At 58.1% G+C, this 57,671-nt stretch carries 45 protein-coding genes, 1 pseudogene and 1 riboswitch (1 of these 47 running past the window's edge); of the genes and pseudogenes, 22 read left to right on the top strand and 24 right to left on the bottom strand.

From position 1 onward, the window contains the following. The 6 genes from panB to bioB form a co-directional block, all read right to left on the bottom strand. Positions 1-399 carry the 5' end (the start) of a 3-methyl-2-oxobutanoate hydroxymethyltransferase gene (panB, locus tag CV770_RS21745; protein WP_104463788.1) on the bottom strand. 474 nt of this gene lie to the left of the window's left edge, so 399 of the gene's 873 nt are visible here — the first part of the coding sequence; the start codon lies at positions 397-399; the stop codon falls past the left edge of the window. 1,291 nt (positions 400-1,690) lie between these two features. Next, positions 1,691-2,956, bottom strand: a complete 1,266-nt coding sequence (locus tag CV770_RS21725; RefSeq protein WP_104463785.1) for an adenosylmethionine--8-amino-7-oxononanoate transaminase — start codon at positions 2,954-2,956, stop codon at positions 1,691-1,693. Next, positions 2,953-3,591 (bottom strand): dethiobiotin synthase, encoded by a 639-nt coding sequence (bioD, locus tag CV770_RS21720; protein WP_104463784.1) that lies wholly within the window; start codon positions 3,589-3,591, stop codon positions 2,953-2,955. The genes CV770_RS21725 and bioD overlap by 4 nt, the downstream gene beginning before the upstream one ends. Next, positions 3,588-4,739 (bottom strand): 8-amino-7-oxononanoate synthase, encoded by a 1,152-nt coding sequence (locus tag CV770_RS21715; RefSeq protein ID WP_104463783.1) that lies wholly within the window; start codon positions 4,737-4,739, stop codon positions 3,588-3,590. Before CV770_RS21715 ends, bioD begins: the two co-directional genes overlap by 4 nt. Before the next feature lie 76 nt (positions 4,740-4,815). Beyond that, complete coding sequence (panD, locus tag CV770_RS21710) at positions 4,816-5,169, bottom strand: aspartate 1-decarboxylase (protein WP_104463782.1); 354 nt, start codon at positions 5,167-5,169, stop codon at positions 4,816-4,818. Next, positions 5,160-6,215 carry a biotin synthase BioB gene (gene bioB, locus CV770_RS21705; protein WP_104463781.1) on the bottom strand — a complete coding sequence of 352 codons (1,056 nt, stop codon included), beginning with the start codon at positions 6,213-6,215 and terminating at the stop codon, positions 5,160-5,162. The genes panD and bioB overlap by 10 nt, the downstream gene beginning before the upstream one ends. A gap of 114 nt (positions 6,216-6,329) precedes the next feature. Here bioB and CV770_RS21700 point away from each other — a divergent pair, with 114 nt between their 5' ends. The 4 genes from CV770_RS21700 (at position 6,330) to CV770_RS21685 (ending at position 9,558) form a co-directional block, all read left to right on the top strand. Continuing rightward, on the top strand, positions 6,330-6,965 hold the full coding sequence (locus CV770_RS21700; RefSeq protein ID WP_104463780.1) for a GntR family transcriptional regulator: 636 nt from the start codon (positions 6,330-6,332) through the stop codon (positions 6,963-6,965). A gap of 133 nt (positions 6,966-7,098) precedes the next feature. Further along, entirely contained in the window at positions 7,099-7,416 is a 318-nt protein-coding gene (locus CV770_RS21695; RefSeq protein ID WP_104463779.1) for a Dabb family protein, read from the top strand. Between the two features lie 154 nt (positions 7,417-7,570). Then, positions 7,571-8,965, top strand: coding sequence for an aminodeoxychorismate synthase component I (gene pabB / locus CV770_RS21690; RefSeq protein ID WP_201759972.1), 1,395 nt, complete (start codon positions 7,571-7,573; stop codon positions 8,963-8,965). Then, positions 8,962-9,558 carry an anthranilate synthase component II gene (locus tag CV770_RS21685; RefSeq protein ID WP_201759971.1) on the top strand — a complete coding sequence of 199 codons (597 nt, stop codon included), beginning with the start codon at positions 8,962-8,964 and terminating at the stop codon, positions 9,556-9,558. The genes pabB and CV770_RS21685 overlap by 4 nt, the downstream gene beginning before the upstream one ends. Before the next feature lie 81 nt (positions 9,559-9,639). Here CV770_RS21685 and CV770_RS21680 read toward each other — a convergent pair whose 3' ends face one another. Continuing rightward, positions 9,640-10,161: a hypothetical protein gene (locus CV770_RS21680; RefSeq protein WP_201759970.1), complete on the bottom strand. Its 522-nt coding sequence runs from the start codon at positions 10,159-10,161 to the stop codon at positions 9,640-9,642. A gap of 1,265 nt (positions 10,162-11,426) precedes the next feature. Here CV770_RS21680 and CV770_RS21675 point away from each other — a divergent pair. Next, a complete protein-coding gene (locus tag CV770_RS21675; protein ID WP_161500013.1) occupies positions 11,427-11,828 on the top strand; it encodes a S1/P1 nuclease in 402 nt (133 codons plus the stop codon). Next, positions 11,816-12,259, top strand: a complete 444-nt coding sequence (locus tag CV770_RS44240) for a S1/P1 nuclease (RefSeq protein WP_104463776.1) — start codon at positions 11,816-11,818, stop codon at positions 12,257-12,259. Before CV770_RS21675 ends, CV770_RS44240 begins: the two co-directional genes overlap by 13 nt. A 745-nt stretch (positions 12,260-13,004) precedes the next feature. Here CV770_RS44240 and CV770_RS21665 read toward each other — a convergent pair. The 12 genes from CV770_RS21665 to CV770_RS21595 all read right to left on the bottom strand — a co-directional run bounded on the left by CV770_RS21665 (position 13,005) and on the right by CV770_RS21595 (position 33,113). Continuing rightward, positions 13,005-14,342 (bottom strand): glutamine synthetase, encoded by a 1,338-nt coding sequence (locus tag CV770_RS21665; RefSeq protein WP_104463775.1) that lies wholly within the window; start codon positions 14,340-14,342, stop codon positions 13,005-13,007. Continuing rightward, positions 14,342-15,628 (bottom strand): ATP-grasp domain-containing protein, encoded by a 1,287-nt coding sequence (locus tag CV770_RS21660; RefSeq protein WP_104463774.1) that lies wholly within the window; start codon positions 15,626-15,628, stop codon positions 14,342-14,344. The genes CV770_RS21665 and CV770_RS21660 overlap by 1 nt, the downstream gene beginning before the upstream one ends. Beyond that, complete coding sequence (locus CV770_RS21655) at positions 15,625-16,494, bottom strand: EamA family transporter (protein ID WP_245453820.1); 870 nt, start codon at positions 16,492-16,494, stop codon at positions 15,625-15,627. Before CV770_RS21655 ends, CV770_RS21660 begins: the two co-directional genes overlap by 4 nt. Positions 16,495-16,644: 150 nt before the next feature. After that, on the bottom strand, positions 16,645-17,430 hold the full coding sequence (locus tag CV770_RS21650) for a gamma-glutamyl-gamma-aminobutyrate hydrolase family protein (protein WP_245453819.1): 786 nt from the start codon (positions 17,428-17,430) through the stop codon (positions 16,645-16,647). A gap of 29 nt (positions 17,431-17,459) precedes the next feature. Next, positions 17,460-18,518, bottom strand: a complete 1,059-nt coding sequence (gene rtxC, locus CV770_RS21645) for a dhydrorhizobitoxine desaturase (protein WP_104463771.1) — start codon at positions 18,516-18,518, stop codon at positions 17,460-17,462. A 31-nt stretch (positions 18,519-18,549) separates the two neighbouring features. Next, entirely contained in the window at positions 18,550-20,961 is a 2,412-nt protein-coding gene (locus tag CV770_RS21640) for a 2-aminoethylphosphonate--pyruvate transaminase (RefSeq protein WP_245453818.1), read from the bottom strand. Between the two features lie 2,306 nt (positions 20,962-23,267). Further along, positions 23,268-25,151 (bottom strand): sulfate adenylyltransferase subunit CysN, encoded by a 1,884-nt coding sequence (gene cysN, locus CV770_RS21630; RefSeq protein WP_104463769.1) that lies wholly within the window; start codon positions 25,149-25,151, stop codon positions 23,268-23,270. After that, entirely contained in the window at positions 25,151-26,107 is a 957-nt protein-coding gene (gene cysD, locus CV770_RS21625) for a sulfate adenylyltransferase subunit CysD (RefSeq protein ID WP_283811346.1), read from the bottom strand. Before cysD ends, cysN begins: the two co-directional genes overlap by 1 nt. Before the next feature lie 220 nt (positions 26,108-26,327). Next, positions 26,328-27,428, bottom strand: coding sequence for a nodulation protein NoeE (gene noeE / locus CV770_RS21620; RefSeq protein WP_104463767.1), 1,101 nt, complete (start codon positions 27,426-27,428; stop codon positions 26,328-26,330). Between the two features lie 1,960 nt (positions 27,429-29,388). Then, positions 29,389-29,574, bottom strand: coding sequence for a hypothetical protein (locus tag CV770_RS21615; RefSeq protein ID WP_091966228.1), 186 nt, complete (start codon positions 29,572-29,574; stop codon positions 29,389-29,391). A 749-nt stretch (positions 29,575-30,323) separates the two neighbouring features. Then, positions 30,324-30,635 carry a hypothetical protein gene (locus CV770_RS21605; RefSeq protein ID WP_245453817.1) on the bottom strand — a complete coding sequence of 104 codons (312 nt, stop codon included), beginning with the start codon at positions 30,633-30,635 and terminating at the stop codon, positions 30,324-30,326. A gap of 2,250 nt (positions 30,636-32,885) precedes the next feature. Further along, positions 32,886-33,113 (bottom strand): LYR motif-containing protein, encoded by a 228-nt coding sequence (locus CV770_RS21595; protein ID WP_104463763.1) that lies wholly within the window; start codon positions 33,111-33,113, stop codon positions 32,886-32,888. A gap of 1,337 nt (positions 33,114-34,450) precedes the next feature. Here CV770_RS21595 and CV770_RS21585 point away from each other — a divergent pair. Next, entirely contained in the window at positions 34,451-34,771 is a 321-nt protein-coding gene (locus tag CV770_RS21585) for a hypothetical protein (RefSeq protein WP_146101330.1), read from the top strand. Between the two features lie 5 nt (positions 34,772-34,776). Here CV770_RS21585 and CV770_RS42700 read toward each other — a convergent pair whose 3' ends face one another. Further along, positions 34,777-35,013, bottom strand: coding sequence for a hypothetical protein (locus tag CV770_RS42700; protein ID WP_201759968.1), 237 nt, complete (start codon positions 35,011-35,013; stop codon positions 34,777-34,779). Between the two features lie 127 nt (positions 35,014-35,140). Between CV770_RS42700 and CV770_RS44060 the strand changes: the two genes are divergently transcribed. From CV770_RS44060 to CV770_RS43380, 7 genes and pseudogenes are all read left to right on the top strand, one after another. Beyond that, the gene (locus tag CV770_RS44060; protein WP_349627979.1) at positions 35,141-35,533 is read left to right on the top strand and encodes a PAS domain-containing protein; all 393 of its coding nucleotides are present in this window, start codon (positions 35,141-35,143) and stop codon (positions 35,531-35,533) included. Next, on the top strand, positions 35,430-35,663 hold the full coding sequence (locus tag CV770_RS43395) for a hypothetical protein (protein WP_245453822.1): 234 nt from the start codon (positions 35,430-35,432) through the stop codon (positions 35,661-35,663). The genes CV770_RS44060 and CV770_RS43395 overlap by 104 nt, the downstream gene beginning before the upstream one ends. Before the next feature lie 284 nt (positions 35,664-35,947). Continuing rightward, positions 35,948-36,310, top strand: a complete 363-nt coding sequence (locus CV770_RS43390) for an ATP-binding protein (protein WP_245453816.1) — start codon at positions 35,948-35,950, stop codon at positions 36,308-36,310. Then, on the top strand, positions 36,307-36,912 hold the full coding sequence (fixJ, locus tag CV770_RS21570) for a response regulator FixJ (protein WP_104463760.1): 606 nt from the start codon (positions 36,307-36,309) through the stop codon (positions 36,910-36,912). The genes CV770_RS43390 and fixJ overlap by 4 nt, the downstream gene beginning before the upstream one ends. An 827-nt stretch (positions 36,913-37,739) precedes the next feature. Further along, a pseudogene (locus tag CV770_RS43385) lies at positions 37,740-37,868 on the top strand (AraC family transcriptional regulator); the annotation flags it as partial. Between the two features lie 403 nt (positions 37,869-38,271). Continuing rightward, on the top strand, positions 38,272-38,514 hold the full coding sequence (locus CV770_RS42165) for a hypothetical protein (RefSeq protein ID WP_161500012.1): 243 nt from the start codon (positions 38,272-38,274) through the stop codon (positions 38,512-38,514). Positions 38,515-38,627: 113 nt separating this feature from the next. After that, positions 38,628-38,960 carry a hypothetical protein gene (locus tag CV770_RS43380; RefSeq protein WP_245453815.1) on the top strand — a complete coding sequence of 111 codons (333 nt, stop codon included), beginning with the start codon at positions 38,628-38,630 and terminating at the stop codon, positions 38,958-38,960. A 1,055-nt stretch (positions 38,961-40,015) separates the two neighbouring features. Here the strand turns inward: CV770_RS43380 and metE are convergent. Then, positions 40,016-42,361, bottom strand: coding sequence for a 5-methyltetrahydropteroyltriglutamate--homocysteine S-methyltransferase (gene metE, locus CV770_RS21545; protein WP_104463759.1), 2,346 nt, complete (start codon positions 42,359-42,361; stop codon positions 40,016-40,018). A gap of 103 nt (positions 42,362-42,464) precedes the next feature. After that, positions 42,465-42,667, bottom strand: a riboswitch (cobalamin riboswitch). An 866-nt stretch (positions 42,668-43,533) separates the two neighbouring features. Between metE and CV770_RS21540 the strand changes: the two genes are divergently transcribed. From CV770_RS21540 to CV770_RS21515, 5 genes are all read left to right on the top strand, one after another. Next, entirely contained in the window at positions 43,534-44,331 is a 798-nt protein-coding gene (locus tag CV770_RS21540; RefSeq protein ID WP_245453814.1) for a nodulate formation efficiency C protein, read from the top strand. Positions 44,332-46,155: 1,824 nt separating this feature from the next. Then, positions 46,156-46,866 carry a thermonuclease family protein gene (locus CV770_RS21525; protein WP_245453813.1) on the top strand — a complete coding sequence of 237 codons (711 nt, stop codon included), beginning with the start codon at positions 46,156-46,158 and terminating at the stop codon, positions 46,864-46,866. Positions 46,867-46,876: 10 nt separating this feature from the next. Then, positions 46,877-47,614, top strand: a complete 738-nt coding sequence (locus CV770_RS21520) for a carbonic anhydrase (protein WP_104463754.1) — start codon at positions 46,877-46,879, stop codon at positions 47,612-47,614. Positions 47,615-49,369: 1,755 nt separating this feature from the next. Beyond that, positions 49,370-49,753: a class II aldolase/adducin head domain-containing protein gene (locus CV770_RS41710; RefSeq protein ID WP_146101329.1), complete on the top strand. Its 384-nt coding sequence runs from the start codon at positions 49,370-49,372 to the stop codon at positions 49,751-49,753. Continuing rightward, positions 49,710-50,876: an acyl-CoA dehydrogenase family protein gene (locus CV770_RS21515; protein ID WP_104463753.1), complete on the top strand. Its 1,167-nt coding sequence runs from the start codon at positions 49,710-49,712 to the stop codon at positions 50,874-50,876. Before CV770_RS41710 ends, CV770_RS21515 begins: the two co-directional genes overlap by 44 nt. Positions 50,877-51,552: 676 nt before the next feature. Here CV770_RS21515 and CV770_RS21510 read toward each other — a convergent pair. Further along, entirely contained in the window at positions 51,553-52,200 is a 648-nt protein-coding gene (locus tag CV770_RS21510; protein ID WP_104463752.1) for an FkbM family methyltransferase, read from the bottom strand. Between the two features lie 1,103 nt (positions 52,201-53,303). Here CV770_RS21510 and CV770_RS21505 point away from each other — a divergent pair. Both CV770_RS21505 and groL read left to right on the top strand, forming a co-directional pair. Beyond that, entirely contained in the window at positions 53,304-53,618 is a 315-nt protein-coding gene (locus CV770_RS21505; RefSeq protein WP_104463751.1) for a co-chaperone GroES, read from the top strand. Positions 53,619-53,702: 84 nt separating this feature from the next. Further along, positions 53,703-55,343 carry a chaperonin GroEL gene (gene groL / locus CV770_RS21500; protein WP_104463750.1) on the top strand — a complete coding sequence of 547 codons (1,641 nt, stop codon included), beginning with the start codon at positions 53,703-53,705 and terminating at the stop codon, positions 55,341-55,343. 328 nt (positions 55,344-55,671) lie between these two features. Here groL and CV770_RS21495 read toward each other — a convergent pair whose 3' ends face one another. Both CV770_RS21495 and CV770_RS21490 read right to left on the bottom strand, forming a co-directional pair. Continuing rightward, complete coding sequence (locus CV770_RS21495; RefSeq protein WP_104463749.1) at positions 55,672-56,472, bottom strand: IS3 family transposase; 801 nt, start codon at positions 56,470-56,472, stop codon at positions 55,672-55,674. Then, complete coding sequence (locus tag CV770_RS21490) at positions 56,469-56,870, bottom strand: helix-turn-helix domain-containing protein (RefSeq protein ID WP_104463748.1); 402 nt, start codon at positions 56,868-56,870, stop codon at positions 56,469-56,471. Before CV770_RS21490 ends, CV770_RS21495 begins: the two co-directional genes overlap by 4 nt. Before the next feature lie 617 nt (positions 56,871-57,487). Between CV770_RS21490 and CV770_RS43045 the strand changes: the two genes are divergently transcribed. Beyond that, positions 57,488-57,671, top strand: a 184-nt coding sequence (locus CV770_RS43045) for a hypothetical protein (RefSeq protein ID WP_210203159.1), incomplete at its 3' end; no start/stop codon positions are given.

Raw genomic sequence — 57,671 nt, 5'->3', positions numbered from 1 at the left:
GGCGCGTACCATGTCGACGCGTTTGGCACCACCCTCGAGTTTCACAGCATCGGCGCCACGCTGCAGAAACCCGCCTGCATTGCGAATCGTATCTTCAGAACCGACATGAAAGCTCAGAAAGGGCATGTCGGCCACAAGCAGGGCATGAGGCCTCGTGCGCGCAACAGCCTCCAGGTGATGATTCATCATGGCCACGCTGACGGGCAGCGTGTTGTCGAATCCCAGGCAGACGTTTCCGACGCTATCGCCGACCAGGATGATATCGACAATGGGATCCGCGATGCGCGCCGCAACCGCATCGTAGGCGGTGGTCATCACGACACGACGTCCTTCATCCTTCCACTGCTGCAATGCCGGAATCGTGACACGCTCTAGAGGCTGCTCTGAACTGTGGCTCATATTGAATCCGCTCCCACACACCGTCGGCGCTTCCTAGAGAACGCAGGAGAAACCTGTCAATGGCATGGAGGATGGAGACCCCAGCTCTCTAGAACTGAAGAACAATGCAAAAACAGTCCAATGGTCGCGCAACCATGAGGCAAGACCTTCCTCATCGCAACTTCACCAGCCGAAGGCTCGTCTCCCCGCACGGTTTCAGCGACTATCCCGGCCGCCGCCTCCATCGAGGAGTGGCGCTCGCGACGGCCACCATCTGCATGCGTTTTCTGGGCTGATTGCAGTGTCTCCAAACGGTGGCGGCTCGACCGACGGTGCTGCAGATGCACGCAGTGAGAGACTTCGTCTTTTGGGGCACTTCTCCGAGTCTGCCACCCTAGGGGTACTCGTGAGGCTCCTGCTTCGGCGCTGGCGCACCGAGAAAAGCAAACGGATCCCAGGCCAGGAACGCCCAAACGTGACAGGCCGCTGTAAGCGGAGCGAGAATGGCGCTCGAGTACATGTCGTCGCGAAGGCGCTCAGACCGAGCCAGCCTGGCGGCCCTGTAGGTCCTGAAGTCGATTATTTTTGCCGATCTTTCTGTCACTTGATTTCCACGCGCTCTAGAAGGCCACCCGAATTCGCAACAAGTCTGACCAGGGCGGTACCGGTCCAACTCGGTCTAGTCCTAAGCCGCTCGCAACCATCGAAGCCATATCTGATCGGCCTCTCGTCGCGCCTTGAAGCGGTTGACGCATTTCTTGGAGCAAAGGGCCGTTCGCCAGCAGTAATGGCGGATCAGCCCAAACTTTCCGCCGCATATCGCGCAGCATGTGGCTGAATGGTCGAGTGAATTACGGAAGCCAATGTGCATTCTCGCCTCCTGTCAGACATTCACCTGCGAAGCCCCGTTGCCCTCTCACGGCAGCACCACCATCGCACCAAAGGTGCGGCCGCCCGGCGATCCTTCTCAATGGTCTTGCAGCCATCAAGAGCATGACTCTGGTTGCGGCTTGCTCGCGAAGCAGTACTTTTCGCAGAATGCCTCGCCGAGAATTTGCTCATGATAATGGATTTCTCTATCGTGATTACCGCAATTCGCTCGACATTTCGGCCAAATGCTGCAGCTCTCATGGCTAGTCCGCAGGATTGCTGCGGCAGTTGGATCAGGAGCGATTAAAGCAACTGTCTTAAAGCACGGTCAGCCTGCGAGCCATGGGTGCTGCATCCTCCTTGCACTATCAAACGGCAGCAATACCGACACTTTCGCCTTGCAAGATCCCGTCACTGAAGACGATTGCAACTGTTATGCATCTCACATCAGCAAGTCAGCAGCGTCACGGATGGCAGCATATATTTCATCAAGGTCGGCCGCCGTAACGCAGTAAGGCGGCATCACGTAGATCGTGTTACCGAGCGGGCGTAACAGCAGATTCCGCGCTTGGAAGAATGCCAAAAGCTTCGGCCCGATGTCCGCCAGATAGCCGGCATCGCTCGTGTTGAGTTCAAGCGCTGTGACTGTTCCTGTGCGTCGGACGTTTGCGAACCGTGAATCGGCGCAAAATGGCGCGAGTGCCTGTTCCTGCATCCTGGCCAAGGATGCGACCCGCCGGCGATATTCCTGGTCCTGCCATAGGTCCAGATTGGCCTTGGCGGCGGCGCAGGCCAATGGATTGGCCGTATATGAGCTCGAATGAAAAAACGTACGCGTGCGATCTTCAGAATAATGCGCATCAAAAATATCGGCACGACAGAGTGTGACAGCGAGCGGCAGCGCCCCAGCCGTGAGGCCTTTCGAATAGCAGGCAATATCGGGCGTGACATCGGCCTGCTCACACGCAAACAAGCTACCCGTCCGGCCCCAGCCCGTCATGACCTCGTCGGCAATGAACAGGACGTCGAAGGCTTCGCAGATCCGCTTCATCTCTCTTAGCACCGAGGGAGAATACATCAGCATTCCACCGGCACCCAATATCAGGGGCTCCACGATAAAGGCTGCGGGATGTTCGTTTCGACACGCGTTTTCAAGCGCATCGAGGGCTATTTGCTCACGATCTCTTGCCGGGAACGGAATCGAGGTCACCTCGAACATCAGCGCCCCGTAGGCCGCATTGAAGACGCCTCGGCTACCTACCGACATCGCCCCGATCGTGTCGCCATGGTACGAGTGCTGCATCACCACAATTTGGGTTCGCTGTCTACCGGTGTTATGCCAGTAGCCGAGCGCCATTTTCAGCGCGACTTCGACGCTGGTTGACCCGCTATCGGAGAAGAACACATGCTCGAGCGCCGGGGAGGTGACCTTCAATAGTTCCGTCGCAACTAGCTCAGCCGGGTCGTGAGTGTATCCGGCGAAGATGACCTGGTTGAGCTTACCTGCCTGTTCTCGGATCGCGTTCACGATGCACGGATGGCAATGGCCGTGGGTCACGACCCACCAGGAGGAGATTGCATCGATAAGGCGTCGGCCATCTTCGGTGTAGAGATAAGCCCCCTCTCCCCGCAGCACCTTCGTCATGTCCCGCTGTAGAGCATGCTGCGTGAACGGGTGCCAGATCGGCGACCTCTTGGTTATCGTCATAGGTTCAGGAAATCACTGCCAACAAAGGAGTCTTTGAAAGCGGCCTGCAGCCTGTCGTTCGTAAGGGGAACAAGCCACGGGAGCCGTCCCAACCAACGCACTCTCCCGATCTCGCAAACCGCGCTTTCAGTTTCGGCGTTTCTTTCGCCAATGAACGCAACTCCAAGGATTCGAAGCTGACGCTTGCGCAGAGCCTCTATGGAGAGCAGGGAGTGATTGATTGTGCCCGGTCCCGTCCTTGCGCAAAGCACGACGGGAAGCTGCCAGCGCTCAAAGATGTCCATGTAAAGAGTGCGCGCTGTCAGCGGGACCATAAGTCCGCCGGCGCCCTCGATCACGAGTTGCCGCTCGCCACTGTCCGGCAGTTCAAGCATCTCTGTGTCTATGCGAACGCCGTCGATCTCCGCGGCGTAATGAGGCGACGCAGGCGTCCGAAGTCGATAGAGCTCCGGGACAATCCGATCGGATGAGAGGCCGCCGAGGCGGCGGACGCACTCGGAGTCGGTCTCTTGTTCGAGTCCAGCCTGGACCGGCTTCCAGTAATTCGCGCCGAGAAGGCTGGCGAGCCCTGCGGAAAATACCGTTTTTCCGACCCCGGTGTCCGTACCAGTCACGACGATCCGCTTATTTGTCAAAACGAGCCCCTCGTCACCTCGACAAGCGCATCGAGCATTGCGCGCACGTCCGCTTCCCCAACATTGAGTGTCAACGAAATTCGCAAACGGGCGGTGCCCGCTGGGACGGTTGGCGGCCGAATTCCGCGGATGTCGAAGCCGCGCGCCTGCAGATCAGAGGCAAGTCGCATTGCATGAGCATTGTCACCCACGATGTACGGCACGATCTGAGAGGTCGACGGCGTGTGCAAACCAAGAGAGGTGATCTGCCGATGCGCGAACGCAACGAGTTTGGCCAGCCGTTGCTGCCGCTCCGGCTCTTTCTGCAGGATGAGGAGTGCCTCTCGAACGGCAACGGCCATCAATGGTGATGGGGCGGTGGCAAAAATAAACGGACGGCAGCGGTTGACCATGAAATCGCGCAGGATGCCGGAGGTCGTAACAAGTGCACCTGCCGCACCGAGCGCTTTGCCGCAGGTATGAACGACGATGAGATTTTCGCGCCTGTCATATGGGGCCGTGAGCCCCCGTCCCTGATGCCCGTAAGCACCTGTGGCATGAGCCTCATCCACGATCAGAAATGCGTCATGGCGATCGGCGATTGCCACCAGTTCCTTGAGTGGAGCGAAGTCGCCATCCATACTGTAGAGACTTTCGGCCACAATCCAGACGCGGCCCGCTCCACCTTTGGTTCGCCAGTCGCGAATTGCGTCTTCGACCGACTGTGGATCATTGTGCGCGTGAATTCGGCACTCTGCGCGCCCGGCTCGCGCCCCTTCGTGAATACTGGCGTGCACTAGCGAGTCGAGAACGAGCAGATCGCCGCGCTGCGGCAGCGTTGTCAGGAGGGCAAAATTTGCGATGTAGCCGCCTCCAAAGAAAAGCGCTGCCTCCGCGCCAAAGAACTGAGCCGCTTCCGCTTCGAGCTGTTCATGCTCCTCGCAATTGCCGCGCAGAAGCCGCGACCCGCCGGCTCCAACCGGAGTGCCCGCCTCGAGCGCGGCGACCATCGCCTTTTTGATGCGCGGGGCGCTCCCGAGCGCCAGATAGTCGTTGGATGCGAAATCGATCCCCACGCGCGGCTTGAGACAGCGCAGCCGTTTATCTTCGTTCAAACTATTCAACGCTGCGACGTAGGGACTAAGTCTAGCTGCTTGGATTGCCCGCATTCATCGCTCCCAGGATCGCATCAAATCACGCAAAAGATCCGTTGGCCGTTGCAGAAGGAAGGATGGCCCGTGGGGCTCAACTTGCCAGGATGCGATTGTCTCGGTCCACACGCACAATGCGCGGCTTGAATATCTTTGCTTCGGCCTCGTCAAATGAGGCATATGCAACGATAATGATCTTGTCTCCGGCCATCGCCAGTCGGGCGGCCGCACCGTTCAGGCTTATCGTGCCAGACCTCGGCGGCGCCTCGATCACGTAGGTGGCAAAGCGCGTTCCAGTTTCGACATTGTAGATTTCGACCCGCTCGTTGATCACCATTCCTGCTGCCTCCAGGAGCGTACGATCTATCGAGATCGAGCCTTCATAGTGCAGATCAGCTTCGGTCACTGAGGCGCGATGGATTTTGCCCTTCATCAAAGTTATCTGCATTTCCCACCTAGGCTGGATGCTGGGGCAACATATTGCGCGCACTGCTTCCCTCCGGCGAGCCCGGACGTGATGCCGAGCCGGGCCAGCAGATCCGCATCGCGATCAACTTTCGGGTTTTGGGTGGTCAAGAGCACGTCGCCGATGAAGATTGAATTTGCGCCGGCCAAGAAGCAGAGCGCCTGCAATTCATCGGTCATGTATTGCCGCCCGGCAGACAAGCGAAGCACACTCCTCGACATCATGATCCGCGCGGTCGCCACCAGCCGGACCAGCGCGATCGGATCGGGAGGCTCCGCGGTGTCTTCCACTGGCACGCCCTTGATCTTGTTCCATAGGTTGATCGGCACGCTTTCAGGATGGCTGGGGAGATTGGCGAGCAGCACGAGCATAGCTAGGCGGTCCTCGACGTGCTCGCCCATCCCGATAATCCCGCCACAGCAGATCTTGATGCCGGCATCACGCACATGCGCCAGCGTATCAATGCGGTCCTGCAGGCTGCGGGTCGTGATGATCTTGCTGTAAAACTCTGGCGATGTGTCCACGTTGTGATTGTAGAAGTCAAGGCCGGCCTCGGCGAGGCGTGCGGCTTGGTTCGGTGTCAGCATGCCGAGCGTGACGCACGTTTCCATGCCGAGTCCCTTGACCGCGTTGACCATGTCGCAGACGGAATCGAGATCGCGATCTTTTGGAGTGCGCCAGGCCGCGGCCATGCAGAAGCGCGTGGCGCCCGCATCTTTCGCGCGCCGCGCGGTCGCAACCACATCGGCCCAAGACATCAGATGGGTGGCTTTCAGGCCGGTCTTGTAATGCGCGCTTTGCGAGCAGTAACCGCAGTCTTCCGGACAGCCGCCGGTCTTGATGCTGAGCAGGCTCGCAGTTTCGACGTGGTTTGGATCGAAGTTCTTGCGGTGAGCGCGCTGCGCCTGAAGCATCAGGTCGGCAAAAGGAAGGTCGTAGAGCGCCTTAGCCTCTTCGACGTTCCAAAGATGACGAACCTGCGCCCTGTTGCCTGTTCCCTTCCGTTGGACTTGCGCAGCAGCATCCATAAACCCATCCCGCTCGATTGTAGATAATCGCGTGAATTATCTATAGTCATCACTCTCGAAGAGATGCTAATCGAGCTGCCTCGCAAATGCACCGGTTATTGCGGTAGATAATCTATGATCACTGCTGACAACATGACGACGGTCGCGCGCATCGCGGACTCAATCGCTGAGCGCATTATCAGCGGCGCCTTAGAGCCAGGCGCGCCACTCCGTCAGGATCACCTTGCAAGAGAATTCAATTCCAGCCACGTCCCGGTGCGCGAGGCCTTTCGGCAGCTGCAGGCACAACATCTCGTTGTCGCTGTGCCGCGCCGCGGTGTTCGGGTTGCCCCGCTCGATACCCGTTCAGTGAAGGAGATCGCCGAAATGCGCGCCGCGCTCGAAGTGGTGGCATTGCGCCATTCGGGGCCAAGGCTCACAACAGCTCATTTGGCTCGGATCGAGCTCACCGTGATCGAAGGAGACAATGCAAAGACGATCGAGGAGTTTGAGCTGGCCAACCGCGCCTTTCACCAAGCCTTGGTCGCGCCGTGCGGAATGCCGCGTCTGCTCGCGAGCCTCGATGGACTGCAGCTTGCCAATTCTCGATTGGTGTTCGCGATGGCGCGATCGGTGGGCTGGCGACCGCGCTCCAATCAAGATCACCGTCTGATTCTGCAAGCCTTGCGAACGCGCAACGTCGATCAAGCCTGTAACCTGCTAACGCGGCACATTCAAACCATTGAGCGCCTCGCCCTTCCGGCGTCCTGAGCAAATCTAGCAAGCTTCATTGCGGATCGCCGACGATCGCAAGCGACGATCATGCAGCAAGCGACTAGCCTCATTGCAACGAGCTCTATTCCCAGATAGTTATAGCACCCTAGCGACATCTCCACGGACAGCCATGATTCGTCACATCGTCTTGTTCAGCGCCAAGGACGAGGCGCATATCGACCAGATCATCGAAGGTCTTTCGCTTCTCACCACGATACCACATGCGCGCCGGCTTGAGGTTGCCCGCAACAGCAAGACCGATCAGCTCGGCAACGATATCGACATCGTGGTCTATGGTGAGTTCGACAGCGAGACGGAGCTCGCAGCGTACAAAGCGCACGATCTCTATCAGGAGTCGGTTAAACGGGTCCGACCGCTCCGCGAGCTGCGGTTCGCGGCTGACTACGATGTAACAATAGATGCCGCTTTCGCCTCCACGGCAGGATGATCCAGGTGCTGTCGCAGCAAGAGGTTCACGGCCGGGTTAACTTGGCAATGGGCCTCAAGTTTCGGCCCATCGCAGACAAGCGTCGTTCTCATCGGGTGGGGCAACAGATGGAACGGCACTTTCACGACGTCAGCCGCAGGTGACCGATAAGCCGATGTACGTTCGTGAGCTGCAGTGGGTTGAACCTGTCACAGCGGTGCGATGTCTTGGGCATCGATCGCATCTCACGTTTCTCGATAGCGCAGCAAGGCACGAGCTGCTTGGGCGTTACTCATACCTAACGTGCGACCCGTTCAGCACCTATAGAGTCGCGAACGGCCGAGCCAGTTGGAACGGACTGACTCTCGAGGCCGATCCATGGAAGGTTCTTCGAACGCTACTCGCGAAGTACCCGCAAGAGCATCGTCCGGATCTCCCGCCGTTCCAGGGAGGAGCGGCAGGCTACCTTGCCTACGACATGAACAGGACAGTGGAGCGACTGTGTGCGCCGGCAATTGCCGGTCTGGGTTTGCCCCAATCCATCCTGCATTTTTATGATGTGGTCATCAGCTTCGACCACCGGGATAACAAATGCTGGATTGTCTCGACGGGGTGGCCGGAGCAGGATCGCGCGCGACGGAGCGAACGAGCGCGTCGTCGAGCCGACGAGTTTGCAGCATTGCTTGCCGGTCCAAAGGCGCCACAGAAGGGTTGTCCCAGCAAAGCGGGCGCATGGCGCTCGAACTTCAGCCGCGAGGGCTACATTGCCGCGGTGCAACGCGTGATCGACTTGATCCTGGCCGGTGACGTTTTCCAGACGAATATTGCGCAGCGTTTCAGCACCCGCCTGCCGACCTCGTTTGATCCGCTCGCCTTCTATTGCCAGCTGCGATCATTGAATCCGGCGCCTTTTGCGACCCTGCTGCGATGGGGAAAGCTGACCATCGCATCAAGTTCGCCCGAACGATTTCTGAAGCTTGAGGGGCGACAAGTCGAGACACGACCCATCAAGGGCACAATCGCGCGTTCGCCTGATTCTAAGGAAGACCACCGCCGTGCGGCTGTTCTCCTCGCTTCCGAAAAGGATCATGCCGAGAACACGATGATTGTCGACCTTTTGCGAAACGATCTGTCACGCGTTTGCACTGCGCATTCAGTCGAGGTTCCGGCCCTGTGCAATCTCGAGTCCTATGCCTCGGTGCACCATCTCGTGTCGATCGTTATGGCGGAACTTGCCGGAGAGGAAGACGCCGTTAGCCTGCTCCGTGCTTGCTTTCCGGGCGGCTCCATTACGGGAGCGCCAAAGCTGCGGTCGATGGAAATTATTACAGAAATCGAGCGCATAGCGCGAGAGGTCTATTGCGGGGCGATCGGCTTCATCGGCTTCAACGGGCACATGGACACAAGTATTGCGATCCGCACTGTCACGATCGACGGCGACCTGGCTGTGTTTCATGCAGGCAGCGGTATAACGGCCCTGTCGGAGCCCAAGGCCGAATACGAGGAAGTGCTCGCCAAGGCAGAGCGAATCTTTGATGCATTTGGTTCTGAACCAGCTGGTGCATTTTGATTGTGATCATCGATAATTACGATTCCTTCGTGTTCAACATTGCCCGCTATTTTCACAAGCTCGGTGAAGCAACGAAAGTGATCCGAAACGACGCTATCAGCATCAGCAAGCTCGTTGGTCTCAAGCCGCGCGCGGTGGTGATATCGCCCGGCCCCTGCACCCCAACAGAGGCAGGAATATCGACAGCAGTGGTCCGCGAACTTTCAGGGCGCGTGCCAATTCTCGGCATCTGCCTTGGACATCAGTGTATTGCGAGCGTTTTCGGAGGACGGGTGGCGCGTGCGTATCGACCCATGCACGGTCGGCGCTCATACGTTGCGCATGACGGCCTAGGGTTATTCAAGGGGCTGCCAACCCCGCTTGACGTCGGGCGCTACCATTCTCTTATCGTCGAGCTTGATCAGTCATGTGCGCAGAACTTCATAGTGACAGCGCGTTCGGAGGAAGGCGAGATCATGGCCCTCACGCACGGCTATTATCCCACCTATGGCGTCCAGTTCCATCCCGAGTCGATACTTACCTCACAGGGGCACGTCCTGTTTATGAACTTCTTGCGACTGACAGAGGATTTCCGAAACCACGCGGAGCAATGAGAGGCTCCATCAAGATGGTGGACCGTTGGTTTCCGAAGTGGTTGGAAGGCGCAGCGTCATATGGCAGGCATTTTGTGGAAATCAGCGCTGTTCCGTGCTCGGCTCCGCAGTCAGCGGCGCGCCTCCGACAGAAACCGGACCTTGCGGTTTCGAGGGCCGGACGTCTCTCTTGGCCGGCTTGGATGTGGTACGCACGGGTGGCGAAGTGGTAGAAGTAGCAGGAGAAGCAATATGCGCCGGATTCTGCAGCTCCTCGATTCTTTGGGTCAGGGCTGCGATCTGATCCGAGACCCGCTTTAGCTCGGCTTGCTGCGCATCGACGTTGCGATTGAGCTCGGCAATTTCATCGGCTGTCTTCTGCTGCCCTGATTGGATCCCTAAAAGGACGTCCCTATCCTCAGGTGACAAGCCAAGCGTGGGAGGCACGACTTCATGCGCCGGCGGCGCCTCCGCAAACGTTTCGATATTCGTCCAAAAATAGGCGCCTCCGGCGCAAAAAGCGAGCAATACGGCTAGAAGAGCAACGATCCACCGAAAGCCTTTCGACGGTCTCTGCAGGACCGGCGGCAACTCCGATGCTTGGGATTGATCCGGCACAGCCACACCCCGCTCTCATCGTCTCGATCTGCTTTGGTTGTTCTCGTTGCCGCGATAGCAGAAGATGGTCAAGAGCTGCCGCGAGCCGCAACCCCCGCTGCATCGTTTTCAGCAATGTTGTCCCCAAAACCGGGGCTTCATCGCATCAGGGTTTGTACGAGCTGGGCACTGCGCTCCAGGTGGTGAGGTAAATAATGAGGGGCGGTAGAGGGGATTACCCGTGAAGCACATTCATACTTGCTTGCTCTTGAGGGGGCCGCCTCACTGAAAGGCTGTGCGCGTCGGGGATTTGCTAGCTGACGCTTCCAGCGCTCCTGTGCCTGATTGTTCGAGGGTCGATAGTTGTCGCGCCGAAGTTGACCTGGCGCAAAAATGCTACGCGACCCACGCGAAAAACGCGTGATGCGAGCGCAACCATAAGACTAACTATATCGTTCGATGGAGAGGGACTTACGTTGTTAGTGGGCAACTGCACGAAGCCCAGCCAGGAGATCAGGTCGGCATTCAGAAGACGGGCACGACATGCGAAAACGAAGCGATTCAAGGAAGCGGATCCCTACGGATGCCTGAGCAGGTCATCTGCAACCGCCGGGCCTCCATACGTGGAAAACCATACCAGCGCACCCTGTCCGGCTGCGTACCGTCTTGCGTGAGGTCTCGCGCGCCAAAGGTAGTCCGCGGGATCTAAATGAAAGCAAACGCGAGCAGGCTGGAGCAAAGCAGCGCAAGCCCAGTCAGCGCCAACAGGCTGCCGGACACAATGTCGTGATTGCGCATGAACCGTCCTTCATGGCGCCCGGAAGCAGCACGAGGGGGCGGCTGCCTTCGCGGTGAATAGCCAATCATCCGATTACTACTCAAATCGCTGCACTTTTCCTGCGCTCTGCAAGGGACAATGCATTATTTGAGCGCAATCGTCCCGCTGTTCGGCGGCCACCGGCGCGAACGAACGAGTATCACAATTTGTGAGGTGTTTGCTGGCCAATAGGCTGTGTGGGTGGGATGCCCCGTAAGAGCGGCTCCTCCTCCAAGGCACGAGATGTGAGCCGTTTCATAATTGCGATATATCGTTTCGAGTAATCCTTGTTGCATGCGCGTTCACCTAATCCTCCTCGCGGCTTTTACGATCCTGTTGGCGGCACGTGACCGGCACCAAAATCGCTTCGTGCCACGCCCGACGGCATCCATGCCCCAGGTCGACGTGCCGTAACACAGGCACCTGCCTCTGTCCGCAAACGACTTGAGGCACTTCAGCAAATATCGGGAAGCAATTGGCGACACAGCTCAGACTCATACTCGCGATCTGCACCGCCGCCTTTGTAGACAGCACATCTTCCGCCCTTGCGTGGCGACAGCTAGGTCATTCTATCATTGCGGAACAGTCCCAGCGGCACTTAAGTCGGGCCGCACAGGCGACGCTCAAGGAGCTGGTAGGTGACAGTTCGCTGGCCGGCATCTCAAACTGGGCGGACGACTATAAATTCACGCCGGAAGGAAAGAACACCTATCGGTGGCATTTCGTCGACATCGACATCGAACGGCCGGCATATGACGTCGTTCTTGATTGCCAGGATGAAAACAATCAGGGAACGCGCATCCTCCAAGGTCTTCCGGCGGCGATTGCGATCCTCAAAGACAATTTGCGCTCTGAGAAAGACGGTTGGGCGCGCTGAAGCTCGTTGTCCATCTGGCTGGGGACCTGGAGCAGCCGTTGCACGCAAGCGAACACAATGGCGATCAAGGCGGTGACACACTTCATGTCATCCTGCACGCGAAGCGGTTCGACGACACGTCATATACACGCGTCGACATTCCACAACATGTGGGCGACTTTCCGGTCGATCTCCAGACGTATTCATGGGGAGTTAAGCTGATGCGCTGGATGCCGATCCGCTGCCGACAATCGAAGCCCCGCCCTATGATGAAGCACGAGTTGCTGCTTGCGCGAACGATACGCACGCCCTGGGTATGCGAGCCTATCAGCTCCTGCCCGCAGGAACGCTGGACCACAACGATCCGGGCCACGCTTGTTCGGCAACGATTATGCCGTAGCCGTCAAAGCGGACCTGGATCGCGAGCTGGTAACGGGAGCCGCGCGTCTTAAGGCTTTCTGGAGGATGCACTCGGCCGTTCCTAGACGAACTGCCAAACTTAGGTCGGCCGCGAAAACACCTCCCACTATTCTCGATAATCACGATTTTACAAGATCAGTGTTGGTGCTTTGTACACTCGCATTCCGCACGATATCCCGGGGACGGTTCTCCCCGATGAGGTCGTGCGGCTTGAGGGCAATTCTTTTCGCATCGCCCCGAGCGCAGCATTTCTCGCTCTCTCATGAAATTAATGGACCCAAGGTGATTGGGACCTCTTTTCTGGCGGGAGTTCAGAGCGCCGCGCGAAGCGCGTACTAGTCGGCACCGATCTACGCCAGCCTCGTCGAGGCCGGCGGCGGCTAAGCCTGGTCGCACTGCCCCCATTGATGCTGCGCCTCGCGTACTGCGTGGCTCCGCGGCTCGGCTACAGCGTCGCGCATCAGGGGCCTCTCCGGCACATGCTCTGAGCACAATCGACTTTGCCTTCACCTCTTGAAGAAGTCGAGCAAGTCTTCATTGATTCGAATGGAAATGGTGTTGTTCGTTGCCAGGATTACCTTGCATGGCAACGGAGCAATCGCGGCTGCTGCCACGCAGCAGATAACAGCAGACCTCCTCAGCGTTCCCAACGTCCTCACTTTACGCGTAACGCACATTTGCTCTGCATGAAGTCCAACATCAGCGGCGCAGACAGCGGCAATAGGCCTGCGGTCACCGACCAGAGGAATGAGGTTCAGAGCCGTCGAAGAGCTCAAGCTAAATGATCTCGAAGTATCTCCGACGTTCAAAGTCGGTGACCCGATGTTGAACAGCTTCCCACTCCCAACGGCGCGAGCAAGAAAACGCTTCAACAAACTTTTCTCCAAAGACATCACTGGCCGCTGCAGACTCTGCAAACCGAGATGTTGCCTCTGATAGGCTTTGAGGCAGTCTCGGGGACGGACGACACATTTCCACGCTTGCATCACCGACGATCGAAGCCGGTAGTGCCGGACCTGTCTCGACGCCCAATATTCCCGAACCAATCGCACATGCGAGCGCGAGATATGGGTTCAGGTCTGCGCCAGGCAGCCTATACTCCAGACGATGGGCAGATGGCTCTCCCGGGATGGCGCGAACCGCGCAGGAGCGGTTGTCAACTCCCCAGCTTGGACAGATTGGTGCCCAGCAGCCAGGTACCAATCTCTTGTAGCTATTGAAGTTCGGCGCAGCGAGCACACAGAACTCATTCATGTATTCTAGTTGTCCGGCGATGAATTGCCTCATAAGCTTCGAAACGTTACCGAACGCATCGCTGTCGTAAAAGGCATTCTGACCGTCCGAGGACATCGAGATGTGAATATGGCCGGACTGGCCGGGCCATTTCTCGGAAACCTTGGCCATGAATGTAGCCATCATGCCTCGCGTTTGCGCCCACGCTTTTATCATCGACTTGAATATGGTTGCTCGATCGGCAGCTTCCAGCGCATCACAATGACGAAGTGACGCTTCGACCACGCCGGGCCCCGTTTCAAAGTGCAGTCCGCTGAGAGGTATTCTAGCCTTCTCACAAAGCGCCAAGATCTCATCGAACAGCTCATGTTGCGCGACAGAGCGCGCAATCGAGTAGCCGAACGGGCCCCGTGTTAAAGGAGCCCATTCGCCGAACGGCTTATCTTCAATTGTGTCGGCGTTCTCCTTGAACAGCATAAATTCAAACTCGAACCCGGCAGTGCAGCTGTAGCCGTGGTCTGCAGCCCTTCTCAGCACCTTACGCAGAATACCGCGCGGGCAGATGTTCTCATGTGTGCCCGTGAACTCGGCGAGGTAGAGATATTGATCGCCGACATAAGACACCGACCGGCCGGTGCCTGACAGGATACGCAGATCAGCATCTCCGAATGCTGATAGTGGCTTTTGCGTGAAACTGGCCGGAATGACCCGGTCCGAGCAATCCCACGCCAGCACCGCTTCGGAGAACTTGATAACTTTATCTCCATCCGAGAGATCTTCACCTAAGACGTGTTTGCCTCGCAGAACGCCATCGAAGTCGCTTACGCCGATCATCGTCGCGCGGGCTGGATTCGCCACGGTCAACCTGGCATCAATTGGCATTAGTCGAGATCCTGCGTCACTAACTCGAACACCTGGTTCATCCGCATTGCTCGCAACTTCCGATAGTCATCCTCAAGCTGATTCAAGTCGCTATTCACGAGATAAACGATGCCTGGTGTCGACGCCAAGTCGATCGTCGGAACCAGCTCTTGACCAATCGGAACGAATGCGATGGCATCCGCGAAGCTCGGGAGCTTGCGGATTGTTTCGAGTCCCCGGTAACCGGCAACGACACCGCCTATATCGGAGATCAACGAGACGCATAGTGCGTGAGCCTGCCGCTTGTAGGGCCCGCGCAGCCTCATGTACTCACCAAAGCCCTTGGGGTCTGCGTAGCGCCAGGCCGTCAGCGTCATATGGTTGTGCCCCAACGCCATGGTTCGTGCTTTTGCCGACATGGTCCCTTGAAGCCTCGCTCCGAAGTCCACCAGAACCGGCCCCCGATGATCGACAATGATCTCAGCATGAGCCGGTCCGTCGACGATCTGAAGCGCCTGCAGCGCACGCACCAAGTAGTCGGACAGCTCCTGAACGATTGGTTCGCTGCCGCCCAACAACCTCTCAAGTGAGCAGACCGATGATGCCCCCTCAACAGGAACGGTGTCATAGGTCCAGGCCTCCGTAACGAAGGCTTCCCCGTCGATCGAGACGGCATTTACGGTGTATTGCTGGCCGTTTATTTTCTCCTGCCCAAGGGCAAAATGATTCAACGCTCCGACACGGTTCGTCTTCCCGACAATTGCGCTTAGAGCCCGCTGAATATCAGCGTCTGTCGAGCAAAAGAATACATCCTCGGTACCCGTACTGTTCAGAGGCTTGATCACGATCTGATCGAACTTCGCGTCACGCTTCCAGCTCGCGATCTCTACAGCACTGTCGGACACGACTTGTCTGATCGATCGCACGCCTGCAGAGGTCAGCGCGCAAGACAATCGCGCTTTGTCACGCCGAGCAGCCGATAGCGCGGTCCCATTTGAAGGTAAGCCCAGCCGCTCCGACAAAGAATCGGCGAGCTCAACTCCGGTCTCGCAGCCCGCGATAACGAACTCCAATTCCCTGCCATGGAGAGCCTGAAGATGATATTCAACGATCTCGTCATACCCCATGCGCTCGCTGGGGCGAATGACTTCATCATACAGGTCCGCGTTGAAATGCGATTGGAATATGGGTGGAATCTGTGCAGCCGACATCACATGCACCGTTCCAATTCCATAGCGCTTGAATTCTTCCGGTAGGTAGCGGCCGGTAGAGTATGCGTCTACGATTACACAATTCCGTTCTTTCATGCGGATCTCCGATACTGCAAGCAGATGTTGCTGACGGCGACAGCCGTAATGAGAACATTTCCAACGAACGTATGTGACGAAGGCACGATGCGAGAATCGAAGTACTGGAACAGGAAGGTGATGATAGGGGCGGCGGACAGGACCATGTTGACAGTGAAGGGCTCTACGCGGCGAATGCCCTGCTGGATCAAGAGCAAAGGAACAAGGATCGTCGACAGCCCAATTATTGCGATCGCAAACCAATGCTGCGAGATCTCGAGCACGATAGATGAATGGTCGACCAGGCCCAGCAGCAAGAGAATCGTTCCATAAAAGCGATGCGCCAGCACTTGTCGGCCAGAACACCCACGGTCGAACAGCAGTTTGACCAGTACATTTGTGAGGGCCAGCGATAGGCCGGCCATGATCGCCAAGACGATGCCAAAGGACGATCGAGCCCCCCACTCCACGCCCGCGTTGCCGCTGGCCGAGATCCAAATCATGTAACTCCCGATCGTTGCGATCGTAACGCTCACGACGATATCGGATGCTGGAGGGGTGCCCTGGCGCCTGATCAGGGCGTTTAACCACACAGTTGCGGTGGGCCCCAACGCTACCATGAAGCCGACGACGATCGCAGGTTCAGCGTATTTCAGTCCGATAAATAGGCCGATCCAGCTGATCGCTGTCACGACATTGAGCGCGACGAAGACCAGGAGCGACCATTTCGCCACCCTTGCCTCGCCTCCCTCGCGGCGAGCCAGGAGATTGAACGTCAGACAAACCACAGCGAAGGACAGCAGGAGCGCGACGAACACATCTGCTTGCTGAAAATACGATGCCGCATAAACCTCGCCTGCCGCGCTCACGACGACATAAAGCGCCACAAAGAAAACTCCTAGAGCGAAGCGATTCGTCAATCGCTGCCCGCGCGGCGGCGCACGGCCCGCGGAGGACCAGGCGCGTGCATCGGCTCCGAGGGACTCTCCTTTCGACCTGCACGGACCACGTTTGGTTTGAAATGTCACAATCCGCCTCTAGTGCTTCTTAGCTCTGCAGTACCCAACACACGCCTCACCAAATGTTTTGAACAGTTGCTTGCTGAGGAGATCGGTTGAGACGTGCCATTCGGGGTGCCATTGCACGCCGATTTGCAGTGTCGGCGCGCCAATGACCGAAGCCGCCTCGACCAGGCCGTCAGGCGCCCACGCCTCCCGCCTCAGCGCCGGGGCAAGCGCCTCGATGCCTTGATTGTGCAGCGAGTTGACTTGCGCTTCGATCGTCCGCGCGATTGGGAAGAGCGCGCCATCGGAACATATCCTGACGCTGTGCGCGGCGTCATACTGACGGTCTCTTGGACGATCTGGCTTTTCGGCATGCATCGCGCCACTTTCCGGCCTCCACTCCGCAAGCGATGGGCGGAGTGTACCGCCGAAATAGACGTTGAGTTCCTGAAGCCCACGGCAAATGCCCAGAATAGGCATTCCGAGCGCGATGGCGCTCTCTATGGTTACGGCAGAGAGCCTGTCCCGCGGACGATCAAGGATCCCACCCTCAACGTCCTGCCGATCAGGCTCCGTCAAGGACGCAGGAGCTCTCAGGACGACGGGGTCGATGTTCGTTTCATCACCAGTCAACACCAGGCCGTCGAGCCGGCCTATGATCGCCGGGGCGAGGTCCTCCCTTGCATCTTCCGCGTCGACCGTCGGCAGTATCACGCACGCCACTCCCGCATGACGATGGAGTGCCTGCACGTACTTGCGCCGCAACCAGTCGCGATGCACACCATCCACCAATAGACGGTTCGAAGTGACGCCGACCACGACTCGGGCGCGCTCTGGCCGTAGCAACGTCACGCTACCTGCCCTCGCGTGCGAACCTCGGCAACGGACTGCTCATACAACCGTCGATTTCGCTCTTTCAACTGAGTTATGACGCTGGGTTGACCCTGGGGTCCCTTGACAAAGAGCCCGCCCCAGGTCCCGGCAACCTTCGCGTAGTTCGGATCCTGCATTCGGATCTTCTGCGCTTTGCGCAACAGCCAAAACGGGATACCCGGCGAAAGGTGATGCTCAAGGTGGTACTCATCCAGATTCTGTCCGAGTATGGCCCGCTCAAGGAAACTTCCTTTCCGATTCCTGGTGAGATAGACGTTCTGCGTCTCGGTTTCGCACATAGGTGAGTGCTCGGCGAGCTCGATAAACCAGCCGAGGACTTGAAACGTGGTGAGATAGGGCACGATCCAAAATAGGACGACGATATGGAGCAGCCCAAGAGCATATGACCCGGCCAGGATGCCGACCCAGAAGAGATAGAAGCCATACTTGTCGATAAGTATGCCTGAGCGGCTCTGATCCTCGACATCTGTGATCGAAAACCGATTGGTCCAAAGATACTTCAGATACGCCACTGTCGCGCCGCCGAAGATCGGCTTCCAGATCATATTGAAAGCGTACCGCTCCGGAGGCTGCACGTCGTAGACGCCGCTGGCCAGGAAGAACTTCAGGTCGGGATCCTTGTCCGGGTCCCCAAGATAGGGATGATGCAAATAGACGTGCGAGATCCGATAGGCCCAGTGACGCTGGAACAGGGGATAGGAAGCGAACAGAATGCCGAGGACGTAGTTCCAGGTCGTGTTCTTCGCGAGCGTGCGGTGAGCCGCATCATGGGCGATGGTTGTCAATCCGCGCTGATAGGCACCAATCAGAAGAACGGCCAGCGGGTAGAGCCACCATGAGACCGACACGGTCGCGAGCGTGCACGCTGCGATGACAGCGTAATCTTTGGCAATATAGGCCGCTCCCGTGATGTTGTCCGGCCTCAGCTCGGAGAGCTGCTTATTGATCTCCCGGCTGAATTGAACGGCCTCATAGCGTGATGACCTCAGTTTCCAAGCGTCTGCCTGATTCATGAGAACCTCTTCCTGATCGCCTTGCTGGTTGTCAGATTGCGGAAAGCGCCTTGTCTAGATCGCGTACGATGTCGCTGACATCTTCGATGCCGACACAAAGTCGGATCGAGCCGCCATATATGCCGGCGGCTTCGCGCTTTTCCCGCGGGACGGTGGTGTGGGTCGTCGAGACAGGATGAGTCACGAGCGTTCGGGCATCGCCTACATTCGAAACGTGATACATCAAGTCGACGTTCTGGATGAACTTGCGCCCAGCCTGCTCGTCCTCCACTTCGAACATGACCATCGCCCCGTGTCCGTATGCGGTATTGAGTGTCTGTTCGACGGTTTCCCGATCGGGGCCTTCAAAGAGCCCCGGATAGAAGACACGGCGTACTTTAGGATGCTCCTTGAGAACGTCGGCCACGATCCTGGCATTCGCGCAGTGCTGCTTCATGCGAAGGGGCAGCGTTTCAAGCCCTTGGATCAGTTGAAAGCTCGCAAAGGGGGCGATGGCCGCGCCGGTATCGCGCAACCAGGTCATGCGAGCCTTGAGCAGAAACTCGCTCTTTCCAAGATCGTCGACATCGCGCACCGCGTTATGCCAGACAACTCCGCCATGCGCATCGTCGGGACGGTTGAACAAGGGAAAGCGAGAGGCTCCCCGGTAGCTGAACTCGCCGTTGTCAACGATCAGTCCGCCAAGCGTCGTGCCATGGCCGCATATATATTTCGTTGCGGAGTACGTCGTAATCGCAGCGCCGAGATCTGACGGCCGGCATACCAGTGGCGTCGTCGTATTGTCCACGACCAAAGGCACGCCGTACTTTCGGCCGATCTCCGCCAGCTGCTTGATGGGGAGCGGAATCAGACAGGGATTCGAAATCACCTCTCCGAACAAGCAAATCGTGCGATCATCAATGGCACGGTCGAACGTCTCGGGCCTTCGAGGATCTGCCGTCCTCACGCTGATCCCAAGACGCCTTAATGTGTTGTGGAGCAGGTTCCAGGTATTGCCATATAGATAGGGAGAGGCGACGACATTGTCCCCCACTTCGCCACTTGACAGGTTGACGATAGCCAGGAACGTCGCCGCTTGACCTGACGCAACGGCAAGCGAGTCGCTTCCCATATCGACGGCGGCGTAGCGCTTTTCCAGCGCGCGGGTCGTCGGATTGATGATCCTCGTGTAGGTGAATCCATCGGCCTTGACGTTGTAGACGTCAGCAATGTGGTTTAGATCGCCATCGAGTTCATAAGCCGTATTCTGGTAAATCGGCACTGCGACGGCTTTCGTCACCGGGTCGCGTCGATAGCCCGCATGCAGAACAGCAGTCTCGGCGGAAAACGGCAGCTGCGGGTCCCCAGCCGCTCGGGCCGGCATCTTTACGCGAGCCACGCATGCCTCTTGGCCCGACATCGGCCTTGCTGATCGAGCCTGACCGGACCGGAAATATGTACGAAAAGCGCACCCCAACTGCTCGATCCAGCTGGACTGGATTTCCCCAATGCAACCGACGCGAAAACTCCGCGTCGCAAGATGCAGCTTCGAGTAGACGTAAAGGTTGTGGGCCGCCAAGTGGCGATACAGCCCATCGAATCCTGCCTGGTCCACGATTCCGGACGGCGCACTGAATGCGACGCAGACCGGCGACTGCAAGTCCGGGGACAGCAGCGGAGACACCACTCCTTCGAGTTCTTTGACGAGATCGTCCCTGACCTTCTCGTACCTAGAGCGCCTAGCATCGATGCCCTCCTCGTGCAGAATCTTCAAGGCCTTTGTCGTTGCCTGAACGATGTGGGTGGGAGGGGTCGATCGCCACTCACCCGTGCGCTCGAGCGAGAGCCATTGATCTCTCACGTCGAGCACAAACGACCTCGGTTCTTGAACCGCATTCTCCAGCAACTCGCGAGACGCGATGACAAACGCTACTCCCGGCGGCCCTTCTATGCACTTGTTGCTCGAGGTGACCAGGACGTCAGGTCCACGCTGGCTCAGATCGATGTTAAGGGCGCCGAAAGAACTCATCCCATCGATGATGGTCTTTATGCCACGTCGCCTCGCCTCCTCCACGATCGCGTCCAGCGGATTGACGATTCCGGTTGTCGTCTCACAATGCACGAAACATAGGTGCGTAACGCCAGGATTTCGGCTCAGATGCTCGCCAATTTCTTGAGTATCCAAAGGATCGGTCGCTCGCTTGACAAGCTTCAGTGCTTCGACGCCCCACAGCCGCAAAATTTGTAAAATGCGCTCGCCATAGATGCCGTTTATGCAAACGAGCGGCCTGTGGGCTCGGGACACAAATGAAGAGAGAGCGGCTTCCATTGCAAAGGAGCCGCCCCCCTGAATAGGCACCACCGAATAGTCGTCAGCATTTCCAAGCAAGCTGAGCATCAGCCGCCTCATGCAGGCGGTCACTTCCTTGAACTCGCAATCGCGCGATGCGAGATCAAGCTGCATCTGGCTCCTGACTGCCAGCGATAACGACAATGGACCAGGCGTCAGTAAAGAGCGCTGTCTTGTCAAGACATTCCTCCTCAAGTTGCAGTTGTCAATGGATCTGGAGAACGCCGGGCCACCAGGAAGCCTCTGTGGCGAGCCTCGACTTCCTTCGGTCAACAGCTTCGGGGCAAGCGCCATAAATCGCGGGCGCGTTTAGGGTCGGCGCCCGAAACACCTGCCGGACGGCAATCTCCATATCTCATCGCAGATACGGAGCGATCCCTCATAAAGCTCATCGCCGGTGCCATTCACACCTCCTAGAAATTGGCTTTGGGAGAGCGCGCTCGAACGCAAGTGGCGCCGACGCGCGCTCTCATCCCAACTATCACACAGGCGCAGACTTGAGCGCCGTCGACTTCTTGCGTCGCTAAGCAGCAGGTCCGGCGACCGACTTACGCGGTGAACCTTCTATTCAGGCAAACTTCGCGTTAGGAAAACGATGCAGTCGGATGTCATCGCGCCCGGATGCAGATCAAGCCACGGCACACTTGATAATCGTCGTCGGCAGGGAGTCTGATGCATGGGTTTGAGACTTGATGCATTCGCATTCCGTCGCTCGTTGGAGGGTTTGGGACACCGATGACTGTCGTTGTCCATTTCGAGATCGTACAACTTGACGTTAGGGGCGTTTCAACCCTCTCGCGGGATTTTCTCGCGTGAATTTTTTCTGACGCACTCCCATCTGGCGGCGACAAGCCGACGTAGGCAGCAAAGTGCGGAGATTCACAGCGAGGCAGAATAGTTTGAGAGTTCGACGTCAGGACCGTCGGCATTCCGTCGGCAAGCGCGATACCTGCAGGTCAGTGATGGGCCAATCTGCCCGTCACGTACGATCCTCGCCATACCCCCAGCTGGAGTATGTGCTCTCCGCCGTGCCGGCGAGATTCCCGTGGAAGGTGGTGCCTGGAAAGTGTACGCCATCGTCGCAGATATTGCCGGTATCACGTCGTTGCACTTGAATGGAGCGGCCTTGGCAGGCTGTGGCCGAGCCCGGCTTGAAGACAATTGGGGGACCTTGGATCGCTGGCCGTTTAGCGACGATCAGTTCGACACCTTTCGGCGAGTCGCCGTGAAGCAGAACATGTCATCCTGCTCTGGTAGGACTACATCGAGCCGACTCCAGATGAGTGGCATGTGTCCTCTCTGCGAGCAATCGCTAGGCTAGTAGCATCTCTCGGTTCTGTAAGCCGCTTCGCGGCGAGAACGTCTTACGGATCAATCATCGGCTTTGTGAGCGTGCCGTGGTCACGGTTGGTCCAACGCGTGAGGACCAGGGTGAGCCGGAGGTCCATCGCGCCGCGGCACTCAGTGAGCGCCAGTACCTCGGCCGTGAGGCGCTCTGGTTGGACGGATCGCACCTCCGACCCTTCTGCTCGCGTGTCTCTGCAGCGCCTGCTCGTTGATGGCGAGCTCGCGTTCGACGTGTGTGTGTGTGTGTGCGGTCTACCGCGTGGTCGAATAGGTTGACGGTTGACCAGAGCGGATCATCAAGACATCGCCCTTGTCGCTTGCCATGGATGAACTCGCTTGCCTTTTCGGCCGCGCCCATGGCGGGCTTCATGGTGATCAACGGGGGCAGGCGAAACGGAGCAGAACCCGAAGCATGGCGGAGGCCCGTAGCGCAGCGCAGCGCAGGACGGCCAGGATTCGCGGCTGCTTTGTCTCGCGATACTAACGCGCGGGGCGTATCGGTCGACGAGCGGCGGGCCAAAAGGAAGCAGGCTTCCGGAAAGCTGGCAGGGTCGCGACAGGAGGGAGTCGGGGCCGACTGCTAAGTTCAGATTGGTCAATATACTGAAGCAAGCGCCCGCTCGCTGGATGCGGCCAGGCTCGGAAAACCGAGGCTCCACCCTCATACTGCGCGAAAGATTGAAGCCGGCCGAGACGCTGCCTGGCTTGTTTTTATGCGAGCTCGGCGCGTCGGTGGCCGCACGCGTAGCAAGAAGCACTAAGCGAAACTCAACCTACTGGCAGTCGGACTTCCTCTCTGGCCTTTGTCATCGCGTCGTAAATTCTGATCTGGAGCATGGGACGACGCTTCTTGAGCTCCTCCGCTCCCGCCCATGCTCCATCTCTGCTCGCGTACTCGGTCTTGAATTGACCATCCACTTCGAGCACGTAACCGGAAGCGGGCAGTCGAGAAGTCGGGGCGACCATCTTGTTGCTTTAGAGCGAAAAGTCCGATCGCAGGCCCGCCTGAGCCGAATCGCCTTGGCCGGGCCAGCGGGATATTGTGCGAATCGATGGTGCGATGCGAGGGACATCTAACCATCAAGAAATGAGCGCGCCATCAAGACATCCACTACCGCTTCCACTGAATGCTCTAGGGTCTGCTCCATGGTCCTGAGATGAATCTCCGGTGTTGTTGGTGCTTCGTAGCACGAATCGATCCCGGTGAAGTTCTTGATCTTGCCGGACTTAACTTTTGAATACAGGCCTTTTGGGTCTCGCCGAGCACATTCGTCGATCGGCGTATCGACAAAGACTTCTATGAACTCTTCCTTGCCAACCAGGCCGCGCACCCTGTCACGCTCGGCCCTAGAGGGCGAGATGAAGGAGCAGATGACGATCAAGCCGCTGTCCGCCATCAGCTTGGCAACTTCACCGACGCGCCGAATGTTCTCCACGCGGTCGGCCTCCGAGAAGCCGAGGTCCGCGTTTAATCCGTGCCGGAGGTTGTCGCCATCCAGCAGCATGGTATGCCGCGACATGCCACACAGCTTTTGATCAACCAGGTTGGCAATCGTCGTCTTTCCCGCGCCAGATAGGCCAGTGAACCAGATGACGCAAGGCTTCTGATTCTTGAGCGCGGCGCGCTCCCTCCTGTCCACGGATAGCGCTTGCCTAGCAATATTGGTGTCCCGCCGTAGCGGAAAGGCGATCATGCCGGCCCCGACCGTACGATTCGTGTAACGATCGATGAAGATAAATGATCCGGTCTTTCGATTGAGGTCGTAAGAATCGAATACTGCGGGCATTGCGGTCGCAACATCGCAGAAGGCGATCTCGTTGAGGGAAAGCATCCCGGCGGCCAGATGCTCACAAGTGTTGACGTCGATCCGATGCCTAATTGCGGTAATGCTGCCGGTAATCGTCTGTGATCCAATCCGCAGGACGTAATTGCGTCCGGGAGCGAGCGGCTCCTCGTCCATCCAGATCACATAAGCGGCGAACTGGTCGGCGACCTTCGGTCGGTCGTCCGGTCGCGACAGAATGTCGCCACGGCCGATATCGATTTCATCTTCCAGTGTAATGGTAACCGCATCGCCGGCTTCGGCGCCGACAAGGTCGCCTTCGTGGGTCACGATCCGCTTGATGCTCGTGGTCCGTCCCGACGCGGCGACAACGATCTCGTCTCCTGCCGAGATCCTCCCGGAAGCCACCGTCCCGGCATAGCCCCGAAAATCCGGGTTTGGGCGGTTCACCCATTGGACCGGAAAGCGGAAAGCCTGGCCAGCGGTGCCGGACGGGATGTCAATGCTCTCCAAATGCTCAAGCAGGCAGGGACCATGATACCAGTTGGCATGAGCGGAGCGGTCCACGACGTTGTCGCCGTAGCGGGCCGAGATCGGGATCGGAACGACCGAGGTGAAGCCGAGACCGGCGGCAAAGGCCAGATAGTCACGGGCGATCCGATCGAAGCACTCTTTGTTGTATGCGACAAGATCCATCTTGTTCACTGCCAGCACGACATGACGAATACCGAGCAGCGAACAGATAAAGGAGTGGCGGCGGGTCTGAACCATCACGCCTTTGCGGGCATCGATCAGGCTGATGGCGAGCTGGGCATGCGAGGCGCCGGTAGCCATATTGCGGGTATACTGCTCGTGGCCGGGAGTGTCGGCCACCATGAAGGAGCGCCGCGGCGTCGTGAAGAAGCGATAGGCGACGTCGATCGTGATGCCCTGCTCCCGTTCGGCTTCGAGCCCGTCCACGAGCAACGCGAAATCGATGTCATTTCCGGTGCTACCGTGCTTGATGCTGTCGCGTTCCAACACCGTGAGCTGATCGTGGTAGATCATCTTGCTGTCGTGCAGTAATCGGCCGATTAGCGTCGACTTGCCGTCGTCCACCGAGCCACACGTGATGAATCGCAGCTGATCCTTTGTCCTGGCGGGGACCGCTTCCGTTGTCGGCCTTGCAAACATCAAAAATAGCCTTCCCGCTTCTTCTTCTCCATTGAAGCGGCTTCATCGGTATCAATTAGGCGTCCCTGGCGCTCCGACACAGTCGCAGTCTGCATTTCTGCGACGATGTCTTCGATCGCCATCGCATCAGATTCAATAGCCCCGCTCAAAGGATAACATCCGAGCGTGCGAAAGCGGATCATCCGCATTTCCGGCGTCTCGTCGCAGCTAAGCGGCAATCGCGTGTCGTCGATCATGATCGTCGCATCATTTCGACGCACTGTCGGTCTTTGTTTTGCGAAGTAGAGCGGAACGACTGGAATCTTCTCAAGCATGATGTATTCCCACACATCGAGCTCGGTCCAGTTTGACATCGCAAACACGCGCATGGTTTCGCCCTGGCGGATCCGTGTGTTGAACAGGCTCCAAAGCTCCGGCCGCTGGTTACGGGGGTCCCATACGTGTCCGGCCGAACGGAAGGAGAGTATCCGCTCTTTTGCGCGACTCTTTTCCTCATCGCGCCGGGCTCCACCAAAGGCGGCATCAAATCCGTGGAGGTCGAGCGCCTGCTTCAGCGCATCTGTCTTCATCACCTGGGTATGGAGCGCGGAGCCGGAATCGATCGGATTGATCCCGCGCGCGATGCCGTCCTTGTTGATATGGACGATCAGGTCGAGGCCGAGCCGCTTGGCTGTCGCGTCTCGAAAGCTGATCATCTCGCGGAACTTCCAGGTCGTGTCGACGTGGAGCAGTGGGAAAGGCAATTTTGCCGGATAGAACGCCTTGATCGCAATGTGCAGCATCACGCTTGAGTCTTTTCCGATCGAGTAAAGCATGACCGGCCTTTTGAACTCGGCGACAACATCACGCATGATTTCAATCGATTCAGCCTCGAGACGGCGCAGATGTTTCGGCAGCATATATCTTCTTTTCGATGCAGGATCTCTGTTCTTCGCCGTTCTATGGCTCCAGCCCAGAATGGGGAATATCCGCGGCGCAAACGGACGGCCAAGAGGCAGGCTCGTCCATGAGGTCAAGCCCAATTGGACAGCAGACTTGCAGACGCGGCAACATATCGCATTCCGCCGCTGTTGCGACCGGCTCCGGCGTCACACCTGATCGGGAGATCAGCTCGTGCGGGTTAAGGATCTTGGCTAAATCAACCAGCGTGTTTTGATCGCAAGCATTCAGATCGCCCTACGAGATATTGAGGATCTGCTCAAGCCGCGCGACCTCGCCTCGCAACATCTCGATGGCCGCGTCTCGGTTCTCCGAAACGTTCCAAGCAGTGTGGACCGGCTCTCCAGCGTGAGAGGGGCCGGATAATGCTCCGGCCTTGGTATTTCGCAAATCCCACCAGGTTCGGAATATTCGACGATAGAGTTCGGTTACCTCACTTCCCCTATCCAGCACTCCGGCTTTCTGTGCATGCAGCAGTTCCTGCTCATATCCGAGTTCCAGCAAAAGCTCAGCGCCAACCAAATCAGTCACGGTCTGCATCTCTTCGACGCTCAATTGAGATTGCCATGACTTGACAGAGCTTTCGTCGACGGCGTTTCGTTCCAGGATTTTTCGATCCCCAAAGCTGCTGGATCGAAGATAATCTGCTTGTCTCATCCCGGTCGATGCGACGACCGCTGGGTCACAGCCAAGCCCCGTCAACAGACGCCGGGCTTCCTCGTCCGGATGCGCCACGAGCAGTTCGTATTGCACGAACTGTGTCTGCGGGCGAGTGCGGTGCGCGGCGAGCTTGGGAAGGCCCAGAACCAAATCGGCGAGTGAAGTTATGATGACGTCGGGCAGACGGAGCATGAGATCGGCGAGGCTGGATACGCTAACCGAATGCGAGCTTTCTGTCCGCAGCGGGATGCCCCACGTCGATTTCAGTGAAGCGGCGATGGCATACGGATTGCGCATCAGAAGGATGTGTGGCGCCTCTGGATAGACAGATTCAAGAAACTCAAGCACCGTCCAATAGCGTGGTGTCTTGTCTATGATGATGCGCTTGCCCGCTTCTGCCAGATACTGATCGTATGCTGCATCGGCGAAAGCGCGGCTGACGATCGTGCGATCTATCCGCCCCAGGAATTCGGAGGTCGCGGCCTTGATCAGTGAGCTGCCCGCCGGGTGACGCTGATCCACCCTGCCAAATGCTTCAAGCGCCAACATCAACCAGGGTTCAGGCGGAGCCACGATGTCTGGATGGTGCTGGAGCAAGTGCGCCAGGAGTGTCGTCCCGGATCGCGGAAGACCGAGGAGAAAGCACACCGCAGGCGAACGGCCAAAACGTCCGCTCATCGTTCAGACCCTCGTGCTTGAAAAGCAAACCCTGTCGTCGCTCGCTCGATTGAGCGAAAAAAGCCAGTCGCGCGATCACATGGGCAACCGCATGCGTACAAAGCGTCAAAACGACAAGAATTTTGTCTGCCACTCATGACTTGAGAACCGTTCAGTTTTGATTGATCGGGCGGGATCACGGAAGCATAATCGAAATTGCCTCCTCGATTTCTCGACAGTTGAAACGAAGTCAAGCGCCACCTCAATTGCACGAAGGTTGATCGCGATATGGGAAGGTTGGGAAGAACTATACGGACGTTTGCCGAAGACTGCCCGCGGTACATGGAAGGTTATTACGTGTAGTCATAAGCTGCACGTTGCTGGGGCATTGACGCCGTAAATGCGACATGCACCTCGCTGATGTTCGGCCTACAAGAGCGGACAGCTCGGCAAGCGCCGTAAAGACTACATCGCGGACATCTCACTTGGCGGGGCGCAGCTATCTTGTCAGCGCGTATCGATCCTGACGCAACTTTGCCGTTGGTCCGTCAAGACACTGAGCCATAGCTCCGGCCCGCCTGTTGTGCGCAAGCCCGTCCAACAGAACTATACCAACTATTTGATTTACCTGCTCTTGCAGCACTGGCGCTCCCCTAATCGGCGCTAAGGACGGTTGTCAAGGACGGAACCTGGCTTATTATGCCGCCGGATTTACCTGATCCAGCGAGCGCGCTTGGCTGCATCTATACTGACGGAGACGACATTGTCCGGCCGTTCATGTGGGAGAGCAGATCAATCCATGCGTGTCTCGCAGAACTTGCCAGCTTTCCTGCCATGCTGGGCATCACTGGGCCACGGTGGACGATCCTGATGGCGGTGACCTATTTGGGCAGAGAAAAGGGTGTGCCGGTCAATCTAGCGTCACGATTGATGCACGTCGACCCTTCCTTCGTGACGACCCACTCAAGGCTGCTAGAGAAAAACGGTTTGCTGCGGCATAGTCCTCCGCAAAGGATGCCCGGATCCTGCAGATGTCGCTGACGGCCACAACGCGCTGCATCTCGCGACTTTGGCGCCACGACAGGCAACGCAGGATGAGCTCGGTTTGATGAAAGCGGCGTTGACCGATCAAGCGAGCGCACTGCTAAGCCTGCTACGGCGAGGCATCGCCTGGAAAGGGCCCGCTCTGACATTAAGAAGACCAAACGCACGACCTAGAAATGGAGCTCGCTGACCATGAGTCTCCCATCCTTCGAATATGTCTTGAAGCAACGCGGTCGAAGGTGGTTGTGGTCCGTGCACAACGCCGAGGGCGCGCAGGTGATGACGGGTTCAGGACGTAACCGCTCCGCCGCGATCTATCAAGCGAACAGAGCGCTTTTTCAATTGCTGTTGAGGGCGCCATATCGTCTCGGAGCTCAAGCTAGCCAACAGGCTCGGCGCGGTCCGCTTACGCCCAAACTTTAGTCTGGCTTGAGCTTCGAGGATGCCCCATTCGCGAGGTTCTTTCCATTCGGCTAAAGCGATCAGCCGATGTGTTCGGCCCAGCGCAGCCAAGACTGCCTCGCCGAAGCTGAAGAAGCTGCCGCCCGAACGGATACTAGATTCCACCCTTACGGGAGTTCGCCTGAGACTGGTCAGCTTCTCGAAAGCTAACGCATCCAGGACTCGGCGTTGTGTCATCGCATGCGTTCCGGGAACCGAGTGTTTCCGGGTTTTATCTTCGAGACAGGGCTATGGCCAAGGCTATGTCTTCACTCGCGATCATACATCGCAAGCGGCCGTCGCCCCCCTTCCAAGTCTCTTGATCAAGGATGAGGAGGCGCAGGAGCGCATTCCGCGACATTGAAGGCATCCAGCACATGCGTGAAAAACTCTCTCAGCGCGGATCGGCGAAGCCAAATGTGGGACAAAATTTCTATAACAAAAGAGGGCGGCCCGCGAGCCGCCCTACCGCACCATTAGGCAGCGTCGCTCAAAATTAACGCTGATGTCCGAGTCCGATTCCGAGATTTAAGGCCTTCTGGCGTAGCGCGCCGGCGCTGCGTTTAGTCATTTTCGCTATCTTTATGACCGGGGTCCGAGCCTTCGAATGGACTTTGAGCTCTTTGATATCTGCCTTCGTCCACTCGCGCCGCTTAACGCGTTTCTTGGTTGCTTTTTTCACGATGAATGCTCCTTCTGAGAAGGGCGCTTGTAACATAGTTTTTTCGCAGCGCGACAGTAAAAAAGGGAGCATCGGAACTCGCGCCGGGTATTAGCTCGGTCATGCTTTCGGAAGACAGCGCGTCTGGACTAGTGCAGCTGTGGAATTGTAAACTTCGTACAGACGCTGTGTGTGAGAGGCTTCGTTATAATTGAACGCAGCTCCAATCGACCCCTCTCTATTCGAAGCTAAGAACGTAGACTAACATGTTCTGGAATGAGAAAGCCAATCGCGATGAACCTGAACGGCTGCATCTCGGGGAGCTTCGTGATTTGGATTAAGTCTGGAGCGATCAAACATCGAGGCCCTCTGAGACATCGTGGCGAACTTGCTATGGTCACCTTTTGACGATTAGCGCGCTCGATATCTAAACGCCAGAGACCCCATAGGGCTTGCGCGTATACTAGATCGCTCACGTCTTCGTGTCGGTCGTCCGGGCTCGGCTCAACGCGTCGGAGTGCACGAAGACATCAGCTCCTCCATTCCTTAGGTTGAATGAACACATATCGTCCCTTGGTCGCATTGAGGCACTTCACACTACCAATAGCCACTGCATTATGTCCAAACTGAACTTGGGCGATCTAATCGGGTAGGTGGCCATCAGCAAGGGCTTGAGCGACAAGCCGTCACGCCGATAGCCCTTGCGCGGGCTCGTGCCGGGGAGCGCTTTCTGCGCGCGCTCGTTCGTAGCTGCGAAGACACAGGGGCGGCTACTCATCTTCGGGGTCGTGCGCGATCTCCCGTCCAACCTGACCCTGCATAGCGCCTAGATCTAGCAGTTCGAGCCCTTCAAGAGTCTTCCTTCCCTCGTCGGTGATAATCCAGCACCCAGCCTCTCGCACAATCAGCCTTTGGCCAAAAATATCGAGTTGGGGTACGCGGCTCGCGATGCGCTTCATACGCGCCGGCCACTCTGGGCCACTGCTGTAATAGATAGCCAAATGCTGTTTAACGACTTCGATGCTCGCCCGTCCGTGCGGATGGCCGGCAAGTATCTTCAGTATGGACAGCTGAAAACTCACGCGAGCACGCCATCGAGTCGAGGAAAAGCTCCATAATACTTATCCTGAGGGAAGCCGCAGCGCCGTGCGCCGCTTTTCAAAAGAAACCTTGCGCCATAAGCCTGATGAAGCAGGGTAACCACCTGCCGCCGACGCGGTAAGCAAGGTTCTCGACGGCATCGGCGACATCCTGCCCAGAGTGTTTTGAAGAATGGGTCAGCGGAGACAGCCGCGTTGGCTACGCGTGTGACGAGGCCTCAACCGCCGTCTTCGACCGATTTGAGATCAAACTACGTCGGTGGTAACCGCGCTGTTCGACATCTTGGCGAATGACATTGCTCACTGAACGCACCGCACGCTTCTTTCGCTTCCAACTGCCGGCCAACCCCGCAGGGATCGCAAACCCTCGCGGAACGACCAAAAGATCGCGTCTTCCGTTCAAATAAATATCGAACATGTCGTCCCTCGTTTGACACAAGCGTAGATCGCCGGTTCATACATTTGGTGACATCGAAGCAACAGTTGCGCTTTAAGACTCTACGCGCGTTTTCTCCGGATTTCGCCCGCACTTGAGCGTGCATGGCGCAATCCCGCTTCTCCTTCGCGCGCTCCGCATTGCCGAGAATACAGGAGCCTTCGCACGCCTTTTTTGTCGCTAACAGATCCCATCATCGGGGCGTTGTTCTCGATAAGGCAATAAGCCTTGCTGGCAACCGTTGGAGCGAAAACGAGCCAGTGAACTGAATTGTCCTTCAGTAGACAGAGGCCTGATCTGTGATGCGACGGACTTTTGCCGCTCGGACGGATTTGATTGAGCATTGTCTTGCGTGGCCATCTTCTTTTGTTCTGAGTTTATCCCTGACCGCACGATCATATCGTACTCGGGTGCTGCTGTTTCAATGTACGTGAGGACCGTCGCGGGCGCGATGGTGCCGCCGGACGTGAACGTGTTCACATCCAAACTTACCGTCCACTGGTCACGGAATACAGACATGGCGTTCATAGCGCGAACGCGAGATTCGCCAGTGACAAAGTGCTACGCTCCTCGGTCCAACTTGTGCCCTTGACATCTGACCATTGGCCGACATGAGGTCGATATGAATCAGCCTTCGTCAGATCGACACGATAATGATCATCCGCGTTTTAGGAATAATTCCGTCCTTGTCAGGAATATGCGCCCGAGCAAGTGGAGCGCACTCACCATTTGTGTTGAGCGTCTTCATGCAATACGCCGCGCCCATTGAGACTGCATTTACTTTATCCAGCGGCCACATCGCCGTTACCGAGGCGAATTTGATCGGACCGAGTTGTAGTTCGGCAGAACTATCATCTCCGCCTGCGGTAGTCGCGCCGGCCGTTGCGGCGGCGCCAGGCTGGCGGCGAAAGCGAGCAATACGCAGAAGGTAAACGCCGGATCGTGTTCCCGTCGCTGCGGCAAAGTAGAAAACGTAGGCAGAAACAGTGGTACAGACATAAGGACTGCTTCACCCATGTCGTGGATTTCGAGGCGGCAATGAGGCTTGTCCTGTGTCGGCCCTCTTTGAATGCCGGCATGCTCAGGAAGCAAGATCTTCGGCGAGGAACTGTTGAGCGCAATCAATCGCGAAAGCGTAGCGGGAGGATATCTCACGTCCGAGCACGCAGGGTCTGTTCATTGGGGCATTCTTTGAGCGGACTTGCATGGCATTTCCTATCGAGGTCGGCGGCGCAGCGGACTTCGGTCTGACATAGGCCACTCACCCGCTGCAGATCGCGCAATACGTCTCCATAGCGGCAGCAAGCGCATTCTTGGAAAAACCGGCAAGTGCCAGGCGCCTGCTTAAATGTTCAGGAGAGCGCGCTGGTTTGAAGGGCAAATGCGGACAGATTAAGTCAGGTGCGATCGCATCGATGTGCTGCGGGCTCAAGTAAGCCCGGCGTCAAGGGCATTAATGTGTGCAGATTGGCCAACCACGCATACCCTTTGAAACAGCCATGGCTGCCAGAGGCAGACTTGTGCTTGATATGAATCAAACAAGACGAGTTGTGGGAGCCGATCCTTCCGGATGGCCCTGCCGGTACAACGCTTGACGGAGCGCTGCAGAGCCAGTTGAGCGGCAGGCGGCAAACTCTCCAGCGAGGTCCGCTAGGTGTGAGACAACAGGGCGCTCGCCGATTTGACGCCAGCATCGCCAGTTGTTCTCGAATCGACGGTCGACGCGATCCTGTCCGGGATAACGCTTAGACTACAGATTGACCCACAATTCGCAGACTTCCCCCGCCAAAGTCAAGCTAACCAGCCCATGCCGCCGGCAATGCAGGCGGGGTTCGAAGCTCTATTACATCGGCGAAGACTGTCCAATCGCGAACACTCTTTTGCTTGCAGAAATCGCTCTCCGCCTGCTGTGCAGCAGCACTCAGCGAGGTGGCATCGACCTTGAACGCTGCCTGACAGGCACGATGTTCGTGTCCGATATCGTCACAAACGGTCTTAATGAACCGAACATTAAATGAAGGCATGGCATCCTCTTCTTGTGGGTTTGCTTATCCACCATTCTGCCATTCGCGCCACAAGAGTATTTGATCTGCCTCAAGCAGCATCCACAAGAGGTTGTCCGCTCCTCCATCGAGATAAGGCCGAAACTTTGGCAGCGCGGCTCGAGCTCTCCTGTTGTGTCGCAGACCACGCGACCTCTATTTGTCCAGCTTGTCGGATCGCACCCTGTGTTTTGGGCCGAGGGATAACGCCTTCTGGTCTGCTCATGCCCTGGACTGACAGAATTGAGTCGCCGACGAATCGAGGAATGTCTGAAGAGACGATTGAAAGCCGCATGCGCCGTCATGCCCGAGATGCCGGCTATTGATCTCTATCGATCCCATACTCAACCGCTGGCAATATGAAGACTTGAGAGGCCGCGAACTTTACACGCGATACTTGATGGTCTCACGAGGTATTGCCGCAAACGAAAGTCATTGCGCCAATCACCGGGCAGAGCCATTTCTGACGCGCGCCGGCGGCCGGGACTATCGATTGCGAGACCTACGCGCACGTGTTCGTGGGCCAATGAGGCAAACCGCCCCTGCGGTCGCGACAGCAAAGCCGATGATCACGCTTGTCGCATCCAACGTTTCGATGAGCCCAGGGTTCAGGACTTCAGCGCCAAGCCTATGGCTGGGATTTGCCCGGCAAGGCCACCGATAATGCGAGGTGAGCGATCAATTGACCATCTGCTTGCCGGCTATCGCAGCATTGAGGACAAATGCTGTCGTGGCCCATTCGCGCGCGGTGCACCTCAAATCAACCCCGCTACACGCTGGCGTGTTGCGGACCAACGCGAGGTCCTGGCGGATCGCCCGACTTGGGACACGTCGCCTGCCAACGGGGGCCTGTGCGGCTCGCTGCAGCCGCTCGAGTTCGGCCATTCTGGATACGCATCAGCTCTTTTTGACCTGTATCAATTCTGCGGCGACTGCCTACTGATAGAAGTGAGCTTCCCGTCCAAGGTCACACACATGGCAGACAGAAAGACTTGGCGTCCCATCATCTTTTCATGTCCAGATACCGGCGACCGAGTTCAAGGACTGCTGCCGGGCGTATCTGAGCCGCGTGCCGATGACCTGCACACAATAACCTGCGCCGCGTGCGAAGGCGTCCACTTCATCGACCCGCGGACGGGCGCGATGATCGACGCCGAGCGAAGCTAGGCCCGTCCGAATGGAGTGAAGCGAGATCCGGCGTCTTCCGGTTCTCGGGATGCCGCCCCGGTCACGAGGGCGCGGCTGACGTCATCACAACCCAATGCCCGACTTTGACGCCGTGGGACAAGGAGATTTCCCACCAACGAAGGATGTTCGAGATGACAGACCACGGGGACATTCGTCCCGCCGCGGGCCAGATTGCGGGAGCGGCAGTTCAGTTCAACTTCTGCAGAACGGCGGTTAATACCAACCGCCGAGGTCTTGAGCTGATCCAGATCGATTCGACCGAAGCCCGGGAGTTGTTTCGCAGCGCCAATCCTAATATTTCGGTTGGCGAGCCGATCATGTCCCGGCACGACAGGTTCAGCGGCGCCACGGCCGATAAAACCGCGGCCGCCACGCCGCCTGGGCAATATTGGGCTGAGCCTGTTTGCGCGGCGGTCCAAGCCATCTGGTCCGTAGTTCAGAAGGTTGCCTGAATTTGTCAGCCAGCAGCGATGAACACCGTCCAAGATTTACTGGCGACCTGACCTGGGAGCGGCTCGAAACGGCGCCGCCCTTTGATCGGGATTTGGAGATTGCCGTGATCGAGGGTAATACCATTCACCGGGTGGTCTTTCCTTGCCGCCGGACCTTCGGCGGCTGGATCAAGGCCAAGACCAGAGAACACGTAGCCGTGCAGCCGACGCACTGGCGCATATGGCCAGATGCCGGCGGCCATCCTGCACAATAGATTGGTGTGAGTTGAGGCGCGTTTCTGCTCCGGTGGCCTCTCGTGGGAAACAATGTAGAGTCAATGGAATGAGAGGGTCTACCAGGAAACATGTCCGACCACGTCCGGAAAGGCTATGGCACTGCCGCGGCACGTTTTGCCGCTTTCGTCGCGGTCGCGGCCGGGCGGACGTCGCTCCTCTGCTCTGCCTCATTACAGCGTGGCCCTTCTTGTGAAAGGTCTCATTACCGATCCCGCAAACATGATCGATATCGTGGAATTCGCGGGCGCCATGATCGTGATAGACGAGAAGGGCATCATTCGCTCGTTCAGCGCCCCGGCAGTGCGTTTATTTGATTGGTCTCCGGACGACGTGGCCGGAATGAATGTGTCGAGGTTGATGCCGCAGCTCTACCGCGCCGAGCATGAGCTACATCGAACGTTATGTGGCCAACGGCGAGCGGCCCATCATCGGCATCGGCTGCATCGTGGTCGGCGAACGGAGCGACGGCTCGACCTCCGTCGGTGAGGCCATAGCGCGCGCCGAACGGCTCTTCACCGGTTTCATCCGAAACCTCACTAAGAGCGGGCGCAGGAACGGCGGTTGCAAGATCTGCCATCTGAACTCGTGCACGTGTCGCGGCCGACTGCCATGGTGAGATGGGATCGTCTATTGCCCATGAGGATCAACCGGCCGCTCTCCGCAATTACAAGCTACATGCGCGAACAAAGGCTCTGCTGGCACCCGACGGACCGGACGCCAACTGCATTGGTGATGCACTCGAACACGCCGCCGAAGAGGCTCTACGCGCTAACGATATCATCAAGCGCCTGCGGAAATTTCGTTGCCAGGGGCGAGCACACTGTGGAGAGTCCGCTCACGCTCCTTGAACAAGCTGTGGGCTCTGGCCTAGTCGGCCCCAAGGAGCGAGGTGTACGCGTGATGACCCGCAGCGACCGCGACATGATCGTCGACAAGATCCAGATCCAGATCCAGATCCAGAAGGTCGCGCTAGACCTGATGCGCAATGCAATCGAGGCCATGGCCTCCTGCCCGCGCCGCGAAGCTGCCAACGTCGACAGGTTTACCGTTGCCCATAAAGGCCCCGGCACCAGCGCTGATATCGCCGACCGACTGTTCCAGCCCTTTGTCACGATTAAAAGGCATGGCATGTGTGTGGGGCTATCAATCTGCCGGACGATCGTCGAGTCACATGGCGGATATATCGTCGCGGAATCGACTCCGGGTGGCAGCCCGATCCTTCAGTTCACCGCGCCATTTGCGGAGCTTAGTGAAGAGACATGATGGGTCGGCGCATTCTTGTGATCGACGATGACGCCGCAATGCGGGACTCGCTCGCGTTTCTTCTTGATGTAAACGGTTTCTACGTAGCAACCTATGAGGCGGCGACCGCGTTTCTTAATGACGTCGCGAGCGGTCCAGTTGATTGCATTGTGTCAGACATCCGTATGCCGGGTATGAGCGGTCTCGAACTAGTCAGTAAAGTGAAGGCCAATCGCGTCAACTGCCCCGTCGTTTTGATAACTGGTCATGGCGACGTATCGCTCGCAGTCGAAGCGATGAAAGCGGGTGCGGTCGACTTCATCGATAAGCCATTCGTGGAGGACGTGCTATTGCGTGCGATCAATAGTGCTTTGGAAGCGCGGCCGACGAAACCAGCCGATGACGCAGCGAAACTGCAGGCGGAAGCCCGCCTCGCGGGCCTCTCGTCGCGCGAGCGTGACGTCCTGCAGGGACTATTAGCCGGCAAGATTAACAAGATGATCGCCCATGATCTCGGCATCAGTTCCCGGACAGTCGAGGTTTACCGTGCAAACCTCATGGCCAAGACCAATGCCCGCAGCATGTCTGAGTTGATGCGGATCGCCATTACTGCGGGACTCTAGCACCAGCGCAAATGGCGCGAATGGCTTATTCATGCATCGAAGCTGCGCAGTCCAGACGGCGAAAGGAGGGTTTTCAGGCGTACCGCGCCGAGCGGATCATGTTTTCGGTGACGGCTACCGATGCAACACACGCTGTTAGTTTCTTGAATCACGACGGCACATGAAGCAGATCAACTACGTCCGCCCAAATTTGTGCTCCGATGGACAGCTGGTCTGTCACCCCGGAGAACGGCATAGTTCGGCAATATACTGGTCCATCCGCCAACGGAGCTCCCGGTGCGGGCTGCCGTGAACGGTTCGACTTCCATCGCATTGAGCACAAGTGCGCATCTTGACGCTGTGGCAATCGGCTACGAGAGGACATCATTCGCCCATTGCGCCCGGCTGGGCGACGGTCACTTCGGTCTTCGAAATTCAAACGGTCGCGTGCTTTGGAGCGAGCCGAAGCGGCACTGCGGGCACGGAACGCCGGCATACAAGCGCGCGCTGAGTGCGGTTCCGGCCGAGGCGAGCCGCCCTAACCATCGTCACACACCATTAAGGGGCTACGACAGCGGATCGCTTGATCATCAAGCGCGTCGACCACGTCGGCCAGCGTACATCGATCGGGATGCCGTCAATATCCGCCTGGTCACCTCCGCGGCCGACCGATGCTGACGGGGATCAGAGCCAAGGCCCCCGAACAAGACTTCCTGCGGCGAGCCGAAAGCGGCGGTGGACACAACTATTCGGCTGGCTGGAGCTCTTCACGGGTGCGGCCGTGCGCTTCCGACTGTTCCATGGACGCGGCCGCAGAAGCCAGCATGCAGCTTACTAATCCGATTTGAATCGGCATCGCCCTGAAGACCACGCGCGCGAAGCTGACACGGGACCGCCAGATCATTTTCGACGGCACCATACCTGCGGGGACGCTCTATGTCACCGCTCCGTCGAAATCTCTCGGCGTGCAATTCCAGATATTTAAGCAAACAAGGGACCGCGCCGCCCCCATTCAGGACCCCTGCTCATGGCACTTACGTGTAAATACTTAGGGACTTCCACCTAGGGAAAACATCCAAATTTTCCAGTTCGTCAGGATCAGCCAATCTGCGTCCATCGACGTTCGCAAGATAGGGTCCGCCATGCACACCCAGGCCGCCAGTTTTACCGAGACCAGCTGCTATCCGACGAGCGTCTTGCGTGGGCAACCTCAACACTTCGGCTAAGTTGATTTACGCCAGCTCAAATTCAAGCGCGCTACTCTTTTGCGTCGAACAGCGCGGAAAAAATTGCAGCGCAAACAACACAGAACTCGGCTTGGGCGATCTTGCAAGTGGCAGAAACGCTTCCGGCCTAAATTGTGCCTCCAGGAACACCGCAATGATCATCGATCTTTTGCTTCGAGAGCATCGCAACATTGATCTGCTTCTGGCCGCTCTCCAACGCGAATTGGAGATTTTTGAGAAGGGGATCCGTCCCGATTATGAGGTCATCCGCGCGATTATCAGCTATTTCGAGGTTTACCCCGAGGTGTACCCATCATCCACAGGAAGACTTGATTTTTTCCAAGCTCAAGGCTTGCGATCCGGATGCAGCTGCAATCGTCGGCGATCTCGCGCTTGAACACCAGGAAGTCGTCGACCGTTTGCACGGCTTCGCGCGAGCTATTGACGCCATCCCCACGGCAAGACGTCGGCAATATCATACGCGACTTCATAGTTCGCGAGCGGCGCCACATGATGTGGGAAGAACGAGATTTCTTTCCGGCCGCCCTGAAGGCTCTCTCGGCACAGGAATGGACTGAAATCGCTTCCGCCGTCACCGGTCATGGAGATCCGCTGTTCGGCGAGACAGCGACAGCCACTTCCGATGCGCTAAGAGCGCATATTCTGAAATTGGAGCAAGAAGCTGAGGCCGAACGGAGCTCGGTCGCGTTATCGTCCACGAAGGCCGGCAATCCCAGACACGGCGCCGAGAGGGGCCGTGTTGGCCGCTGCCGTTTTACAGCAGGAATTAGACCTCATGCTCATCCTGCCGAAATGAAAATGGGGGTGTTCGCGGGCACGTAGGCCGCCCTACCGCCAAAAATGGCTTCCGCGCACTATGATCGCTTCCTCGACCACTGGTGCAAACGCCATGGCCGAGCCTTTCTGAGCTCTGGTTCCGGCACGTTCCACAGTGTGACCGTCGCAGGTTTGGCAGCTGCGCAGTGACATCGCGCGAAGCGGATGTCTCTCATGTCCGCCGACCCGTAGGACGGACGATTGCGGCGCGCGGCTGCGGCGAAGCACTCCCACTCCTTCCCAGCCCGGCACGCTCTGAATGATCCGCGAGGCACTGCTCGCCCGGGTACGTTTAGCACGAACGGCAAGGCGCTGGACGTCCGGTCTAACTCTGCGCCGAGCCGAGTCGTGTCGGATCCGAGATCGCCAACTGGCCTATGTTGAGGGCAGGACCACGCTCACGGCTGTAGAGCAACCTATCGGCACCGTGCCATCTTCAAGCTCGTGACATCCTCCACGTGGTCCGCTCATAGACTCTCAAACAAAGGCCCAAGCCGAAACCCGACTATCGGGTGGAACCGGTCGGCCAAGGACTGCCGTAAGCAGGGTTCAAATCAATAGCAACCGCTCATGCATTGTCCACGCTGCGAGATCCTTGGAGCCAGGTTATTCGTATCGTCGCGCTGATGGAGCATAAGGTTTCCAGGCAGGAAAGCGCGCCGAATTTGCGGCTCGTGCCCTGCGGTGACCGCCCGGCATCACCGCCTCCCTCGGCTCTGTCGTAATCGTTGCCGACGTGCTCTTGAGCGACAAACCTTGGTGTATATTTATACGCTTCAGGCTATACGGTCGCATACCACTGCATAATTGAGCTACGCTGAGCTTGTGCTTCAACTGGGCTCAGATTTTCGGTGAATGTCCTTGCCGTGATCGAACCGGCGGTTGTCCTCTCTTCCGCCGATGGAAGTCCGCGCGATGCGTCAGCGTCGCTCCTCCCAGACTTTCGCCCGGCCCGCTAAGCGGGGCCGGGTTTTTTTTGTGTTCCCAAGAATCCATCGATTATGGAGAGCGCAAATGACCGCAAGAGGATCAGCTTAGTCGAGAAGAGACCCAAGCCCGGATCAACGGCCTCGCGGATCGAATGCAGCGCGCAGTTGGCGGGCGGCAGCGACCATGTTCGCTAGCGCCGGCCGAACCTCCTCCCATTTGCGCGTCTTAAGGCCGCAGTCCGGATTGACCCAGAGCTGCGAATCCTGCAGCCGGGTCCGAGCCAACGCCATCAGCTCCTTCATTTCGCCCGCCTTGGGAACGCGTGGAGAGTGGATGTCGTACACGCCCGGCCCGATCTGATTTGGATATTCGTAGTTCCTGAACGCGTCGAGTAGTTCCATTTTCGACCGCGACGTCTCGATCGAGATGACATCTGCGTCCATTGCAGCGATCGCACCGATGATGTCGTTGAACTCCGAGTAGCACATATGTGTATGAATTTGCGTTTGATCAGCGACGCCGGATGAACAGATGCGGAAGCAATCCACGGCCCAGTCGAGATAGGCGGTCCACTCCGATCGACGCAACGGCAATCCTTCGCGAAGTGCAGCTTCGTCGATCTGGATCATGGTCGCACCAGCATTCTCGAGATCGCGGACTTCGTCTCGGATCGCGAGCGCAATCTGGCGGCAGACCTCGCTTCTGGGAATATCATCGCGAACAAAGGACCAGTTCAAGATCGTCACCGGTCCGGTCAACATCGCCTTCATCGGCTTCCTCGTTAGTGATTGCGCGTAGCGCCACCAGCCTACGGTGATAGGCTTCGACCGCACTACATCGCCAAACAGGATCGGTGGCCTGACGTAGCGCGATCCGTAGGACTGCACCCATCCATTCCTGGTAAATGCGAAGCCGACGAGTTGCTCACCGAAGTACTGCACCATGTCATTGCGTTCGAACTCGCCGTGCACGAGGACATCGAGACCGATGTCCTCCTGCCAGCGTACGGCGCGCGCCGTCTCCTCCTTGAGGAACCTGTCGTATTGCTCGTCGCTCATAGCGCCTCGGGCATGCGCCGCACGGGCATTCCGGACCTCTTTGGTCTGCGGAAACGATCCGATCGTCGTGGTAGGAAAAGCCGGTAGTCCGAAACGATTGCTTTGGATCTCGGCACGACGGGCAAATGGGCTCGCGCGCCGACGCATGGTCTGGTCGATCGCTTTCATCCGGACAGCGACATTGGCATCATGGATTTTCGGCGAAGTCCGGCGGACAGTCGCGGCACAGTCCGACTCGGCAAGAGCTAGCGCAACATTCTGGTCGCCTGTGAGTGCCCGCGCCAGGATCGCGAGCTCTCGCATCTTCTGGACCGCGAAAGCAAGCCAGCTCTTGACGTCGGAAGCGAGCCCGGTTTCGAGTTCAACATCGACCGGCACATGAAGCAGCGAGCAGGATGGGGCAATCTGTACACGATCCTTGCCGAGCTTCGCAATGGCGGGTTCGAGCCGCTGGCGCAGCGACGACAAATTCGACCGCCATACATTCCGGCCGTCGACGACACCGAGCGACATGACGAGATCACTTCGGCCGCCAGCGATGATCTGGTCCAACAACTGTGGCGCTCGAACCAGATCGAGGTGCAGTCCGGCGACTGGCAGGCTCAAGGCGGTGTCCAGATTGTCCCCGAGATCGCCGAAATAGCTGGCGACTAAGATCTTGATGGCTGGCCCCTCCTTGGCGAGCCGGTCATAGGCATGTCGCAAAGATTGTCGCGCCCTCTCATCCAGATTAAGAACCAGGCAGGGCTCGTCGAACTGAACCCAATTTGCCCCACGTTTGGCCAATTCCTGCAGAACCTCGATATAGGCCGGTATCAGTTCATCCAGTAGTGAGAGTGGCTGGAACGCAGGATCGGGACTCTTGCCGAGTTTTAGGAATGTGACCGGCCCGATCAGGACAGGGCGGGTCTGAAAGCCAAGGGCCTTGGCTTCCTCATACTCCTCGATCGGCTTGCGAGAGCATAGCCTGAAAGTCTGTCCCCTGTGAAACTCGGGGACCATGTAGTGATAGTTGGTGTCGAACCACTTGGTCATCTCCTGCGCGGGTGCGCCAAATCCGCGCGGTCCGTGACCGCAACTCGCATCCTGATCGTCGCATTGTGATCCGCGGGCCATGGCGAAGTACGTCTTGAGCGAAACGGATTCGGCTTTCGAGGCGTAGATCTCCGGGATGGCGCCAACCATGACACTTGTGTCGAGCACCTGGTCATACAGCGAGAAATCGTTCGATGGAATGACCGTGACGCCGATAGATTTCTGACGAGCCCAGTTCGCGGCACGCAGGCCAGCTGCATCCTCGAGCAACTGCTGTTCGCTGCTTTTTCCGGCCCAGTAACTTTCGAGAGCGAGTTTGAGCTCGCGCCTTGGACCGATGCGTGGCGTTCCGAGGGTGGCAACCGGAAGGGAGAGAAGAGTCATAGCGTGAACCCCATGTTGGGGGCAAAGGCCATGGCGGACGCAGGCAGGGGAAGTCGCGCGGTGCGACGGCTGCTTGGCGCACCACCGGGACACCCCGCCCGTGGACGAATACATTGTCGGGGCAGGTCTCCTGGCTCGCGGGTCATCGCTTCTGTCCGGCCTTCCCGAAGCCGCGCAGGCTTCAGTGACGTCGTTGGACAGCGGCTTGCCGCTCACAGTTGCGGGGGCAGCGCCGGCATTGTCACCGGCTTCCCTCTTAGCTCCGGATCAAATGGAAACCGGAGAACCTCGACGGCTTGGATTATCGGCAAGAGAAGTCTTCCGTCAACCTCTCAGATTATGTCTCAAGCTGATGCTGCGACATCTGCTACGCGAATCACCGTGCATCACGTTGAGATGATGTAGAAGCGCTTTCAATCGGCGATATCGGAATGATCATCGGAGCTGCCCGCGGGCCGCACGCCAGATTGGTGGAAGGGACAAATGCGGGCTTGCGCGGTCGGGACTGCCACCTCGAGCAGAACGCATCTCCGGCTTCCCAGCGGTTCTTGAGGACGTCCACCATCCAGTCACCTTCTCGGCCAACAGGATCCGTGTTGAATACGCCCCAGCTGGCAAGGCCAGCAACATACCCCGCCAGCACGTTGATTTGCAGTTCAGCAAGACTCCAAATGCTCGGCGGTGAAGATCGGCTTCGCGTCGTTGGCCGTCAAACGCACCATGGCCCATTGGCCGCAAATGCCCAAACGCATGGCAGAGATCGAAACGCACATTCTGGCAACGATACCGGACCAAACCGTCGCGTGACGAGGATGCATAAACCGCGCTGGATAGCGCTGAAAGGAAACATCGAGACCTGCCAGTCGGAAAGTCGACAAAGAGGACACAAAAGCGGTGTGAAATACCGTCCATCACCTGGCACGAAGAATGCAAGACTTCGGCATGCCCAGTCTCCTCCTGCTGGGCATGTCCGGCACAGCAGATTGAAGCTGTCGCCGGCAGCGAAGTTAGCGGCGCGTGACATAGAGGGGAGCGCCTGCTCGCACGGGACACCATCGGTCTCCCCGTCGCGTCGCCGCTAACTTCTTGCGCTCGCGCATAACAGGTTAAAGGTTGCCCCGCTTTAGAATGACGTGTGGATGAAAGCAGATAGGCTGACAGTTATGAGGAAAATGTCTGGAAGACGCGCGTTATGGTTTTGTCTCGGTCAATCCCTGATCTGCCTGGCCGGGTTGGCTGCGACGAGCAACAGTGTTCGCGCCAACGAGAGCCCCCTTATCGAAAGATTCAAGTCAACGTGGCGAGCGCAAGACGGCGAGACAATAGAACAAATTATCTCCAATGTCTCGAAGGTGGCGCAGTTCGTCCCTCGAATGTGGGGCGTCGCTGAACTTGACGAAAATGACCATGTTTTCGTTTCGTGGACCAGGCACCGCGATGATACATCAGACGAACAATACGTTATCACCTGGAAGATCGCGCTCGACGGCACGATTCAACTTGCGTCGACCTATGCCAAACCGATGGAATTGGGCTGGCGCGCCCTGGCGCTCTCGTTGATCGCCAGTGAAGTCAAGGATGGCGAAAGGGACGCAAATTTTGGCTTTCTGCATGATCCGAGCAACTTCAACTTTGTGACGACCATGCAAGGCCGGCTCGGCGATCTTCTGAGGCAGGGCCGCTGCACTATCGTTGAACCTGTTGGAGTGGACTACTTGCCGAAGCAGAATGACAAGCCGACCGAGAAAGGTGATCTGTGGCGCGTTTTGCTTTTAGTGAACTGTAATATCCCAGGGCCCCGTTTTTTTACATACAACGGGGTCATCACTTTCGAGAAGAGCGAAGGGCAAGATTGGGAGCCGCAATCCTCCTTTGCCAAGCGTATCGCGGCCTTTCCTCCTGGCTCCTGGTTCGCTCGCATGGAGCCAATGGAACAGGAAGAGTTAGAGGGGAGCGAAGGCCCTCGGTAAAATGGTCGCGCAGAGCAAGATCGCGCCGTAGCTCCTTTACGGCCGAACGTCTGAGGAACTACAGACATATTAGCTCTAGTTTACGCCTTCAGCAGTCGCGAGCCTTTCCTGCAGCTTTCAGCCCGTCAGGAAAAAGTCGGGCAGCACGATTACCTCCGATTCCTTCTGCGAGTAGCCGAGCTCAGCGGCGCGTGCCAGCTGGCGAGATTTGGCCCCCGGCGCGCCCGACGCGGTGGGAGGACACCAATCCACGAGGGAACCAGCTCCTCCATGCCACTCTTCAAGGGACCGGGCCTGAAGATGCCCGGGCTCAAGCCCGATCCGGCGTGCGCCGCCCATCGCGCGACTGACTGGCATCCGAAAGAGCGTAAGCATGCCGATGCCGAGGCGGCACGCGGGATCGAGTGCTGCGACGAAACGCGTTATGACGGTAATCGGGCAGTGTTAGTGGGCCGGCAATGCCCTCTGAGCACCGGCCCTTTTCCGAGTACCCCGGCGAGAGCCCCGGAGCCGTGCGCGAGGCTTCGAGGACCGAACTGAGTCGGCGCTAGATTTCATCGCGCGCATTCGTCTGCGCGTCAAAGATCCGGATTTGAAGCGTGGGAAAACGCCTCTTTAGTTCCGCTCCGCCTGCCCTGGCGCCGTCTCTGGTTGCGAATTCGGCTCTGAGTCGACCATCCACTTCAAGCGCGTAGGAAGAGACCGGAAAATCCCGGGGGGCTGCAACCATTTCATTCCCATTCTGTAGTGAGGTCGTTGCGAATGATTTGTAGCTTGAGTCGGCTAAACCGCACCAGAGCTACCCTGCCCGAGTGCCGCGATGGGGCAACCATTTTGTGGATTGAGGCCTCGTACCGAATGGCATCAGGATGACACTCGCGATCCTCCGAATACGCGGGCGGCTTACCCCTCGCCCGGCGCGTATACAACGAAGCCACGGAGGTTGCCGTTCCAAATTTCCCTGGCGCAAACGCACGCCCTCACGCCGGGCTTGGTGGGTAACTCTCCACATGTGATCGCGGTGAAGCGTACCACGAGAGAGCGGCCGCCAGTCGCCGCCTGGTCATGACAATCCGGTCCTTGTCCGAACGCGGCGGCGGCACCACGAACGAGATATGGTGCAGCGCAGACGTGTGAAAAGCCACAACGGAACTGGCATCAACGACCACCCCGGTTGGCTCTCCGAAAGAGGCCTCCGGGTCTTGCGCGGTTTGCGCAAACGATACCGGTTCATTTTACGCAGCGGACATTGAGCTGAACTCCGTGGCGCCTTTGTCCAGATCTCAGAAGAAGCAAGACCAGGTTTCTTTTCGAACATCAGTCTTTCCCGACAAGAATTTACGGCGAAATGTCATCGTCCTCGCTGAAACCGTCGGCAACCCTGCCGATGGTCGCCGCCACAAAGCATAGCCAGATTGCTCCTCCCTCCTGACTTCCACTCGACCATCAAGATTCACAGGCGACTTTTGTTCTCCAATCGCGTGATAAACGGCGTTCCGAGGTTCGGCTTTCTCCCGCATACCGAGTTCGCGGCCGAGCGATGCGGATCTCCTTCTCAGGTGGAGAGGGTGCAGTGCGCGGCCAGAGAGAGAGACCGGCGAGGTTCGAAGGGTACCGCGACACGCACACCGGAAGAAATCGCTTGAACCTCACGCAGCGTGAGGTCGTAGCTTGGAAATGACGGCCACCCTTTTTAAGAAAAAACGTCGAAAGATGTCGACCGAATAACGGACATAGCGTTTAAGCAGTCGAATGTGGCGGCGCCGGATCGTGCGTGAACATGGATCAAGAGCGAGAGGTTATTTTGGGATGAAACACCGCGTAATGATGGTCGCATTGTTCGCTGTCATCACATCTCCGGTCTGCGCAGCGAAGCTCAGCGGCCCTCCTCGCATCCTCGACGGCAATACGATTGAGATCGAGCAAACTAAGCTTCGGCTCTCAGGCATCGAAGCTCCTGAGACTGACCAGATTTGCCTCGACGCCCACGGTCAGAAATGGACTTGCGGCGTAGCTGCTCGCGACGAGCTGATCAAGCATTCGAACGGACGAACGTGGAATTGTCATACCACAGGAGTTGATGAATACGGCAGATCACGCGGCAGTTGCTTCATAGAAGGCGAGGACGTGAACGCCTGGATGGTACGCTCCGGCTGGGCATTATCGTCGGGTCCTTCTACTCAAAGCTACGTTGTCTATGAGGTTGTGGCGAGCAAAGCCTATGCGGGGCTGTGGTCGGGGGCGTTCATCGCGCCCTGGGACTGGCGTCGCCGCAACAAGGGGACGATCATCATCGGCGCGAGCTCGGTTCCGATCGACGCTCAGGAACTCCTGCTCGGATCCGCGCTGCTATCGGACCCGCCCTCGTCCGAGTGCCTGATAAAGGGCACCGTAGACCGCAACGGCGAGCGCATTTATCACCTGCCCGGGCAACTCAGTTACGAACAAATCGACATGACGAAGAAGCCCGGTGAACGCTGGCTTTGCAGCGAAGCGGAAGCCGAAGCCACCGGGTGGCGTAAAGCCGCGCGATGAGGTGAGATGCATGCATGCAGGCCATTCTCCGACCTATCTGACCAAGATCGCGCCTTCGCGCCGCTCGCTGTTGCAATTCGCTATTTCGTCAGTTTGCCTGCCGCTTGGCAACAACATTGTCGCTGCGAAGGAAGCAAAAACGCCGCCCAAGCCAGATAACCAGATCTCGCCGGAGACTGCCCTGAACCGGCTGATGGAAGGGAACGATCGCTATGTCCAGGGCGTATCACGAAGCGACGATTTCAAGCGCGAGCGCCCGGTTTTGGCGGATGGGCAAAATCCATATGCCGCGGTTCTGAGCTGCGCCGATTCTCGCGTGGCGCCTGAACTTGTCTTCGGCAGCGGACTTGGCGATCTGTTTGTCTGCCGCGTCGCCGGCAACTTCGCCAACGATGACACGCTCGCCAGTATGGAATATGCGGTGGCCGTGCTGAACACGCCGCTGATCCTGGTACTTGGCCACGACCATTGCGGTGCGATAGACGCCACGATCAAGTCGCTCCACGACGATAAGCCGCCGCCGGGGCACATTTCATCCCTCGTCGCTGCGCTTGCGCCTGCGGTAAAAGTATCTCGCCAGCAAACCGGTGACACGTTCGTCCTAGCAACCCGACAAAATGTAATCGATAACGTCAACAAACTCAAATCGACGGGGCCGATTCTGAACACGGCAGTTGAGCAGAACAGACTGAAGGTCGTCGGGGGCCTGTATCGGCTCGACACCGGCAGGGTCGATTTGCTGAGCTGACGCCGGCACCTTCGCCGGCCGGCTGGTCGTTTGCCGCCTGATGTAGGGCTTCGGTCGAGTTCCGTGCGATTCGCTCATGCATCGGCTGCATTAAATGCACCAATCCGCTCCACAATTGTCTTAGCTTCGAGGAGATCTTTGGTATGCGCGGCCTCTTAATTCTTATCGTATTCTACGTGCTCATGTTGGCAACGCGAGGCCAGCACCAAGAAACACTCATACCGCGGGCGACACTATTCATGCCTGCACGTTGATGCGCTAGGCCAGCAGAGGTGGTGCAAGCGGCAGATCGCGGTGCGAGGCACGCAGGGGCTGAGCTCTCGGCCTAACGGAACACGCGACAATTCCGGCAGCTCTCACCCGCGATCCGGCAGCGCCCTCTGGTCCTGCTATGATCACCAGGCTCAGCTAGGGCCGAAGATCACATAGAGCAGGGATTACGACCACCAAGACTACCCATCCGGCGGATGCAAAGAAAAATGCTACTCGCGTCGGGATCAGACGGTCTCCCTCGCATCTGCCATCAATGGTGAACGACTGTGATCGCTATAAAAAGAAGGTAAAGATCTGCCGTCCATTCTTTCAAGGCGGCCGGAGGCAACTGTCTCGCGTCAACCAGCACGAGGCGAGGCCTGCGCGTTTCTCCTACCCCGAAGGACGTACAACTGCAGCCAGTCCGGCGCTTATTGAGTCGTCACCATGATTGGCGACTGGAGTGCTTCGATTACGTAGGTGACCGGGCTTCGGTTTCGATTTTGGCAGGTCACGGCGTATCTGTTGATCAAATATCCCGGCCCCGCGGCAGCGCGCGATCGAGCCTTCGTCGCACAAACTTTCTCGTATGACTGGCGCGCCACGCATTTGCAGGAAGATTGAACGCGCGCTGGTCAAAAGACGCCGAGCGCCGCCGGCGACATCCGTCGTGTACTGGCGTCCGGCGGACAGGTCCCCGGCTGGGGTACATATCGCGAGCAAGCGCACTCCGGTCTCTCAACGCCGGCAACCGGCTCGCGCTTGACGTCGTTCCATAGGATATACCGCCAGGCAGAACGAGCATACCAAGGCCTGCTCTTCCATATCAGTGATGCCGCTGCACACCTTGATATCAGCGCCACGCGGAGACACATGCGCCGCCAATTCTTTGCACCTAATGGCCTTTCCGGACGCCCGCCAAAACCAAAAGAAGTAACCGTTGCGGCGCGGACGATGCCGCCCGGGGTGGTTATTTGGCAGATTGGGCTTCGCCATGCGCGCGCAAGCTTCCTACTGACCGGACAATGCACACTCAGCGACTTGATTGCAATGGAAGCCCCTGACGCCGCTGTCAGGTTTGTTGGATACCTGCGTCTGATGTCCGCTTCTAACCGACAGCTCACCCACAGTCGCGAGCACGGTAAATTGCGCTGTTGGTAATGTCAGGAGATCGGAGCGGGCCTGAAACTCCAACAGGCAAGCCGAACCCGACTGGTTCGCGGTCGAGGTCCCCTTCAGTCGCTCTGCTTCCGCTGTGTTCGGTTGATGACATCTTGTGCCTGGAATCAGACACGGGAGGCGCGAGCATCCTGCCGGCGCGGCACGAGCGACGTGATCTCGCTCGATCCAGACACGGCCGGCAGACATGATTGATGGCATGTCGATTGCTGGGGACATGGAAAAGAGCCGCAGGCTTGGGCGACCTCGCCGTCGCCAAGTCAGGCATTCACAATTGGTTCGAGCCGGCCGAGCCCAAGTGTGACAAAGTCCGTTGGAGAAGACATGACAAAACGAGCGCTGCCGTCAGCCCTCGGAGACATAGTGCAGCAGAGGCGGATCGATCTCGCTGCCGCATATCGGTTGCTTTGCCGGTTCAGCCTCAATGACAGCATCGACAGCCCCCCGTCAGTCTTCCAAGCCCTCAACACCTTTTTTTTGAGCCAATCGTTCGGGGTTTGGTTTAGACTGGAAACCGCCTGTAATCGCATCACAGTCGATATCAACTGCGACAGTTTCGACGATCCCTGCGGACCGGGTATCAATCCGGCCGGCTTCGCTATGCGCGCACAATCCAAATCAATGAAGCACGGCATCGATCGGCTCAAGACACCGAGGACAGCTTATGAACGCTCCACCAGAGAAGATCACTTCAGAAACCGACGCTAGGGCTGCAACCTGGGATAATCTGTCGCCGCTACTGGTCGATATCCGCGCGCGTCGAAACGAGTTCGGCCGCGCGCAGAAGATTCCAGGCGAGATCATCGAGGGCTTCAAGCGCGTTGGCGTCTATCGGGCTTTGGCTGCCAAGCGATTCGGCGGCGACGAGCGAACGCCGGCCGATTTTTGTCGCCTGATCGAGCGCATTTCCGAAGCCGACGGCTCCGCCGGTTGGGTCGCCAGCTTCGGCGATGGGGCTCGCTACCTCGCTGCTCTTCCGGACGACACGCTTCGCAAGGTATACGCCAATGGACCTGACGTGGTGTTGGCAGGTGCGCTTTTCCCGCTTCAGCCCGCCAGGCGAAGCACCGACGGGTTTGTCGTAAACGGCGTGTGGCCATTCGCCAGCGGCTCACCAGGCGCGGATCTGATAGGCGTTGGCATCACTGTGGAAGACGATCTGACCGCTGGCCTTGCGCGTGTAGCCGTGATGCCGGCCGAGAAGGTGACAATCCGCCCCAATTGGGACGTCATCGGCCTGCAAGGCACCGGCAGCCACGACGTCGTTGTCACCGATGTCATTGTACCGGAGGAATGGACCTTGATCCGCGGCGGTCCGCCGACACTCGACGCGCCGGTCTATCGTTATCCGTCCGTCACCTTCGCAGCGCAGGCGCATGCGATTGTCGGCATCGGTATTGCGCGCTCCGCGCTAAACGAGGTGATCGCCATGGCCGGAAGCCGCGCCTCAATCACTGGAGCGCCCGTGATGGCAGAGCGCGGCTATGTCCAACTGGAGATGGCCAGAGCCGAAGCTATGCTGCGTTCCGCCCGTTCCTTCTTCTATGAGGCCACCGAGCAGCTGTGGAAGGAAGCGCTCAAGAATGCGGTAAACCCGAACACAGCGACGCTGATGCGGCTCGCCGCGACGAACGCCGCGCGGCAGAGTGCTGAGGTCTGCAACATTGCGAGCGGTCTCGCTGGAAGTGCGTCGCTCTCTACCACCAGCAATCTGGCGCGTGCCATGTGCGACAGCTTCGTGGTTGCTCAGCACGCAGCTTTAAACGAGGGAACGCTCCAAAGCGCCGGCCGACTCCTGCTCGGAAATGCAGCACAGCCGGGATTTCCATGAAGTGGTTCATAAACGTTCCACACGCCGCGGGGCAACGGATGGCCGGACCTGCAATATGACGCTGTCTGCAGCTACAGCTCCTCGCGGCGTGCCGGCCTTGTTTAAAGGACAAGAGAGAGACCCTTGCAGTCAGGCGCTCCTCAAAAACACCACTTCTTATCCGTGGAGCAAGCCTCGAGCGCTCTCATAGGTCTCTACGCCCCCGCCTCGCTCATTGTCGTGTCGAGCACAATCCACTTGCATTTCAGCGCAACGGCTCGCGGTTCAACTCAGAAAGCTCCCAAGTCCGACTTTCATAATATTGCGCTCCCTGCTTAGCCGTTCGTTCTGCTGGCGTAGGCGGACGATCTCCGAAGCTTGGTCCGCCGACGTCGGCGTCGCCTGCGTGGCGGGCCCAACGCCGCCGATGCCGGCTCCTGCCGGAACTTCCAGAGTTGCAGCACCGAGTCGCGCAGACCGAGTTCGTTGACGACCGTTCCGATCGTGGCAGTGTTAGAAACCCACTACGCGCCCGACGCGGACGTCGTGCGCGGGGTCTGTAATGGCAACCGGAAACCGGAGCGCCCGTCCGGCCACCGATATCCGCTCGAATGATCACCCGTTGTGCAGCTTTGGGCGGCTAAGCGCGCTGGTCAGGTTTACCAGCAATGAATGAGGCGCCCGATACGAGTCGCCACTAGAAGCGCATATTTTTGAGCAGTACATCACCCTCCACCGCGCGGGGATAGTGGGCCGCCACTTCGAATGATGGCAACAGGTCAAGAATAGCTTGGAGGGACAACTGGCCTTCGTAGAGCTCGCGGTCGCTATATTCTGTGTAGACGAAGCGCGTGTTGCTCAAGGTCTGCATGCCGCCGGCGATAACGTCCGCTTCGGCCCCCTGGACATCCATCCAGATGAGATCGATCGTATTCAGCTTGGCTTCGCTGCACCAGTCGTCCAGCCGCCGCGTTTCAACCGAGACAGGGCGATCGAACCGAACCCAATCATACTCAGTAAGATGATTCTTCGGGCGGCGTATTGAGCCGGAGAGGTCCCATTCCTTCGCATCACCATCTGCATTGCTCGGATGGAAGTCGATCATCCCGTTTCGATCACTGATCGCGATTTCAAGCAGCTTCACCCTATACAGGGATGGGCCCAGCTTCTTCTTGAAGCGCGCGATCGCTCTGGGGTCCGGCTCAAAGCAGTAGAGCTGAGCTTGCGGGCAGAGGTTGAGAAACTGTTGCGTATCGGTCCCGTCATTGCAACCGATATCCAGGATGACGGGATTCGGCTTCTGAAGACGTGAAACAATGTGCTGGTGTACTTCGGCAGACGACACAGGTGCTTTTCCCATGGGCGCGGAGATCGGATGAACTTCGTCTTTGACGCCAAATCACACGCCAGACGCGCCGGCACAACGTATATCAACGTATATGATTCATATGCCCGTCGGTCCCTCGATCCATGACAGCTATTTGGATGCCCACAACACCAAAAGGGAGGCCTGTCGAACCGGGAGCTGCAGCGACTGCCCTGCAATACAAACTGCCGCTTGGTTTCGGGAGCCGCGCCAACTGTGAGCTAGATCGTCGTGTCCGGTCCGCCTTTCGGAGCGGCGGAACGGCTTCGCGCCGAATGTCAGCCGTCGGTTCTCTTTGAAACGTGCCCGGCAGGCTGATCTCTCGTGCGCAGGAGCTAGCCAATCACCTCGATCACAGTTGCGCAAAATGTGCTCTGCCGACTGACGGTCATCATCTCAGATTCGCTGACGCATTTGCGAGCAGCTCCGGGCGATCCCTTCTTCGGAATCATCTGTCCTTCGGAGAAGAGCGTATGAGGTCAAAGCTCCGACGCACGCGTTGCCGCGCGCACGCCTCCGCAGCGATCATCTTCGATCACTCGATCGGGGTAAATGCAACAGGTTTGAGCGACCGTGCGACGTCTGGAGACGGACAATTCGATGAAGGCCTTTCTTGGAGCACGCCGCCTCCAACAGGAAACATCGCCTGAGTTTTCGCGATAGTTGGCATATTATTGCGACTCCGTCAGACTGATCGAGCGCTGCTCATCGATTGGGTCTTGTGCAGGTCGCCGGCGTCAACTGCTAGATGCTGCCGTCAGACGAAGCAATCATTTGCCAGCCACGCCGTCGTCGTTGAAACACGCGGCGCTTCGATCGGTGTAACGGCCGCCCGTGCAGTGTTGAGGACCCCTGGGCTCAATCCGGGTGTTTCGACGAAACGCAATGTCATTTTCGCAACAGCTTGGCGGGCTGTGTAGCTGAGGGCGTTTGCTTCCGGACAAAGACAAACGCTGGCCAGGCTACGATTCAGTAGAACTGCAGGCATCGATCGTTCAGCTCATTATTGGCCTGATCCTTGCTATAATTGGGCTTGTCACAATGTGACTATCTCTAACTTGTTCAACGCTCAGGAGACTTGCATGAATTTCCGCCCGCTTCACGACCGCGTCGTTGTCAAGCGCATCGACGCCGATGAGAAGACCGCTGGTGGCATTATCATTCCCGACACAGCCAAGGAAAAGCCCTCGCAGGGCGAAGTCATTGCAATCGGCCCGGGCGGCCGCGATGAGACTGGCAAGCTGATTCCGATCGACATCGAGGTCGGGGACCGCGTGCTGTTCGGCAAATGGTCGGGCACCGAAGTCAAGATCAACAGCGAGGAGCTGCTGATCATGAAGGAGAGCGACATCATGGGCGTTCTCACCGATGTGTTTCCCAAGAAGAAGGTCGCCTAACCAAGCGCTCGCACAGCTCACTCCCTGACGAGCGCCCACTTAGGCGCGCTGAAGGATGAGAAAACAAGAACTGAGGGAATCTTTATGTCAGCCAAAGAAGTCAAATTCGGAGTAGACGCGCGGGACCGCATGCTGCGCGGCGTGGACATCCTCGCCAATGCCGTGCAGGTCACGCTTGGTCCGAAGGGCCGCAACGTAGTGCTGGACAAGTCGTTCGGCGCGCCTCGCATCACCAAGGACGGCGTTGCCGTCGCCAAGGACATCGAACTCGACGACAAGTTCGAGAACATGGGCGCGCAAATGGTGCGCGAAGTAGCTTCGAAGGCGGCGGATGCTGCCGGCGACGGCACCACCACTGCGACCGTCCTGGCCGCCGCGATTGTCCGCGAAGGCGCCAAGTCGGTTGCCGCCGGTATGAACCCGATGGACCTGAAGCGCGGCATCGACCTCGCGGTCGAAGCCGTGGTTGCGGATCTCCAGAAGAACTCCAAGAAGGTCACCTCGAATGAGGAGATCGCCCAGGTCGGCACCATTTCGGCCAACGGCGATGTCGAGATCGGCAAGTTCCTCGCCGACGCCGTGAAGAAGGTCGGCAACGAAGGCGTGATCACGGTCGAAGAGGCCAAGTCGCTCGAGACCGAGCTCGACGTCGTCGAGGGCATGCAGTTCGACCGCGGCTACATCTCGCCCTACTTCGTCACCAACGCCGACAAAATGCGCGTCGAGATGGACGACGCCTACATTCTCATCAACGAGAAGAAGCTCTCCTCGCTGAACGAGCTGCTGCCGCTGCTCGAGGCCGTGGTGCAGAGTGGTAAGCCGCTGGTCATCGTCGCCGAGGACGTCGAAGGCGAAGCCCTCGCGACCCTGGTCGTGAACCGCCTGCGCGGCGGCCTGAAGGTCGCGGCCGTCAAGGCTCCGGGCTTCGGCGATCGCCGCAAGGCCATGCTGCAGGACATCGCGATCCTGACCGGCGGCCAGGCGATCTCGGAAGATCTCGGCATCAAGCTCGAGAACGTCACGCTCAACATGCTCGGTCGCGCCAAGAAGGTGATGATCGACAAGGAGAACACCACGATCGTCAACGGCGCCGGCAAGAAGGCCGACATCGAGGCGCGCGTGGCCCAGATCAAGGCGCAGATCGAGGAGACCACTTCGGACTACGACCGTGAGAAGCTCCAGGAGCGTCTTGCCAAGCTCGCTGGCGGCGTCGCGGTGATCCGCGTCGGCGGCGCGACCGAGGTCGAGGTGAAAGAGCGCAAGGATCGCGTTGATGACGCGATGCACGCGACCCGCGCGGCTGTGGAAGAAGGCATCGTCCCAGGCGGCGGCGTCGCCCTGCTCCGGGCCTCCGAGCAGCTCAAGGGCCTGCGCACCAAGAACGACGACCAGAAGACCGGCGTCGAGATCGTGCGCAAGGCGCTTTCCTGGCCGGCCCGCCAGATCGCGATGAACGCCGGTGAAGACGGCTCGATCGTGGTCGGCAAAGTCCTGGACAACGAGCAGTACTCTTATGGCTTTGATGCGCAGACAGGCGAGTATAGCAATCTTGTCTCCAAGGGCATCATCGACCCGACCAAGGTGGTCCGTATCGCGGTCCAGAACGCTGCCTCGGTGGCCGCGCTCCTGATCACAACGGAAGCCATGGTCGCCGAGCTGCCCAAGAAGGGCGGCGCCGGTCCCGCGATGCCCCCGGGCGCCGGCATGGGCGGTATGGACTTCTGATCCACTCTCTCAAAGTGTCGATGACCGTGCAAAACCCTGGCGCGAATGCCAGGGTTTTGCTTCGGCGAGCTTGCAACGTAGCCCTAGCAAGCCGCGCCCAAGGCCGAACCCATCGGCTAATCCGTATGAACGGCGGTAGAGCCCAGACCGAACTTGCTTGTGACTTTTCCTTCGGCGGCGACAGAGCCTTGGCCAAGGTAAAACGGGTCCAGCACTGCGATGGAAGTGGGTGGACCGCACCCCTGAAGTGAGACACGATAATTTCAGTGACAGCGGGGTTGTCACGATGGGTTAGCGCGCTTTGTTTTGCGCGAAGGCGGTTTCGAACTCAAGGGGCGACTGGTATCCGAGCGCCGAGTGCAGGCGCGATGAAGCTGTTGATGTGGCGGCGGGCGTCGCCGAGATCGATAAAAGCCCGACCGTTGACCTGCTCGGCCTTGAGCGTTTTCATGAAGCTTTCGGCCTTGGCGTTGTCGAAGGGATTGCCCGGCCTGCTCATGCTGATGGTGATGTCGCGATCGGCCAGTCGCTGGCGATAGGCGATGGACGCGTATTGCACCCCGCGGTCGGAGTGATGGATCAGACTGCCAGGTGCCGGCTTCCGGGCATCAATGGCTTTCTCCAGTGCTGCGATGGCTAGTGAGGCATCGAGCGTGTCTTCAAAAGCCCAACCGACAGCCTTGCGCGAGAAGGCATCCAGAATGACGGCGAGATAGGCGAAGGTCTTGGCGAGATGGACATAGGTGATATCGGCGACCCAGATCTGATCGGGTGCGGATGGCACTAGGCCGCGGACCAGATTAGGGACGACGAGAACGCCCGATGGTCGTTCCGCAGGCGGCTTCAGGAACGGCGTCCTGCGCTGCGCAAGCAGATTATCCTGGCGCATAAGCCGCTGAACTTTCTTGGCGTTCACCACCATACCTTGGCGCCGGAGGGCAACGGTCACCCGCCGATAGCCGTAGAAGACGTGCTTGAGGCAGATGCGCTGGATCACGTCGCGCAGCTCGCACTCGGCCGTCTCGCTGCTGCGTTTGACGAGATGGCGGTAATACGTCGCGCGCGGCAGGCCCGCGAGGCGGCATAGTCGCTGCACGTCGACGTTTGGGTCTGTTGCCTGCGAAGTCATCGCTTGGATGATTTCGATGATGCGGATGCGGGTTTGCCTTGCGCTGCCGGCCGCTCCAAGGCGCGCAAGGCTTGTCGAAAAAAATCGAGGTCCATCTGCTGGCGACCCACCAGCCCTTCGAGCTCGGCGATGCGCGCTTTGGCGAGCGCGAGGGCCGAGCGCCTGTCGTTGTACGTCGCTAGCGGCTTCAGCTTGCGAGGGCCAGGCTTGGGTCCGCGCTTGCGGTTCAACCCGTCTGGCCCATCGGCCTTCCACGCCTTGATCAAGTCGTGGAGAATCTTGCGAGAAATTCCGAGTTCACGGGCCACGGGCAGAACGCCGTCGCCTCTCTCAACCCGCTTGATCGCCTTTATCTTGTAGGCCGTCGGAAACTGACGGTTCTTTCCTTGTACTGCCACAGGTCATCCTTGAAATGCCTGTCACTGAAATTATCGTGTCTCACTTCAGGGGTGCAGTCCATGGGCCTGTCGCTATTTGAGTCTCACGAAGCTGCCTCTGCCGAGTGTTCGAACCCTTCGTCTGGGTTTATCCGGTGCCGCCTACCGCTTTCGACCCTCTTGCCTACTTTCCTGTCCTGACGTGTGGACCCAAGTGCCCACATGCCCTTTCCTGGCTCGCACTTACATCTGATGGCGAGAGGCATATTTGCAACCCCTCAGCGAGAATGCGCATCATAAAAAACCACGAGATCCTGCGGAAGTGTCATGATTTACTGTACGCTCTATTTTTTCCGCGGATGGGCTCCGCTTCGCCTAGGGGCCGCCAACTTCGCCGCAGCGTCCTACCATGATATCTGTCTTACAGAGAGTGTGTGTCAGCAGGTTGCGCAATCGACGCTGTTAAGCATACGGCCAAGCAGATCACGGGGAATGACTTCTTTTTAAGGATGCAGCGGGACCGAACTTTGGACTACTCAAAACTAGAGTTTTACGCCTCTTGTAGCGAGACCGAACTTTGGACCACCCAGAACTAGAGTTTTGCGCCTCCGTCACGTTGGCGGGCTGGTTGCGCCGACGTGGTTGTGCAGCAAAATCGGCGGTCGATTGCCGATCGCCCCATGGGGCCGTTCTTCGTTGTACAACAAGGCTCAAGAACGCCCACAGGATCGTTCTTCGCGAGGTTCTTTATCGACATCATCCCTGGTTTGGTCGCCGAGTTTGCGTTCATGGAAGGGTCGAGAAGGCTGATGATGTCGCTTT

It is taken from the genome of Bradyrhizobium sp. AC87j1, from assembly GCF_002936975.1.
Taxonomy (GTDB): Bacteria; Pseudomonadota; Alphaproteobacteria; order Rhizobiales; family Xanthobacteraceae; genus Bradyrhizobium; species Bradyrhizobium shewense.
The sequence above is the reverse complement of the archived record's forward strand: the minus strand, read 5'-3'. Positions and strand labels throughout refer to the sequence as shown.

Coding starts and splice junctions, on each gene's coding strand:
- CV770_RS43395 (WP_245453822.1), top strand. CDS start 35,430: ATGAGCTACATCGAACGTTATGTGGCCAACGGCGAGCGGCCCATCATC.
- CV770_RS44060 (WP_349627979.1), top strand. CDS start 35,141: ATGGCACTGCCGCGGCACGTTTTGCCGCTTTCGTCGCGGTCGCGGCCG.
- panD (WP_104463782.1), bottom strand. CDS start 5,169: ATGCAGATAACTTTGATGAAGGGCAAAATCCATCGCGCCTCAGTGACC.
- bioB (WP_104463781.1), bottom strand. CDS start 6,215: ATGGATGCTGCTGCGCAAGTCCAACGGAAGGGAACAGGCAACAGGGCG.
- CV770_RS21505 (WP_104463751.1), top strand. CDS start 53,304: ATGAATTTCCGCCCGCTTCACGACCGCGTCGTTGTCAAGCGCATCGAC.
- CV770_RS21540 (WP_245453814.1), top strand. CDS start 43,534: ATGTCTGGAAGACGCGCGTTATGGTTTTGTCTCGGTCAATCCCTGATC.
- CV770_RS21665 (WP_104463775.1), bottom strand. CDS start 14,342: ATGCCAATTGATGCCAGGTTGACCGTGGCGAATCCAGCCCGCGCGACG.
- CV770_RS21525 (WP_245453813.1), top strand. CDS start 46,156: ATGATGGTCGCATTGTTCGCTGTCATCACATCTCCGGTCTGCGCAGCG.
- pabB (WP_201759972.1), top strand. CDS start 7,571: ATGTACGTTCGTGAGCTGCAGTGGGTTGAACCTGTCACAGCGGTGCGA.
- CV770_RS21715 (WP_104463783.1), bottom strand. CDS start 4,739: ATGCGGGCAATCCAAGCAGCTAGACTTAGTCCCTACGTCGCAGCGTTG.
- cysN (WP_104463769.1), bottom strand. CDS start 25,151: ATGTTTGCAAGGCCGACAACGGAAGCGGTCCCCGCCAGGACAAAGGAT.
- CV770_RS43390 (WP_245453816.1), top strand. CDS start 35,948: ATGACCCGCAGCGACCGCGACATGATCGTCGACAAGATCCAGATCCAG.
- fixJ (WP_104463760.1), top strand. CDS start 36,307: ATGATGGGTCGGCGCATTCTTGTGATCGACGATGACGCCGCAATGCGG.
- metE (WP_104463759.1), bottom strand. CDS start 42,361: ATGACTCTTCTCTCCCTTCCGGTTGCCACCCTCGGAACGCCACGCATC.
- CV770_RS21640 (WP_245453818.1), bottom strand. CDS start 20,961: ATGCAGCTTGATCTCGCATCGCGCGATTGCGAGTTCAAGGAAGTGACC.
- CV770_RS21520 (WP_104463754.1), top strand. CDS start 46,877: ATGCATGCAGGCCATTCTCCGACCTATCTGACCAAGATCGCGCCTTCG.
- CV770_RS21695 (WP_104463779.1), top strand. CDS start 7,099: ATGATTCGTCACATCGTCTTGTTCAGCGCCAAGGACGAGGCGCATATC.
- CV770_RS21725 (WP_104463785.1), bottom strand. CDS start 2,956: ATGACGATAACCAAGAGGTCGCCGATCTGGCACCCGTTCACGCAGCAT.
- CV770_RS21595 (WP_104463763.1), bottom strand. CDS start 33,113: ATGCCTTCATTTAATGTTCGGTTCATTAAGACCGTTTGTGACGATATC.
- CV770_RS21700 (WP_104463780.1), top strand. CDS start 6,330: ATGATCACTGCTGACAACATGACGACGGTCGCGCGCATCGCGGACTCA.
- CV770_RS42700 (WP_201759968.1), bottom strand. CDS start 35,013: ATGGCCGCCGGCATCTGGCCATATGCGCCAGTGCGTCGGCTGCACGGC.
- CV770_RS21660 (WP_104463774.1), bottom strand. CDS start 15,628: ATGAAAGAACGGAATTGTGTAATCGTAGACGCATACTCTACCGGCCGC.
- noeE (WP_104463767.1), bottom strand. CDS start 27,428: ATGAGCGGACGTTTTGGCCGTTCGCCTGCGGTGTGCTTTCTCCTCGGT.
- CV770_RS43380 (WP_245453815.1), top strand. CDS start 38,628: ATGATGTGGGAAGAACGAGATTTCTTTCCGGCCGCCCTGAAGGCTCTC.
- groL (WP_104463750.1), top strand. CDS start 53,703: ATGTCAGCCAAAGAAGTCAAATTCGGAGTAGACGCGCGGGACCGCATG.
- CV770_RS21515 (WP_104463753.1), top strand. CDS start 49,710: ATGAACGCTCCACCAGAGAAGATCACTTCAGAAACCGACGCTAGGGCT.
- CV770_RS42165 (WP_161500012.1), top strand. CDS start 38,272: ATGATCATCGATCTTTTGCTTCGAGAGCATCGCAACATTGATCTGCTT.
- CV770_RS41710 (WP_146101329.1), top strand. CDS start 49,370: ATGACAAAACGAGCGCTGCCGTCAGCCCTCGGAGACATAGTGCAGCAG.
- CV770_RS21495 (WP_104463749.1), bottom strand. CDS start 56,472: ATGACTTCGCAGGCAACAGACCCAAACGTCGACGTGCAGCGACTATGC.
- CV770_RS21585 (WP_146101330.1), top strand. CDS start 34,451: ATGACAGACCACGGGGACATTCGTCCCGCCGCGGGCCAGATTGCGGGA.
- rtxC (WP_104463771.1), bottom strand. CDS start 18,518: ATGAATCAGGCAGACGCTTGGAAACTGAGGTCATCACGCTATGAGGCC.